At 31.7% G+C, this 49,862-nt stretch carries 71 protein-coding genes, 1 tRNA gene and 2 pseudogenes (1 of these 74 cut by a window edge); 20 read left to right on the top strand and 54 right to left on the bottom strand.

The features are described 5' to 3' along the window. Positions 1 to 267: 267 nt before the first annotated feature. The 40 genes and pseudogenes from J3U57_RS06810 to J3U57_RS06630 all read right to left on the bottom strand — a co-directional run bounded on the left by J3U57_RS06810 (position 268) and on the right by J3U57_RS06630 (position 26,392). Complete coding sequence (locus J3U57_RS06810) at positions 268 to 606, bottom strand: DUF7716 domain-containing protein (protein WP_267344166.1); 339 nt, start codon at positions 604 to 606, stop codon at positions 268 to 270. A 122-nt stretch (positions 607 to 728) separates the two neighbouring features. Next, a complete protein-coding gene (locus J3U57_RS06805; protein WP_267344167.1) occupies positions 729 to 1,178 on the bottom strand; it encodes an SMI1/KNR4 family protein in 450 nt (149 codons plus the stop codon). Positions 1,179 to 1,707: 529 nt separating this feature from the next. Then, a complete protein-coding gene (locus J3U57_RS06800) occupies positions 1,708 to 2,256 on the bottom strand; it encodes an SMI1/KNR4 family protein (RefSeq protein WP_267344168.1) in 549 nt (182 codons plus the stop codon). Next, positions 2,244 to 2,711 carry an SMI1/KNR4 family protein gene (locus J3U57_RS06795; protein WP_267344169.1) on the bottom strand — a complete coding sequence of 156 codons (468 nt, stop codon included), beginning with the start codon at positions 2,709 to 2,711 and terminating at the stop codon, positions 2,244 to 2,246. The genes J3U57_RS06800 and J3U57_RS06795 overlap by 13 nt, the downstream gene beginning before the upstream one ends. Positions 2,712 to 3,012: 301 nt before the next feature. Then, positions 3,013 to 3,918 (bottom strand): hypothetical protein, encoded by a 906-nt coding sequence (locus J3U57_RS06790; RefSeq protein WP_267344170.1) that lies wholly within the window; start codon positions 3,916 to 3,918, stop codon positions 3,013 to 3,015. After that, positions 3,873 to 4,064 (bottom strand): RHS repeat-associated core domain-containing protein, encoded by a 192-nt coding sequence (locus J3U57_RS12820; RefSeq protein WP_416379663.1) that lies wholly within the window; start codon positions 4,062 to 4,064, stop codon positions 3,873 to 3,875. The genes J3U57_RS06790 and J3U57_RS12820 overlap by 46 nt, the downstream gene beginning before the upstream one ends. 404 nt (positions 4,065 to 4,468) lie before the next feature. Further along, positions 4,469 to 4,768 carry a hypothetical protein gene (locus tag J3U57_RS06785; protein ID WP_267344171.1) on the bottom strand — a complete coding sequence of 100 codons (300 nt, stop codon included), beginning with the start codon at positions 4,766 to 4,768 and terminating at the stop codon, positions 4,469 to 4,471. A gap of 151 nt (positions 4,769 to 4,919) precedes the next feature. Next, positions 4,920 to 5,369, bottom strand: coding sequence for a hypothetical protein (locus tag J3U57_RS06780; RefSeq protein WP_267344172.1), 450 nt, complete (start codon positions 5,367 to 5,369; stop codon positions 4,920 to 4,922). Positions 5,370 to 5,557: 188 nt separating this feature from the next. Next, positions 5,558 to 5,764: a hypothetical protein gene (locus tag J3U57_RS06775; RefSeq protein ID WP_065632887.1), complete on the bottom strand. Its 207-nt coding sequence runs from the start codon at positions 5,762 to 5,764 to the stop codon at positions 5,558 to 5,560. Next, a complete protein-coding gene (locus tag J3U57_RS06770; protein WP_267344173.1) occupies positions 5,765 to 6,616 on the bottom strand; it encodes an immunity 22 family protein in 852 nt (283 codons plus the stop codon). Positions 6,617 to 6,735: 119 nt separating this feature from the next. Next, on the bottom strand, positions 6,736 to 7,014 hold the full coding sequence (locus J3U57_RS06765) for a DUF7710 domain-containing protein (RefSeq protein WP_267344174.1): 279 nt from the start codon (positions 7,012 to 7,014) through the stop codon (positions 6,736 to 6,738). A 141-nt stretch (positions 7,015 to 7,155) separates the two neighbouring features. After that, the gene (locus J3U57_RS06760) at positions 7,156 to 7,605 is read right to left on the bottom strand and encodes an SMI1/KNR4 family protein (protein WP_267344175.1); all 450 of its coding nucleotides are present in this window, start codon (positions 7,603 to 7,605) and stop codon (positions 7,156 to 7,158) included. Beyond that, the gene (locus tag J3U57_RS06755) at positions 7,598 to 7,963 is read right to left on the bottom strand and encodes a hypothetical protein (protein ID WP_267344176.1); all 366 of its coding nucleotides are present in this window, start codon (positions 7,961 to 7,963) and stop codon (positions 7,598 to 7,600) included. Before J3U57_RS06755 ends, J3U57_RS06760 begins: the two co-directional genes overlap by 8 nt. Before the next feature lie 353 nt (positions 7,964 to 8,316). Next, complete coding sequence (locus J3U57_RS06750) at positions 8,317 to 9,249, bottom strand: hypothetical protein (RefSeq protein WP_267344177.1); 933 nt, start codon at positions 9,247 to 9,249, stop codon at positions 8,317 to 8,319. 120 nt (positions 9,250 to 9,369) lie between these two features. After that, complete coding sequence (locus J3U57_RS06745) at positions 9,370 to 10,026, bottom strand: SMI1/KNR4 family protein (protein ID WP_267344178.1); 657 nt, start codon at positions 10,024 to 10,026, stop codon at positions 9,370 to 9,372. Between the two features lie 60 nt (positions 10,027 to 10,086). After that, complete coding sequence (locus tag J3U57_RS06740; protein WP_267344179.1) at positions 10,087 to 10,221, bottom strand: hypothetical protein; 135 nt, start codon at positions 10,219 to 10,221, stop codon at positions 10,087 to 10,089. Continuing rightward, positions 10,209 to 10,388, bottom strand: coding sequence for a hypothetical protein (locus J3U57_RS06735; RefSeq protein WP_267344180.1), 180 nt, complete (start codon positions 10,386 to 10,388; stop codon positions 10,209 to 10,211). Before J3U57_RS06735 ends, J3U57_RS06740 begins: the two co-directional genes overlap by 13 nt. 201 nt (positions 10,389 to 10,589) lie before the next feature. Continuing rightward, positions 10,590 to 11,456 (bottom strand): hypothetical protein, encoded by an 867-nt coding sequence (locus J3U57_RS06730; RefSeq protein ID WP_267344181.1) that lies wholly within the window; start codon positions 11,454 to 11,456, stop codon positions 10,590 to 10,592. 192 nt (positions 11,457 to 11,648) lie between these two features. After that, on the bottom strand, positions 11,649 to 11,975 hold the full coding sequence (locus tag J3U57_RS06725; RefSeq protein ID WP_065632880.1) for a DUF7716 domain-containing protein: 327 nt from the start codon (positions 11,973 to 11,975) through the stop codon (positions 11,649 to 11,651). A gap of 113 nt (positions 11,976 to 12,088) precedes the next feature. Next, positions 12,089 to 12,511 carry a hypothetical protein gene (locus J3U57_RS06720; RefSeq protein WP_082209401.1) on the bottom strand — a complete coding sequence of 141 codons (423 nt, stop codon included), beginning with the start codon at positions 12,509 to 12,511 and terminating at the stop codon, positions 12,089 to 12,091. A gap of 265 nt (positions 12,512 to 12,776) precedes the next feature. Continuing rightward, positions 12,777 to 13,349, bottom strand: coding sequence for a hypothetical protein (locus J3U57_RS06715; RefSeq protein WP_267344182.1), 573 nt, complete (start codon positions 13,347 to 13,349; stop codon positions 12,777 to 12,779). Between the two features lie 141 nt (positions 13,350 to 13,490). Beyond that, positions 13,491 to 13,769 (bottom strand): hypothetical protein, encoded by a 279-nt coding sequence (locus J3U57_RS06710; protein WP_267344183.1) that lies wholly within the window; start codon positions 13,767 to 13,769, stop codon positions 13,491 to 13,493. A 161-nt stretch (positions 13,770 to 13,930) separates the two neighbouring features. Further along, the gene (locus J3U57_RS06705) at positions 13,931 to 14,635 is read right to left on the bottom strand and encodes an SMI1/KNR4 family protein (protein ID WP_267344184.1); all 705 of its coding nucleotides are present in this window, start codon (positions 14,633 to 14,635) and stop codon (positions 13,931 to 13,933) included. A gap of 278 nt (positions 14,636 to 14,913) precedes the next feature. Further along, complete coding sequence (locus tag J3U57_RS06700) at positions 14,914 to 15,321, bottom strand: hypothetical protein (protein WP_267344185.1); 408 nt, start codon at positions 15,319 to 15,321, stop codon at positions 14,914 to 14,916. Between the two features lie 2 nt (positions 15,322 to 15,323). Further along, complete coding sequence (locus tag J3U57_RS06695; protein ID WP_065632910.1) at positions 15,324 to 15,803, bottom strand: hypothetical protein; 480 nt, start codon at positions 15,801 to 15,803, stop codon at positions 15,324 to 15,326. A 266-nt stretch (positions 15,804 to 16,069) separates the two neighbouring features. After that, the gene (locus tag J3U57_RS06690; protein ID WP_267344186.1) at positions 16,070 to 16,513 is read right to left on the bottom strand and encodes a hypothetical protein; all 444 of its coding nucleotides are present in this window, start codon (positions 16,511 to 16,513) and stop codon (positions 16,070 to 16,072) included. Positions 16,514 to 16,627: 114 nt separating this feature from the next. Then, positions 16,628 to 17,224, bottom strand: a complete 597-nt coding sequence (locus tag J3U57_RS06685; RefSeq protein ID WP_267344187.1) for a hypothetical protein — start codon at positions 17,222 to 17,224, stop codon at positions 16,628 to 16,630. Positions 17,225 to 17,512: 288 nt separating this feature from the next. Then, positions 17,513 to 17,992, bottom strand: a complete 480-nt coding sequence (locus J3U57_RS06680) for a hypothetical protein (RefSeq protein ID WP_267332743.1) — start codon at positions 17,990 to 17,992, stop codon at positions 17,513 to 17,515. A 774-nt stretch (positions 17,993 to 18,766) separates the two neighbouring features. Beyond that, positions 18,767 to 19,195 carry a hypothetical protein gene (locus J3U57_RS06675; protein WP_267344188.1) on the bottom strand — a complete coding sequence of 143 codons (429 nt, stop codon included), beginning with the start codon at positions 19,193 to 19,195 and terminating at the stop codon, positions 18,767 to 18,769. Between the two features lie 187 nt (positions 19,196 to 19,382). Beyond that, positions 19,383 to 19,442, bottom strand: coding sequence for a hypothetical protein (locus J3U57_RS12815; RefSeq protein ID WP_416379662.1), 60 nt, complete (start codon positions 19,440 to 19,442; stop codon positions 19,383 to 19,385). Between the two features lie 50 nt (positions 19,443 to 19,492). Then, positions 19,493 to 20,416, bottom strand: coding sequence for an RHS domain-containing protein (locus J3U57_RS06670; RefSeq protein ID WP_267344189.1), 924 nt, complete (start codon positions 20,414 to 20,416; stop codon positions 19,493 to 19,495). Between the two features lie 193 nt (positions 20,417 to 20,609). Beyond that, positions 20,610 to 21,017, bottom strand: coding sequence for an NTF2 fold immunity protein (locus J3U57_RS06665; RefSeq protein WP_100151982.1), 408 nt, complete (start codon positions 21,015 to 21,017; stop codon positions 20,610 to 20,612). Between the two features lie 9 nt (positions 21,018 to 21,026). After that, complete coding sequence (locus J3U57_RS12810; RefSeq protein WP_416379545.1) at positions 21,027 to 21,254, bottom strand: DNA/RNA non-specific endonuclease; 228 nt, start codon at positions 21,252 to 21,254, stop codon at positions 21,027 to 21,029. 169 nt (positions 21,255 to 21,423) lie between these two features. Beyond that, positions 21,424 to 21,870 (bottom strand): annotated as a pseudogene (locus J3U57_RS06660) (RHS repeat-associated core domain-containing protein); the annotation flags it as partial. A 58-nt stretch (positions 21,871 to 21,928) separates the two neighbouring features. Then, complete coding sequence (locus J3U57_RS06655) at positions 21,929 to 22,477, bottom strand: imm11 family protein (RefSeq protein WP_267344191.1); 549 nt, start codon at positions 22,475 to 22,477, stop codon at positions 21,929 to 21,931. A gap of 1 nt (position 22,478) precedes the next feature. After that, positions 22,479 to 23,161: pseudogene (locus tag J3U57_RS12805) on the bottom strand (RHS repeat-associated core domain-containing protein); the annotation flags it as partial. 132 nt (positions 23,162 to 23,293) lie between these two features. Further along, positions 23,294 to 24,226, bottom strand: coding sequence for a hypothetical protein (locus J3U57_RS06645; RefSeq protein WP_267344193.1), 933 nt, complete (start codon positions 24,224 to 24,226; stop codon positions 23,294 to 23,296). Between the two features lie 112 nt (positions 24,227 to 24,338). Beyond that, positions 24,339 to 25,004, bottom strand: a complete 666-nt coding sequence (locus J3U57_RS06640) for an SMI1/KNR4 family protein (RefSeq protein WP_267332737.1) — start codon at positions 25,002 to 25,004, stop codon at positions 24,339 to 24,341. A gap of 233 nt (positions 25,005 to 25,237) precedes the next feature. Beyond that, on the bottom strand, positions 25,238 to 25,681 hold the full coding sequence (locus J3U57_RS06635) for a hypothetical protein (RefSeq protein WP_267344194.1): 444 nt from the start codon (positions 25,679 to 25,681) through the stop codon (positions 25,238 to 25,240). A 114-nt stretch (positions 25,682 to 25,795) separates the two neighbouring features. Beyond that, a complete protein-coding gene (locus J3U57_RS06630) occupies positions 25,796 to 26,392 on the bottom strand; it encodes a hypothetical protein (protein ID WP_267344195.1) in 597 nt (198 codons plus the stop codon). Between the two features lie 795 nt (positions 26,393 to 27,187). Between J3U57_RS06630 and J3U57_RS12800 the strand changes: the two genes are divergently transcribed. Further along, positions 27,188 to 27,298, top strand: a complete 111-nt coding sequence (locus J3U57_RS12800; protein ID WP_416379661.1) for a SymE family type I addiction module toxin — start codon at positions 27,188 to 27,190, stop codon at positions 27,296 to 27,298. Between the two features lie 138 nt (positions 27,299 to 27,436). Here the strand turns inward: J3U57_RS12800 and J3U57_RS06625 are convergent, their stop codons facing one another. From J3U57_RS06625 to J3U57_RS06595, 8 genes are all read right to left on the bottom strand, one after another. Further along, positions 27,437 to 27,805, bottom strand: coding sequence for a hypothetical protein (locus J3U57_RS06625; protein ID WP_267332732.1), 369 nt, complete (start codon positions 27,803 to 27,805; stop codon positions 27,437 to 27,439). A 463-nt stretch (positions 27,806 to 28,268) separates the two neighbouring features. Then, positions 28,269 to 28,529, bottom strand: coding sequence for a hypothetical protein (locus tag J3U57_RS06620; protein ID WP_267358443.1), 261 nt, complete (start codon positions 28,527 to 28,529; stop codon positions 28,269 to 28,271). A 42-nt stretch (positions 28,530 to 28,571) separates the two neighbouring features. Then, complete coding sequence (locus tag J3U57_RS06615) at positions 28,572 to 28,814, bottom strand: hypothetical protein (protein ID WP_267344196.1); 243 nt, start codon at positions 28,812 to 28,814, stop codon at positions 28,572 to 28,574. A gap of 397 nt (positions 28,815 to 29,211) precedes the next feature. Continuing rightward, positions 29,212 to 29,535: a DUF7716 domain-containing protein gene (locus tag J3U57_RS06610; RefSeq protein ID WP_267344197.1), complete on the bottom strand. Its 324-nt coding sequence runs from the start codon at positions 29,533 to 29,535 to the stop codon at positions 29,212 to 29,214. A 27-nt stretch (positions 29,536 to 29,562) separates the two neighbouring features. Beyond that, complete coding sequence (locus J3U57_RS06605) at positions 29,563 to 29,772, bottom strand: hypothetical protein (RefSeq protein WP_267344198.1); 210 nt, start codon at positions 29,770 to 29,772, stop codon at positions 29,563 to 29,565. Between the two features lie 135 nt (positions 29,773 to 29,907). After that, a complete protein-coding gene (locus J3U57_RS12795) occupies positions 29,908 to 30,078 on the bottom strand; it encodes an RHS repeat-associated core domain-containing protein (RefSeq protein ID WP_416379660.1) in 171 nt (56 codons plus the stop codon). 42 nt (positions 30,079 to 30,120) lie between these two features. Beyond that, on the bottom strand, positions 30,121 to 30,315 hold the full coding sequence (locus tag J3U57_RS06600) for an RHS domain-containing protein (RefSeq protein ID WP_267344199.1): 195 nt from the start codon (positions 30,313 to 30,315) through the stop codon (positions 30,121 to 30,123). A gap of 391 nt (positions 30,316 to 30,706) precedes the next feature. Continuing rightward, on the bottom strand, positions 30,707 to 30,985 hold the full coding sequence (locus tag J3U57_RS06595) for a hypothetical protein (protein WP_267332726.1): 279 nt from the start codon (positions 30,983 to 30,985) through the stop codon (positions 30,707 to 30,709). A gap of 113 nt (positions 30,986 to 31,098) precedes the next feature. On the opposite strand from J3U57_RS06595, the gene J3U57_RS06590 reads away from it, so the two are divergent. Continuing rightward, entirely contained in the window at positions 31,099 to 31,323 is a 225-nt protein-coding gene (locus J3U57_RS06590) for a hypothetical protein (protein WP_267344200.1), read from the top strand. Between the two features lie 317 nt (positions 31,324 to 31,640). On the opposite strand, the gene J3U57_RS06585 is transcribed toward J3U57_RS06590, so the two are convergent. The 3 genes from J3U57_RS06585 to J3U57_RS06575 all read right to left on the bottom strand — a co-directional run bounded on the left by J3U57_RS06585 (position 31,641) and on the right by J3U57_RS06575 (position 34,079). Next, a complete protein-coding gene (locus J3U57_RS06585; RefSeq protein ID WP_267344201.1) occupies positions 31,641 to 32,084 on the bottom strand; it encodes a hypothetical protein in 444 nt (147 codons plus the stop codon). Between the two features lie 333 nt (positions 32,085 to 32,417). Further along, positions 32,418 to 32,831, bottom strand: a complete 414-nt coding sequence (locus J3U57_RS06580) for a hypothetical protein (protein WP_267332723.1) — start codon at positions 32,829 to 32,831, stop codon at positions 32,418 to 32,420. A 765-nt stretch (positions 32,832 to 33,596) separates the two neighbouring features. Further along, positions 33,597 to 34,079, bottom strand: coding sequence for an SMI1/KNR4 family protein (locus tag J3U57_RS06575; RefSeq protein ID WP_267344202.1), 483 nt, complete (start codon positions 34,077 to 34,079; stop codon positions 33,597 to 33,599). Between the two features lie 274 nt (positions 34,080 to 34,353). Here J3U57_RS06575 and J3U57_RS06570 point away from each other — a divergent pair, with 274 nt between their 5' ends. From J3U57_RS06570 to J3U57_RS06490, 17 genes are all read left to right on the top strand, one after another. Further along, positions 34,354 to 34,605, top strand: coding sequence for a hypothetical protein (locus J3U57_RS06570; protein WP_267344203.1), 252 nt, complete (start codon positions 34,354 to 34,356; stop codon positions 34,603 to 34,605). A gap of 410 nt (positions 34,606 to 35,015) precedes the next feature. Next, complete coding sequence (locus tag J3U57_RS06565; protein ID WP_267344204.1) at positions 35,016 to 35,219, top strand: tail protein X; 204 nt, start codon at positions 35,016 to 35,018, stop codon at positions 35,217 to 35,219. A gap of 269 nt (positions 35,220 to 35,488) precedes the next feature. After that, complete coding sequence (locus J3U57_RS06560; protein ID WP_323849455.1) at positions 35,489 to 35,944, top strand: phage tail protein; 456 nt, start codon at positions 35,489 to 35,491, stop codon at positions 35,942 to 35,944. Positions 35,945 to 36,830: 886 nt separating this feature from the next. After that, entirely contained in the window at positions 36,831 to 37,469 is a 639-nt protein-coding gene (locus J3U57_RS06555; protein ID WP_267344205.1) for a phage baseplate assembly protein V, read from the top strand. Further along, positions 37,466 to 37,819, top strand: a complete 354-nt coding sequence (locus J3U57_RS06550) for a GPW/gp25 family protein (RefSeq protein ID WP_267344206.1) — start codon at positions 37,466 to 37,468, stop codon at positions 37,817 to 37,819. The genes J3U57_RS06555 and J3U57_RS06550 overlap by 4 nt, the downstream gene beginning before the upstream one ends. After that, entirely contained in the window at positions 37,807 to 38,718 is a 912-nt protein-coding gene (locus tag J3U57_RS06545) for a baseplate J/gp47 family protein (protein ID WP_267344207.1), read from the top strand. The genes J3U57_RS06550 and J3U57_RS06545 overlap by 13 nt, the downstream gene beginning before the upstream one ends. Further along, positions 38,708 to 39,313, top strand: a complete 606-nt coding sequence (locus tag J3U57_RS06540; RefSeq protein WP_267344208.1) for a phage tail protein I — start codon at positions 38,708 to 38,710, stop codon at positions 39,311 to 39,313. The genes J3U57_RS06545 and J3U57_RS06540 overlap by 11 nt, the downstream gene beginning before the upstream one ends. After that, on the top strand, positions 39,310 to 40,461 hold the full coding sequence (locus tag J3U57_RS06535; RefSeq protein WP_267344209.1) for a phage tail protein: 1,152 nt from the start codon (positions 39,310 to 39,312) through the stop codon (positions 40,459 to 40,461). The genes J3U57_RS06540 and J3U57_RS06535 overlap by 4 nt, the downstream gene beginning before the upstream one ends. A gap of 21 nt (positions 40,462 to 40,482) precedes the next feature. Beyond that, the gene (locus J3U57_RS06530; protein ID WP_267344210.1) at positions 40,483 to 40,878 is read left to right on the top strand and encodes a tail fiber assembly protein; all 396 of its coding nucleotides are present in this window, start codon (positions 40,483 to 40,485) and stop codon (positions 40,876 to 40,878) included. A gap of 782 nt (positions 40,879 to 41,660) precedes the next feature. Continuing rightward, positions 41,661 to 42,836 (top strand): phage tail sheath protein, encoded by a 1,176-nt coding sequence (locus J3U57_RS06525; protein WP_267344211.1) that lies wholly within the window; start codon positions 41,661 to 41,663, stop codon positions 42,834 to 42,836. Positions 42,837 to 42,849: 13 nt separating this feature from the next. Further along, the gene (locus J3U57_RS06520) at positions 42,850 to 43,362 is read left to right on the top strand and encodes a phage major tail tube protein (RefSeq protein ID WP_267344212.1); all 513 of its coding nucleotides are present in this window, start codon (positions 42,850 to 42,852) and stop codon (positions 43,360 to 43,362) included. A 58-nt stretch (positions 43,363 to 43,420) separates the two neighbouring features. Continuing rightward, positions 43,421 to 43,720, top strand: coding sequence for a phage tail assembly protein (locus tag J3U57_RS06515; protein WP_267344213.1), 300 nt, complete (start codon positions 43,421 to 43,423; stop codon positions 43,718 to 43,720). 8 nt (positions 43,721 to 43,728) lie between these two features. Beyond that, positions 43,729 to 43,848, top strand: coding sequence for a GpE family phage tail protein (locus J3U57_RS06510; RefSeq protein WP_065634419.1), 120 nt, complete (start codon positions 43,729 to 43,731; stop codon positions 43,846 to 43,848). Beyond that, entirely contained in the window at positions 43,841 to 45,700 is a 1,860-nt protein-coding gene (locus J3U57_RS06505) for a hypothetical protein (protein WP_267344214.1), read from the top strand. Before J3U57_RS06510 ends, J3U57_RS06505 begins: the two co-directional genes overlap by 8 nt. A gap of 1 nt (position 45,701) precedes the next feature. Continuing rightward, complete coding sequence (locus J3U57_RS06500; protein ID WP_267344215.1) at positions 45,702 to 46,130, top strand: phage tail protein; 429 nt, start codon at positions 45,702 to 45,704, stop codon at positions 46,128 to 46,130. Positions 46,131 to 46,137: 7 nt separating this feature from the next. Continuing rightward, a complete protein-coding gene (locus tag J3U57_RS06495; RefSeq protein ID WP_267344216.1) occupies positions 46,138 to 47,256 on the top strand; it encodes a contractile injection system protein, VgrG/Pvc8 family in 1,119 nt (372 codons plus the stop codon). An 83-nt stretch (positions 47,257 to 47,339) separates the two neighbouring features. After that, complete coding sequence (locus tag J3U57_RS06490; protein ID WP_065633969.1) at positions 47,340 to 47,558, top strand: ogr/Delta-like zinc finger family protein; 219 nt, start codon at positions 47,340 to 47,342, stop codon at positions 47,556 to 47,558. 255 nt (positions 47,559 to 47,813) lie between these two features. Here J3U57_RS06490 and J3U57_RS06485 read toward each other — a convergent pair whose 3' ends face one another. After that, the gene (locus J3U57_RS06485; RefSeq protein WP_267332707.1) at positions 47,814 to 48,635 is read right to left on the bottom strand and encodes a VirK/YbjX family protein; all 822 of its coding nucleotides are present in this window, start codon (positions 48,633 to 48,635) and stop codon (positions 47,814 to 47,816) included. Positions 48,636 to 49,005: 370 nt separating this feature from the next. Further along, positions 49,006 to 49,082 (bottom strand) — tRNA-Ile (locus tag J3U57_RS06480). Positions 49,083 to 49,304: 222 nt separating this feature from the next. Between J3U57_RS06480 and J3U57_RS06475 the strand changes: the two genes are divergently transcribed. Next, positions 49,305 to 49,667 (top strand): DUF4156 domain-containing protein, encoded by a 363-nt coding sequence (locus J3U57_RS06475; RefSeq protein ID WP_065633640.1) that lies wholly within the window; start codon positions 49,305 to 49,307, stop codon positions 49,665 to 49,667. A 54-nt stretch (positions 49,668 to 49,721) separates the two neighbouring features. Here J3U57_RS06475 and serC read toward each other — a convergent pair whose 3' ends face one another. Then, positions 49,722 to 49,862: the 3' portion of a 3-phosphoserine/phosphohydroxythreonine transaminase gene (serC, locus tag J3U57_RS06470; protein WP_267344217.1), read on the bottom strand. The gene runs 945 nt beyond the window's last position; only the last 141 of its 1,086 coding nucleotides appear in the window; the start codon falls outside the window, past its right edge; the stop codon is at positions 49,722 to 49,724.

Below are 49,862 nucleotides of genomic sequence, written 5' to 3'. Positions count from 1 at the left end.
GACAGTTGAGTCATATTGGAACCAATAACGATCAGGATAATTACCTATCATAAGTTGATAAATCATAACAACATCCTTTAAAATACTTACTTGAATTTTTATTTAAAATAGTTTTCCACTACGTGGTTCAATTCTTTTTGTTTTTATACGTTTATTTAAAGCTTCTTTAAATTGCTTTTGTATCCAATTTTCCTTTTATCCTTGTTATGAATTTCATTCATTTAAGTTTTCATATCCAATGAGTATTGATAATATGAACGGGTATATTTAGAAATCTAAAAAATCATCATATTCAGAATAATAATTTAAGGCTTTTATAAAGTTTTTTGTTGTAGCTGAAGGTTTCTGTTCCATCACTGAATCGATTACATCAGCAAATTGCTCTCCTGAATAAAGAAAGTATAGTTTCTTTTTTAAAACAAAAGATGGATAGATTTCTTTTCCATCATCATCCACATTTGGATAGCCACCAATATAATAACTTTTGTTACTCTTTAAATCTTCATCAAATTCGCCATAAATACAAAAATTATCATTTCTTTCTGTTGGGTTTTTTATATAAGAAATAATATCGTTTATTGGATAAAGGTTACCTTTAATCAGCATAGTATAAGTACTCCATAATAAAATTTAATATAATTTTTTACCTGTTAATACATTTAATCTTCCACGTCGGTCTTCTTTGCTGACTCGCCAAAGATAACGTCCACCATTTCCTTTAGGATTATCTAAATTTCTTCTTCATAAAGGTTGTTTATAAAATCAGAAAATGATTTACAAACTAAATAGACATTTTCCATATTAGGATTTTCTCCCTCATCAGCTTCAAGCTCATGATCCCAAAAATAGATCTGGTTTTCTTCATTTTTTAGTTTCATAATAACAAGGTTACCTCCTGCATCATGGGCAATGGGAATAAAACCTGATGGAATCCTATTTTTATAATTAAAATAATACTTTTCAAGGTTGCTATTTTTTTCATTTCCTAAGCTAAGAAATTGGTCAACAGAAGATGCGTCAGTTCTATCTGAAAAAAATTTAAAAGAAGCCGGGAAAGGTCTTCCTCCATTAAACTTTATCAAAAAATCTTTATAATCGTTTGGTAAAATACTTTGTATTTTTTTCTCAAAATCAGAGATATCTTGTAATGTTACCGTTTTTCTAGAACAAATGATCATAACTATAAATTACCTTTTACTTATTAAAATGCCACCTGAATGTCGTATTGCATTATGTAAATCGGTGGAATCAGCTGCATATATCCAGAGTTCTGATAGTGATGCCAGTAAATCCTTAATTTTCTTTACCATTAGGCCACAACAAAAGCCTAATGGATCAATCCATATCAATCCACTAGCGCATACTGATACAAATTAAACCCACCCAAGAGCCCTATCGTATCCGACTGCGTAAATCTACCTATATCAGGTCGCTGTACCTTAAAATATTGTAATGTAGGCTAATTTATTTGTCTAAATATTGCCCTTGAGATCTTAGGTTCTATTGTATTTTGGTTAGGTGGTTTCCGGCATAATAGCGATAATGCTGGGTACCACTGGTAGTCTGTTTGCTTTGCGGTTGGCTATTGCGAGTATAGCTGAATTATTGTAGCTGACTATGTAAAACTTCGTATTGTGTATAAGCTTTGTTATCGATATAAGTTAACTATTAGATGAAACAAAAAGTAATACAATTATATTAAAAAATTCATAAGTCATCTTCACAAACTAATTTAGACATAAATTCATTAAAGCTATTACACAGGAAAAGTGTACTTTTACTTTGATTATCAGATACCGATAGATTGTCAGACCATGTATCGAAAGTGCAATAGTAAATTTTTCCATTGTTGATATTAATACAAAAATAATTACCACCAGCATCCCTAGCAAAAGGTAGTAAATTTTTGGCCAATAAATTTCTATCCCATAAATTTTTAGCTATTGTGTCCATCAAATAGTTTTTATCATTATTAAATTTTTTATAATGTTTAATTTGAGTCAACTCATGGATTGTGACATATTCATGTTTAGGATCGAACCATGTATTATTTTCAGGCATACCACCATTATGTTTTAATAAAAATTCTTTTAATTGTTCTGGAATTTTTATTTTTAAACTATTTTCAATTTCACTTATATCATTTATGTTAACTGATTTTTGAGAATCGTAAAATTTGTTGCTTTTACGAGGTTTAATATCTTCATATTCTATAACGCAATCTTTGTTTTCTTCATCTTCAGTTAAACAATCCAAGAATTTTCCCAATGAATCAAATAAATAAATACTATTTTTTCAAAATTTTGTTCTTTACTAAGCGTAGTATCCCAAGCAAATCTAATGTATTGATATATAGCACCAGTATCAATATTTATACATAAAAATCCATCACCGTAATCCAGTGCAAAAGGTAGCAAAGTTTTCGGTAATTTATTTTCATTCCAATGTTCTAATACAATTCCTTCTAGTAAGAAATCAGGGTCATTTTTGAATGCTTGATTATATTTAATTGCAAGAAATTTTGAAATTTTAAATTTATATGGAAAACGATCAATTATACAAACATTTTGGTAAATATTCCCTCCATTGCAAGTTAAATAAAGCTGTTTTAAAGATGAAGGAATTTTGATACCTAATTTATTTTCGCATTCGGTTAAATTATCATTAGTTAATTGTTTTTCGCATTTAAAAAATTTATTTTTATTCAACATTTTCTATCCAATAATATATTGTTAATAAACTAACAGCTTTTTGTTGATTTCATCGATTTTTTTGCCTGTTAACCAACCCTTTTCCATTGATTATCGTACTTAATGCTAAATCGCATTTTTCTATCTGTAGTAGTCATTCCTACAAACTTTTTTTTAGTTGAACCAAATTTTTTATATTAACTTTCTGAGTTTTAGAACCTTTTTCTAATCAGGCTAAAGCTTTGTTTTTTTACTCACCAGTCGGTCGGGGTAGTCGTTCTAGTATCAGCTTAGTTTGATTATACAGATAAATATTATATTTTTAGAGAAATGCTATTTCAGCTCCACCTATATCTTCTACTTTTAAATTTTTAATTTTAACCCCTATTCCATGCTCTATATCTCCTAACCAATCAAATAAAAAACCATATTGATATTCAACATCGGGAAATAGATAAATTTTTATTAATGTCAGTTTATCTAATTTTTTTTTGTAAACTTTATCAATGTATGAAGCTGTTGCCTGCTCAATTAAATGAAGAAGCTCAATTTGGTGAGATATAATAAAATTTATATCTGTTTTCATTTTTTCATCACATTCTTCAGACTCTAAATAAACAACTGAAATTTTTTGTGATCCAAAACAACTTAAAATTATATCTACAGCTATACCATCATCTTCACAATACACAGCCATTTTATCAAAATACATTTCGCCTATTTCACGAACATCTTCAACATCACTCTTTAATGCCAAAAGAGCAAGTTTATTAGATAATTCTTCACTGATAGATTTAAACAAATAGATAAATATTCCAATATTTTGATAATCTTGATCATCAATTGCATCTTTAGTGTATAACCAAATATTTTTTTTTAACCAATTTTTATCTATAGATAGGATAATATCTTGACATAATTTGGTATTTCCATCTAAATTTTTCATTACTTCTATGATATTTGGCAATAAGTTAACCTTCATTTCTTCTGGTAGTTGCTTAATTACATGTAATAATAAAGGGTTTACTACTCCTGTTAAATCTTTTCTAATTAATTCTACAGATTTAGGGGAATTTACTAATAAAAAAATGTTATCAAGCATACTATCTTGCAATTTAATACATTCTTTAATAGCATTTTGAATTTTATTCAATTCATACATTTTATTTTTTTCCAACATATTCATAGGGAGGGAGTTAAATAATTCAATAAATTTTTTAGGATACATTTTAAACCGACTGTATCAATCCACATCACCCCATTAAGCGCATACTGACACAAGTTATACCCATCCAAAAGCCCAATCGAGTCCGGCTGTGTAAATCTACCTATATCTGGGTCGCAGTACCTTAAGGTATTGTAATGTAAGCTAATTTATTTGTCTAAATATTGTGCTTGAGAGCTTAAGTTCTGTTGTATTTTTGTTAGGCGTGTTCGGCTCATAGCGATAGTACTGGGTACCGCTGGCAGTCTGTTTGCTGTGGGGAGAGCTGTTTGCTCCATAGGTGTATTGGAGGCAGTGTAAATCAAGCTGTTGGTTAAAGCGTAACAAGTTTTGATTTTGGATACTAAAGTCCTCTTTGTGTCTTTTATCCAGTCGGTTGGTTACGGCATTGTATTGCAGGGTTTCCCTGTCGGCGTGATTGCGGCAATTTTCGATTCTGCCGGTGAGGTCATAGAAACAAAATGTAAAGTTAAATTAAAATTAACAAATCTCTTTTACAATTCTAGACTAATAAAGAGTTTAATTTTATAGCTTATATTTCTATAAATTGAAACTAATTGTGTATTAAATAGACATATGCAACTTTTTTGGGCCCCTCATAAATTTCGAATTTATTTTGTGATTTCAAACGGCTTTCTGGTGCTGTGTCCATTAAAAATCTTACCGCTCCTAAAGAGCATATCTCATTATTTTTAATTTCGCACTCATCTATCTCAAATACTACGCTCCATGCATTATTCGGCCATTCTTTATCCTCTTTAAAACAAGATACGGCATAGTATTTTCCCGCAGGTGGAATTGTTTTTCTGCCTCCTTTAGACTCTGGAAGCCATACAATCTTTACACGATTCATAAAAAATTATCTCCTATACTGCTCTAGTATAGTTTTCTAACGTTGATTGCTTTAATCTATGTTATCTTAGCGTGTTTATTTAAATCCATAACTTCAGCATATCTCGCCGGCCTTATACCATCAAGGTGAGTATTAAAATATAGTCTATTTTTTATAATGATAAATTTTTCTGGGCTAGTCCAAAATCAATATACCCTTCCGAACTTATAACAAGACACCATTTATTGGATGAATCAAAAAAATAATGATGTTGAGGAATATTTTCAATAGCAAATGCAAGAAAACGCTCAAATTGTTGATTTGTTAACTGCACTGCAAAATTTAAAGACGAATCATTGATATAATAAATTACGCTACTTTTTTTTATTTCAACAAATATATCATTGTTATATAAAAAATTTTTTATCAGGAATAACCAGTTAGAATAGTTTCCAAAAAGTTGACTGCTTTTATAGTTAATAGTTTTTGTCCAATCAATCTTTGTTCCTTTCCAATCAAAAGAATCTGATAATTTATCTGCAATATCACCCCAATTATCTATCAGTTTTGGTTGATCGAATAATTGAGTGAGTTGTATTTTGATTTCATCATCAAGTGTCATAAATTTTTCCATGATTGAGATGGATGCACAAATAGATTTTGAAGTTTGATTACTGCGGATTCAGTAGCATCAAATAAAAAGTGTTCACCTTTATCTTTTTCACTAAACACATTATATGAGATCCATTTTTTCCATCTACAGTTGTCATTCCTATAGGCTTTTGTTTAGTTGAGCCAAATTTTCCTATATTAACTTTTCATAGCTATACTACGGGTACCACTGGCAGTTTGTTTGCTGTCGTAGGTGTATTGGAGGCAGTGTAAATCAAGTTGTTGGTTAAAGCCTACCACGTTTTGGTTTTCGGGTACTGCTGTCTTCGTTGCGCTTTTATCCAGTAGGTCAGTTGCGGCAGTTTTCGATTCTGCCGCTGATGACATAGTTTTAGTATTAACCAATTAAAATCTAAAAATCCCAATATACTTTAGTCCATTATAATTTTCTTTAAGAGGTTTTTGGATATTGAATTCACTTAATTCATCATCTGCTATATACCAAACTACAGCATTAGCTTGTTCTATACCTAATTGATGGCATTTTGTTTCAATTTGTTGTATGCAATCTAAATCTGATGTAACAAATTCATCAATCAGTTTATCAATTTTGACGCTTTTTTTTAACGGTTTAGGATAACCGATAAAGTCTTCATCATACCAATCATTACCCGTATCTTTACAAAAATCACAAACTATATATTTAGGACTATCAATATCATACTTATAGTCCAATTTAAAATATTTATTATATTCTCTAGTTGGCATAGTATTCGTACCTATCCATAGATGCCAATTTTTTGTAAGATCATCTTGTTCAATGATAGGATATTTAGAGTCAGCTTCAAATTCACCTATGTATTTTAATCCATTGTAATTTTCTCTATAAGGTTCTTTTACCTCTAATTCCAATATTGGATCGTTATTAACATACCAAAATACTGCATTTGCCGATTTAATGCCTAATTCATTGCATTTTTGTATTATTTTTTTCTTTTCATTTTCATTTACTTCCACTTTATTAATAACAAAATCCATATTTTCAGGGGAAGAAAATTTTTCTAAAATGATTAGATTTTCTGTCATGTATGCAATATTTCCAGTGTCTGCACAAAACAGGCATCTTGGTTTAGGATTTAAAGGATCTTTTTGTATTCCTTCAAACTGGCGAAAATAATTTTTGTATTCTTCATCTGAAGAAAAATTATTACCTATCCATAGGTGAATAGTAACTTTATCCGAATTTAAATGACTCATCACTAATATTCCTTATTTATAGACAATTAGTTTAAGTTTTCATATATTTATCATGCATACTGTCTATTATATTTATTACTTGCGATTTTGGAGTAGCTTTATTTAATCTACCCATTAATTTAATATGCAATTCTCTCACCATCTTGATAATGATGGTGTTCCAAATAAGCACTGGTAAATTTTTGAATAAATTTACTGCTATGCTGATAATCCGTTTTGGGTTCAAAAAAACCGTTTTCTGTTGCCCATTCATATACACTTTTATTTAGAGGCATTTTTGTTAAAACGCCACTTAAAAGATTTTTTTTAATAAAGTTTTCTGCCTGTTCTAACTCGCTATACACACCTGAGCAAAAATCAGCTTCATGTCCATGAAAAACCCATATAAATGATGTCATTACTTTTTTCCATTTAGTCTATTTGATTTACTCTCTATTTTGAATACACCAGTCATAACCACTAATATCAACTGGCATGCTTCTATTGGTACGAATTTCCTGAATCATTTTTAGTCAGTTATAAAAATTTTCATTCAATATTTACGTCCGTAAATTTACATATTCTTCAAAAAAAGATTCAAACGATGGAGCAAGAACATTTAATATTTTTTTTGAAAAAAGATCATAATTAATAATTTGTCCAAAAGTATCTTTTCTACAATCAACACACCAACATACTTCGTCATCCTTAAAATAGATAACAGCTAGATTCATAGGTAACGTGTATTCATTTCGACATTGACAGGTATCATAATAAATACTACCTTCAGACTCTGTTAATGCATCATTATTTACTATGCCTGATATCTCTTCTTCTACAATACCGCCACCACCAACTAATAAAATAAATTCTTTCAATTCGGCTGGTAATGACAATTTTAATTTATTTTCAAGTATTTTAATTTGAGATTCATCACAAGAACCTAGCCAATATACTTCATCTTCAGCTTCATTATGCAATTTCTCAATAAGGCTTTTAATCTTACTCATATATACCTAATTCTTCTGCTTTTTCAATTAATTCATCTTGCAACGTACCTTGTATTTCTTCGCCATTATAGGTTAAGACAAAATCACCATTAATATTAGGAGGAAAATGTGAGCCATCTATTGTTCCAAAAATTGTTGACATTGTGTCTACCATTACTATGCGTAAAAAATTAAAAATCGTTTCTTGATCTTTGTTTGATAATCCGACGACTATACTTCTTAATCTTGAAAAAGGATCTGCTTCATTTATTGGTTGACTTGAGTCACTTAAGTTTACTTTATAATATTGAAGCCCTTCATCAAGTAATTCAGATAAAAGTGAATTAACTACTAATTCATCATTTTTTAAAATTTTCATTTAACATCCTTTTTTACTATTATGTTTTACCTTGTTTAATTCAGGATACATTTTTTATTTTTAGCTATTAATTCTTTAAGGGGATTATTGGTGATTTTAGGAGGGGTGCTTGTTAACGTTCAAATATTTCTCACTAATAACACTCTTGCACTTTCAAAATGATTTCCTGATACTGTTTTTCATTATATCTTTTTATAAAATTTTTTATACTTGCTTTAGGCACATACTGATACAAGTTAACACCACCCAAAAGCCTAATCCGATCTGGCAGAAAACTGATGTAATAAGCATGCTAAATGAGCCGTTCGGACTCAATCTAATACCGACTATAAAAATACCCTATTTAAAGTTAATTATTTTTTACTTTCTCTGATTTGAGCTAAGCCATTTCCAAGACGACTAAGATTTTCATATTTGTTAGCAGCTTGACTTCTATTTAAATATTTAAGCCATCCCTCTACAGCTGTATTAAATAATGCCAGACCTTCTGGCGTTACATTTTCCCTTTTAATAACGGTATCGATTTTTAATTTTCCTTCCTCATCAAAGGGCTCAACATCGATTAATAATTTTTGTTTTTTTAAAAAACCGAATAAAGCTGTGGCAGTTTCAATGACATCATCTTGCCATTTTTTGCTTTTATTTTTAGTAAGCAACATAGGAATATTGTATAAAGGATAATCAATTATTTCTTTATTAAATGCAATTTTTAAATCCTTATCATTGATATATCCTAGCATTTCCTCACTCAATAAATATTCTAAATCAATATCTTGGTACGAGATTTTATTCTTTTGTATAGCATATAGACTAATTAAAAATGGATAAGCGTATGCGTGTGGTTTATACATTATATCCTTAATCAATTTTTTATTTACTTCGATAAGATTATAGGCTCTTTCAAGATAGATGGTATTTAATATATTAAGTATTCTATCAAAAGTATATTCTTTTCCTTTCTCAGTTATGGGTAATAGAATTGGATCAGATTTTTTTTCACTTAAATAATATGAATTATAAACTATATCCTTATTATCGAAATTTGAAGAGTAAGGAGGTTGAATGCTATCAATAAAATTTGTGATTTCAGTTGAATATACATTCATGTAAAATACATATGTATGACTGGCATTTTGGTATGTAAGTAATATTACTGCTTTGCTTCCTTTTTTATTGTCTAAAATAATTTTATTCCTATTAACTTTAATATAAAGATATGATTTTAATTTATCTTTTAAAAAAATTTGTAATTCTTTTTCAAATTGGGTTCTCAATTCTTTAGACATCGTATATAGCCTCCAAACCTAACGCCTTTACCACTGTTCGTAGCAATTTCCATAAGTCCTTTTTCACCTTTAGATGACATAATAGTTACTTCTGTTTGATTTAATTTATCTTTTAGTTTATTAAACCCTGCTCTCGTAATTTAGCGAGAACTTCACGCCCTTTTTCAGAAAGTTCCATTTTTTTAAATAAATAGCACGTCTGTTTTCAGGCGTTATTGAAATTGATTTAGGATATTTTATGAAAGAATCTAAGCTATCATCTGAAAAAGGAATATTCGGGTTATTGTAATCATCTTCATCTGGATCATAGTCATCTTCGACTTCTATTCTTGTTATCATCGCTAATAAGGCATCAATGTCGTTGGCGACCAATTTTAAGTTTGTATCTTGTTCTAAATACCCCCCTTTCATATCAAAATATAGATCATTAACTTCGTGACCCCAGTGATAAATTTTACCCTTCGGGCTTAAACAAAGTAGGTCACCATAATTAAGGCTAGCTATCGCTAAATAATTTTCTGGAATGCGATCTAAATAGCTGTCATTGATTGCCAGTAAATCTTCTGTATCTTCTTTTGAAAAACCAAAAATAACCTCTAAGGGTAACGCTTCGCCATCGCAATTAATACAATAGTCTATTTCAGCTTCATCATCTAAAATAATCACATTATATTGTTTTAGAAATTCGATATCGGCATGATTTATTTTTGTATTTAAATTTAACTTTGTAATACGTTTATCAATATCTTTTGGAACACTGTATTTTGATGTAAACATTTTAACTCCAAAAATATCATCCATAAATAAAAACAGATCAGATATTAATTTCGATATCATTCAAATTGGTAAAACACCCTTTATACCAGAGAATTTTTGTACATTTATATCCAATGATTTAAAATAATTTAGTGCATCTGATATATTTGTAAATTGCTTAATGTCTTCTACCCCATAATCTTCTATAATTTCCATTTTCTTTTCCATGATATAAAAAATATAGGCATTATATAAACCATTTTCCTTTTTAAGTGCATATTGAAAAAAAATCGCTCACCGTCTATCTCTTTTATTTCATCAAAACCTCTAACCTTACCCTGCTCTATAGCCGCAATGATTTTTTCAACTGAAACGTTACTCATCACTATCTATCCTTACGTTTAATGTTTAAATACACATGGTTCAATCCATATCATGAAGTTAAGATGATACTAATTGAGGTTAAACCCAGTTAGTAACCCAAATGGGTCTAGCTGTTTAAGGTTAAAGTCGACGGCACGGTTACTATAGCTGTGAAATTTTTTTTAGTATTTATTTCTAAAATAAGACTGATTTAATAAAAACTATATATTGTTTAACTTATTCATTAATTCTTTCATGCATTTGTTTGCAATTTCTTTATATTTTACAGCTTTCTTTTCAGAATAATTTTTATCTAACATTTGTTCAAACTGAGCCATTGTACCCCAAAAATCCTTAGTTTGAATTGAAATTCCGCCGTTAACCCAACAAACAAAAAGTAATTGAGGATTATCTTCAGACATTTGAAAATAAACAACATTCTGTATTTCATTTACATCCAAATATATGCCTGATTTAACATATAAACTTTTAGGTAATACACGAATTTTAGTGGATTCAATATTTAAATTACCCTCAACGGATAGATTTTCAGGTAAAGTCTCGATATTTGAAAATTTCAAATCCAAATTGCCTTTAATAGAAAGGTTTTCAGGTAATGTTTTTAATTCAGTAAAACCTAAATATAAACTACCTCCAACAAAAAATTTTTCAGGCAATACTTTGATTTTTGTCATTGTTAAATTTAAATCACCTTTTACATTTAAATTTTTTGGTAAAGTAGTTAATTCTGTATTTGCTAGATTTAGGCTTCCATCAGTAAAAAATTTTGAGGGTAATGCACTGAGTTCGGTATTGGTTAAATAAACACAACCCTTTACGTGTAGTTCTTCTGGTAATATTTTGATTTCTGTATTACTTAAATCTAAATCGCCAGTAACTAAAAAGTTTTTTGGTAATGCTCTAATTCTTGTATAAGTTAAAATTAGATTGCCATGCACTGTTAAATAGTCTGGTAAAACTGAAATCCCACTATTTCTTAAATTTAAATCTTGAAATACAGTTATTTTATTGTCTTGTAAAACAAATTCTATTTTTTTCTTATTCAGTAATGTTAAAAACTTTTCCATATGATTTGCTTTTTCATAAACAAAATAATATTGATAAATAAACCACTTTGTAACAACTATTTATTTATGCTTGAAGTCAACATATAAATAAAAGATAGCTTATTAAATGAATAAATTCAGTAATAAAATCTTTAATATTGTAAATAATGTTACGTATTTAAAATGGTAAGTCCAACGACATCCTTCATTTTATTAATCTAAAAAAGCATCATTTTCAAGATAATAAACAAGAGCATCTAATATATCCTCTTTTGTAGCATTAGGATGATGGTCTAATTTATACTCAATAATATCTAAAAAAGTTTGATATTCTATCCAATCTTGATACTTATCAGGATATTCATCACATAACTCACTCAGTTCCTCTTCTTCTTCATCGTTTTCAGGAAGATAAAAAGTTCCATTTCTTATATTTTGTTTTTCATAGCTTTTTTTAGTACTTGTATATAAAAAACCAAATAATTCTGGACGCTCTTTATAAAGAACTAATAATCCATCAATACCCATAATAGTTTTCATTTATTATCTCCAATCATTATTAACGATACGTTATTTTTTGCTGCCACCAAACCATCGGCATGGTATATATTTTATGCTATTTTTGTGATCTTTATAATCTATTTTTAAACTGTTTAATTAAGTGTGAGCATCGTTAATTTGCCTTCCAATGATAAAGAAATAATCAAGCCTTTTCCTTCAAGATTAACAACATCGCAAAATTTATTTATATTCCATTTTTTTAATTTAGATAGTTCGAGCCATTTATCTAGTGTCCAGTCATTTACGCTACCTAGCGTCACCATCTTTTTTCTAATACCATGCATATCAATACTTATATTTATTACAATGTTATTTTCAGATAAAACGCTGACATTACCATACAAATAGTTGTATATTTTAGATTTTTTATTTAGTTTTGCTTTTGGTAGTTCTGGTTCACCCAATGTTTCATCAATAAGAGAATCCGGTGATCCAACATGTAACTTGTTAAGTTGTAAACTATTAATAATATCCATTATCTCAATTTGAAACATTGGGCTCCATTCTTTATTCATTATTGACAACCTATCTTGGCATTATATTTATGTACATTTTATTGAATATCCCTGTAGTCTCTTGAATTTCTTCTTCCACTTAAATTCTTAAGTTTAATAAAGATGGTGGCTTGGGTTGATAATAATAGACTCCACTTAACTCTTTCACCTATTTTTGAAAACAAAGTATTGTATTTTTGCACTTATTTTGAATGGGGTAGTCATCACTCTATTTGAAAAATTATTAATTTTTAATTAACTAATAATTGCATTTTAGGCAAACTTATTAACCATAAAAATATTGCATAAAACGATCAATGTTTTCACCTAAAATCGGAGAAAGCGTCATTTTTATTTTGGGTAAAAATTCAGGTTTTATTTCATCACAATCATCATTTGTATATATTTCATAAATATTATATTGGTTATAGACAATATCAACAATTACGGTTAATGCTTGTATAAATTGAAGAAAATTATCGGCGATTTTGAACGGTTCTAAAACGTCATATGCAGCAAAAATAGAGGGGTTATTGTTATCTTCTTGAAAATTAAATAAAATAGGCTCACCGCCTCCGTTCTGTTCTAAAAAAACAATATAATCTTGCTTTTTTAAATTCGAAAAAGAGTAATTGGTGTTTCGTTGTTCTAAATTTAAATAGTCAATAAACGATAAAGAAGACATACCCGTCTCTATAACAAGCTGTTGTAGCTCAAATTGACGGTAAAACTCGATTAAAAAGTGATTGTTATGTAAATAGGATGAATCCACCTCTTTTGGGCTTTTAGCTAAGTACTGACCATCATCATGTTTTTTTAATATGTCTAATAATCTTTCAAATGCATTAATTTCTAACATTTTTTATCCCAATACCTTTAACCATTTAATAATTTTCAAATAATGGCTGTTTATCAATCATTCTTTAGCCGCTATTTTTATAACTTACACGGTGTATTTGTTTTCAATTCAAGTATTGAATAATACTCGACCTGTTTTTTTTTAATCACCCTCTGCGATGATAATTTCATTTTCATTGCTAGCTTTAACAAGAAAATTAATAAAGTTGATAATGTCGCTGTCTTTACTCTTTGCTAAATAGCTAATAAGTATTTTTTGATGATCGGGATAAATTCTGGTTTTACCATATGGGTCAATAGAAATCCCAGTTTTTTCTTTTAAATAGCAAAATGAGTTTTCTAATTTTTTAATGATATTATCATGTAAAATGAACGATGGTTTAATGCCATCGAAATCGGATAAATAAGAAAAATCAATCATAATCAATACGTTTAATACACAATATATTGTGTATTATTTTATCGTGTACGATATTACAAAAGCAATTTCTATGTTAAATGCGTTATCGGTATTAATCTTGCGCAGTACTATTAGTAATCAGATATTTTTAAAAATCTTCCAGATCCTCATCACAAATTAATTTAGACATAATCATATTCGCCTTGCGGATCGATCCAAGTATTATTTTCGGGCATCCCACCATTCTGTTTTAATAAAAACGCTTTTAATTGTTCGGGGATTTTAATTTTTAAGACACTTTCAATCTCAGCAATATCACTGGTATCAATTGATTTTTCAGAATGATAAAATTGGTTACTTTTACGGGGTTTGATATCTTCATATTCGATAGCGTAATCGTTATCTTCTTCATCTGCGGTCAGACAACCTAAGAAATATTCTAAAGATTCAGATAAATAAATACTATTTTTTTCGAAATTTTGTTCTTTACTAAGCGTTGTATCCCAAACTGATCTTAGGTATTGATAGATAGCACCAGTATCAATATTTATACATAAAAATCCATTCTGGTAACTGCGAGCAAATGGTAGTAGAAACTTAGGTAATTTGTCTTCATTCCAATGTTGTAATGCAATTCCCTCTATTACAAATTTGGGATCATTTTTAAATGCTTGATTATATTTTATTGGAATAAAATTTGAAATTTCAACAATATAAGCTGGATCGCCTACCTTATACACACTTTTATATACAAGGCCACCATTGCAAGTAAGATACAGCTGTTTTAAGGATGACGGTAATTGAATACCTAACTTATTTTCACATTCTGTTAGGTTATCAATAGTTAACTTCTTTTCGCATTCATAAAAATTATTTTTGTCAAACATCCCTTTCACCTAATGATAAATCCATAGCGTTGGTTGGGTATTATCTTGGCTTTTCCCCAGGTTAATTAACCCTACTGCTGCGTTACTTTGCTTAATAAGTTTTTATTCAATCGAATAGTTGTATCGTGACACTGTAACAAACAGACAAAATGACATCACGACTTGAATGACATCTTACCCTGAACACTTTTCTGCTATAAATGAAAAAGCGAAGATGTCAGCTATAAAATCAGTTTTAACCAATTTACATATTGACTATTTTGGTAATGAATATTTTTTTATTTTATTAAACCTTGTTCACGTAATTTAGCAAGGACTTCACGCCCTTTTTCAGAAAGTTCCATTTTTTTTAAATAAATAGCCAGCCTGTTTTCAGGAATTATTGAAATTCGTTTAGGATATTTTATGAAAGAATCTAAGGTATCATCTGGAAAAGGAATGTTAGGGTTAGGGTTATTGTAATCATCTTCATCTGGATCATAATCGTCTTCGACTTCTGTTCTTGTTATCATTGCTAATAAGGCATCAATGCCGCTTAAATAATCGATAACATAGGCTAGTTTTGCATCAGTAATACGATGATCTAAATAGAATTCAAAAGCATAATTCGCCACGTTTGACGCAGTATAATTATTATCAAGCAGATAAAATAATCCGTTTAAAAACAATAACCTTAAGTCATGCATATTCATCCATCTATTATTTGTGAATTTAAATTACTCAATATATCAGCGTAAAAAAACGTTTCGTTATAAGAAAAGATCATTCTATTTTTAGAGGCGATAAATAGAATACTTGTTTCGTCACTGGGATAAAAAAAATCATTCCATGATTTTATAAAAATATCCACAGGCACAATCGCACTTGCTATTTTCCCCCAGAAGAAAAAAACAGATGAATGACCTGCTAGTTTGTTTTCGAAAAAAAACGAAGATTGTTTGGAATTTTTAAAATCTAAATCGATTTTTTCTGTCACTGAACAAAACATTGGTGGCATTTTCATTAAGTGATCAAATGGGAATATCATATGCCAAAATCGACTAGATTCATCTTCATCAAGAAAAATTATCCTCTTTTTTTCTTCAGAAGATAATATGCATTCTGTAGAGTTGAATCTCCAACCAATTGGATATTTTTTTTCATCAATAGTAAAACTTTCTCTATTCATAATAATATAGTCTAGTACCAACAAGATTTTAACCGTACTTGATTAGCATTATTTATTTTTATGAAAGTTCTATTTCTTTTGAAAAATCAAATGCAACCAGACCGGCTTCTTCTACTTTTTTGCCTAAATACTGTCCCTAATACCTTAAATTCTGTTATATCTGGCTATATTCTATTTCTTGTATCGATTTGCCGCACAATTAATAGCTATATATATTTTTTCCAACTCTGGCAATAACGCCTTAGGCACTATTAGTTTTTAAGTTATCAATCCTCGAGATCTTTTAGCCATTTTTGATATCTTTCTGGATCCTTTGCAATCAATGTTTTTAATGTTTCAAACACTTCTTTTATCCCTGAAGGATCCACTTTATATTTATTGAATACAAAAATCATTCCCTCTGCGATGGTATCAAGAACATAGAACATTTGTTGCGTATAACAACTAAACGTTTTATAAGGTATAAAAATTGTGAAATAAACCACTTTGTTTTTTGACGATGTTGTAGGACCGTAGACTAAATTTTTGTGTTCTTGTGTAGCAGATATGGTAAATACTAATTCATAATCTGTTGTTTTAAACAATTTATCATAATGTGGAAGCGTTTTGTTTAATTCATTAAGATTTTCTATCAACGGATTTAAAACCGTATTTGTAATTTCGTAGCGAATGCCAACTTCAGCCCACAATAATAAAAAATCAATTTTCATTTACATCGTCCTTTCGATTTATCACTGTTTCGATTGCCAACTGGAATCTTTCCTGCTTCACTGCCTCTACTGGTTTTGTTGTTGGAAAGCGTTTTCAATAGAATCAGTATCTTGCTATTTAACCTTGACTTTCTCTACACATACCCCAACTAATTTGATATTTTTTATCCTTTCATAAATACTTTCATATAAAAGTAAACCCAATTCCGTACAGCATATTGGATATTTTGGATATTCGCGCTCAAGTAAAAACCACGGCGCATGTTCTCTTCTTGCGTGGAAATGGCAGTCAGGGCAGACAAAAAGACGCTCATTTTCAGGAACAGGTTGTCCATCAAAAATATATGGTTTTTCACCTCTCAGTACAACGTAATCATATTTACTAATAAAAGTTATAAATGGCTGTTTATGCTTTTCACTTTCCACTTTATTATAAATAGAACCTATATTTAAATGTTTTTCAGCCTCTTCACCCAGCAAACTAAATAAGCGCAGCGACATAATACTAGGTATCAGAAGACGACCTACCATGGGCATATCTAGGTTTTTCCTTATTTTCCCATCCGTAATCACATCCATACCACCGTGAGGTAGTTTTAGTGTATGGCAATAATGACAAAATTGCTCTTTGTTTTTACGCTCCCATTCGGGAACGATATCGACAGTGTCCATTCCTGAATAATATAGGTGATAAAGTTGTTCACGCTTCATTTAATTTCCTCATATCTATTATTATCTATATTCTCCCTAACAGCACTTTCAATATTAGTTCCATATTTTGCATCAGTTTTCCTAGCGGCATCAAAAGACGGTTGCTAGCTTTGCCCAGTCGGTGTTTTTCGATACGGCGTCGATTAGGCGGTGTTAGACGTCATAATCGAGTACAGGGTGCCGTTGGAAGTCTCATTCTAGGTGTTACAATAACGTCAAAATTTGTGCTAATCAATCTAGAGTAGATTAATTTTTTGAAATAAATTACATTATTATTTCAAATAAATATTATTTTTCTTTTGGTTCCCAAAAAGAATCATCAGAAACAAAAATCTCATTCAGTTTTAAATCTAAAGGAATATATTCAATATAATCAGCCATTTCATCATATGGTGAAGGAAGTGTAAAAGATATACCGTAATCTTCGTCAACAATAAGTGTACCATTTAGAATGCGCTGACTTTTTGTTAACAAGATAAGCTCTTTCATCGTAATCCCCGCATACAATTTTTTCTTGTATTTCCCTTGATAATGTTCATTACATCCTACAGCAATAATGTCACCTTCAGAATTAGTAGAAATTATTATTGTCCCAGCCTCTAAAAAATAGGCATACATTTTTTCATTAAAAGGGTAAGGGGTCATATATTCTTTTACTTCGACCGTAAAATTTTTGTATATTTCATCTAAATAAAAATCTATATGGCGTTCCAATTCAATATTTCCTAAAGATTTATAGCTAACTATATCTGCATTAAAATCAATCATTTTTCATTTTCCATTCATAAGCATTCCGTTAATATAGACAGGTGAATCTTGAATACGATCATAGTTTTTAAATTCCCAATGGCCAATTCTACCTAAAACCTCATCTGGCCCTTTGCCTGTTGATTTATAGACTTTCCAATAATCATTACTGTGTATATTAGGTTGAGATGCAGAACCACCTGTATGATAATCCAATTTATATGTTGTACCAGATTTAGTTGTTTTAACATAAACTGTATATTGAATAGCGTACGGATTTTTTGCTTATGATTTCGTTACCTTCCTCCCCTTCGATATCAAGTAATCATAAACTTCTTCTGGCTTTTTACTTGCAAACGATTTAACCAACATTTAGATCCGTTTTTTTTACGTTTGAATCCTTCGGAAGGTTTACAGCTCCAGTTCCACGGTTCGATCCATATCAACCCATTAGGCGCATACTGATACTAATTAAACCCACCCAACAGCCCAATCGGGTCCAGCTGCGTGAATCTACCTATATCACGTCGCTGTACCTTAAAATATTGTAATGTAGGCAAATTTATTTGTCTAAATACTGTCCCAATACCTTAGGTGATGTTGTATCTGGCTGTGTTCGATTTCTTGTATGGTGTTGCCCCGCAGCTGATAGCTGCACGCTTATAGATTTTTGCGACATTTAACTGCCAGCTATAAATATTTAAATTGATATCAAATTTTTAATCAGTGAAAAATAGTTATGTTAAAATCCATTTTTCCTACAGCATAGGTATATTATCTAGTCTATAGAATACTTTAAAAAATACCTGTTAATTTTTTTCTTGATATTTTTAAATCTTTAGCAATAATCTCAACATAAAATGAATCACTTTGGATAATGTAATGATAATATTCTCCAATATCATATTTATCCCACTCAGGAAAAAAAGAACTTCTTTCTATCTTCAATTTTTCTAGCCAGGATGAATCTTTGACAATCCAATAGCAAGCACGGAAATCATCGTCTTCACGAGGAATATAATAACTTAAATTTTTATTACGTTCGTATCTCATGGCCCAAACATAAGAAAAATCGAATATACCAGTAAATACAGAATATTTAGCAGAAGAATTCCATATTTTAAAAAAAGCAGTTAATGAATCTCCTTTTGAATTCAAAACAATATCATCATTTGGAGCCTGCCAATAAGGTAGCTCTATTGCATATGCCATATCTTTCTTCATAATATTTATTTTTCATTTGCAAATTGAAGTTTTATCTTTCCTTTTTTAGGTAAAGCATTTTTTTAAGTTTACAGTGGCAATCTTTCAAATCAACAATATTTGTTTGAAAGATTAATTTAATTGGTTAAGTTTAATTTTCCGTAGTTATTCCCCGCGGATCAATTCAAGTCAACCCTTTAGGCGCATACTAATACAAATTAAACCTATCCAACAACCCAATCGGGTTCGGCTGCGTAAATCTACCTATATCTGGGTCATAGTACCTTAAAATATTGTAATGTAAGCCGATTTATTTGTCTAAATACTGTCCCAATACCTTAGGTGATGTTGTATCTGGCTGTGTTCGATTTCTTGCATCGGTCTGTCCCACAGCTTATAGCTGCATGCCCATACAATATGATCGGTTTCATCAGTAAGTTTTTCAGGGGCACCGTTGACATCGGTGTGGTAGTACAGCACTTTCTGTTCCGTACCGGTGGTGGTCTCTACTCTGGCTAAGGGTTCATAGCCGCTTTCATCCGTGTAGATATAGACGCTTTTGCTTCTGTCGGTACGGGTTTCCTGAATCATTCTCAGTCCGTCCCACAGGAAACGGGTACGGTTGCAGGCTTTGCCCGTCCGGTCTATCTGGTGTTTTTCGATACGTCGGCCTAAGGCATCGTAGACATAGCCGTAGCGTTCGGTACGGTTTAATTTTTCGATACGAACTTCGGTCAGGCGGTGTTCGGCATCGTAGTGGTAATACTGGGTACCGCTGGCGGTCTGTTTGCTGTGGGTACGGCCGTGTGCGTCGTAGGTGTATTGCAGGCCGCGGAAGTGGAGTAACTGGTTAAAGCGTATCAGGTTCTGGTTGTCGGTACTGTTGTCTTCGTTGCGTCTTTTATCCAGCAGGTTGGCAGCGGCATCGTATTGCAGGGTTTCCCAGTAGGCCTGGTTGCGGCAGCTTTCGATGCGGCCGGTGCGGTCATAGTGGTAATCGGTCTGTCCTTGCCGGGTATGTTTTTTACTCACCAGCCGGTCGAGGTTGTCGTACTGGTAGCGGCGGTCGGTAAGGATGTCGGACAGGATGGTGTTGTGGCCACGCCGAGTTTGTTTACGTTGTAGGCGGCTGTTGCGGCCGTATTTGAATTCGGTGTTCAGTTGCCCCTGACTGCGTAGGACTTCGCGGTACAGGTGGCCGGACCCGTAATACAGGCTGTTGAGGGTTTGCCCGTCCGGCAAAGTGGTGGCGATGCGGTTACCCGAGTTGCTGTACTGATAGCATAACGTCAGAAATGGTAAGTAATTTCGGCTATGTTGCCTGCGGTAAAGTCGACAATGTTAACATTATCAAGGAAATTAAACGTTAATTTTTTCACTTGAATTCTTTAGTTTAACAAAAATACTTGGTTGAATTGATAATAATTAAGAAAGATTAAAGAGTATATTTTTCCCATTTATTATCTATGTCATCGTAAACTTCTTTTTTATCAATCCGCCATTCATGATTTTTAAAATGCAAAGTATATCGAAATTGATCTTTTACGCCATTTTGTTCTTGAGTATATATTACTATTTTATTATTTTTCAATTCTTCGGTTTTTAAAAATTTTTCATCTGGCGAATATTCAGGCGGATTACCACAGCCCAATGAAACTTGCCGTCCATATTTTCGCTCTTTCTTTGTACAATATTTATTAAATATACAATTCAAATCATCAATCATATTTAAGCGAACTTCTTCGGATGAACCATTTTTTACAAGTGGATAATAATGTTTCTCCCAATTATTCATTGCAATAATAAAATTTTTTAAAATATTTTCTGCATTTTCTAAACTCATTTTATTTACCTAATTATCAAATACTTCGCTTAACACATTTTTCCCATTTTGAGAAACAGAATATTGTATTTTTGGACTAGTACTACCTTTGTCATAAATAAAATTCCATTCTATATCTACCGTTCCATTTTTTTCAATATATCTTCTTACTCGCTTCTCAAAAGTTCGGTATTTTCCCCGATTCAAACCTTTTAATTGAGGGAAAACATTATCTGTGACACCTGAACCTTCTAATATTTTAGCTAAGATATGTAAGCGTCATCATTTGCATTACCTAATCTTGTAGCCCAAGCTTTTGAAGAGGATTTGTTGCTGTCCCTGTGCCTATATCAGCTTTGGAAACTGTTGCTTTTGCTGAAAGAGGCTGACCATGAGTGCCCCGTTCAACTTTTACCTTACAAATCCAGCCCCACGGATCAATCCACATCAGCCCATTAGGCGCATACTGATACAGATTAAACCCACCCAAGAGCCCTATCGTATCCGGCTGCGTGAATCTGCCTATATTCGGGTCATAGTACCTGAAAGTATTGTAATGTAAGCCCGTTTCTCTGTCTAAATACTGTCCCTGATACCTTAAGTTCTGTTGTATATCGGTATGTTCGATTTCCTGTATCGGTTTGCCCCACAGCTGATAGCTACATGCCCATACAATATGACCGTCTTCATCAGTGAGTTCTTCCGGGGCACCGTTGACATCGGTGTGGTAGTACAGCACCTTTTGTTCCGTACCGGTGGTGGTCTCTACTCTGGCTAAGGGTTCATAGCCGCTTTCATCAGTGTAGATATAGACGCTTTTGCTTCTGTCGGTACGGGTTTCCTGAATCATTCTTAGTCCGTCCCACAGATGGCGTTTCGTTTATCAGATGTCTTGCCTGACTATTGTTAATAGCCAGGTTTACTAAATTGGATTATGTGTATAAATCTATTCCTTTTACTTTATTTTTTATAAAAAACTGTCGTAACGACTCTGAAATCACAATTCGACCTATAGATTCTTTACATCTTGCCATACAAAATTGCTCATTTATATTTTCTTTAAAGACCATTTTATAAAATTTTTTGGGTCCATCAGGCAAACTCTCTAATAATGGTATATATTCAGATTTATTCATATCAATACATGATATTGAACGCAGAATATTTAATGCCTTATAACCAGAATAGCTGCGACCATTAACAATTATAGTTGCCTCTATTAGCTGGACATCATGTAAAAAATCTTGATTGTTTGAAAGTAAATTCGCAAGTCTAGGCGAGATAAATTCAGGACCATCACTGAAATAAAAATCATAAGAGAGTAAACGTTTTTCACTGACTTTGTTTTCTAATTTAAAAACTAATGGTTTATTTGATTGAATCTTCTTGCATTGTAGAAATTCGTAAAGATCAACTACAGTTGAGTCATATTGGAACCAATAACTATTAGCATAATTACCTATCATAAATCTATAAATCATATCAACATCCTTTAGAAGGCCTAATTGAATTTTTATTTAAAATAGTTTTCCCACTACGTAAACCAATTCTTCTTGTTTTTATTAGTTCATTTAAAGCTTGTTTGTATTGCTTTTGTGTCCAATTTTCCTTTTGACCCCTTTTATCAATTTCATTCAGTTGCTCTTCTATATCCCGTGTGTATGCTCTATGTGAACCGTTGTAAATCGTTCTAGTAGCATGCGCATCAGCTGAAGTGGGCAGATACATTATATTTTTAACCGAATGAATGTTCATGCCAGCCTTTTTAAGTACATCATGATTTTTTAATTTCTGTGGAATAATATGATGCTTTTGGAACCCATCAATTGACGGCATCGTATTATATGTCCATAACCCCCACGGATCGATCCACATCAGCCCATTAGGCGCATACTGATACAGATTAAACCCACCCAGCAACCCTATCGGGTCCGGCTGCGTGAATCTGCCTATATTCGGGTCATAGTACCTTAAAATATTGTAATGTAAGCCGATTTATTTGTCTAAATACTGTCCCAATACCTTAGGTGATGTTGTATCTGGCTGTGTTCGATTTCTTGTATGGTGTTGCCCCGCAGCTGATAGCTGCATGCCCATACAATGTGACCGTCTTCATCGGTGAGTTCTTCTGGGGCACCGTTGACATCGGTGTGGTAGTACAGCACTTATGTTCTGTACCGGTGGTGCTACCTATTCAAGACAATGGGGTTCTGTCAGTATCAAGGTATGACAATTATAGCCGGCTATAACAAAGTTGAATCCAGTACAGACTATAAAAGTAAAATATTTAAAATTAATTATTTTTTACCTTCTCTGATTTGAGCTAAGCCATTTTCAAGACGACTTAGGTTTTGATATTTGTTAGCAGCTTGACTTCTATTTAAATATTTAAGCCATCCCTCTACAGCTGTATTAAATAATGCTAGACCTTCTGGTGTTACATTTTCCCTTTTAATCACTGTGTCGGTTTTTAATTTTCCTTGTTCATCAAAGGGCTCAATATCGATCAATAATTTTTGTTTTTTTAAAAAACCGAATAAAGCTGTGGCAGTGTCAATGACAGCATCTTGAAGTTTTTTGCTTTTATTTTTAGTAAGCAACATAGGAATATTATATAAAGGATAATCAATTATTTCTTTATTAAATGCAATTTTTAAATCCTTATCATTGATATATCCTAGCATTTTCTCACTCAATAAATATTCTAAATCAATATCTTGGTACGAGATTTTATTCTTTTGTATAGCATATAGACTGATTAAAAATGGATAAGCGTATGATTTTGGGTCATAAATAATATCATTAATCAAATTTTTATTTATTTCAATTAAATTATAGGCTCTTTCAAGATAGATAGTATTTAATATATTAAGTATTCTATCAAAAGTATATTCTTTTCCTTTTTCTGTTTTGGGTAATAGAATTGGATCAGTTTTTTTTTCCCCAAAATAATGTGAACTATAGACCATAATCTCATTATGTAAATTTGAAGGATAAGGAGGTGAGATGTTATCAATAAAATTTTTAATTTCAGATGAATATACATCCATATAGAATACATATTGATAACCTATGTTCATATATTCAAAAATTATATTTGCTTTAGCTCCCTTTTTATTGTCTAAAATAATTTTATTCCTATTAACCTTAATATAGGGATATGACCTTAATTGATCTTTTAAAAAAATTTGTAATTCTTTTTCAAATTGGGTTCTTAATTCTTTAGACATCGTATATAGCCTCCAAACCTAACGCCTTTACCACTGTGCGTAGCAATTTCGATAATTCCTTTTTTACCTTTAGATGACATAATAGTTACTTCTGTTTGATTTAATTTATCTTTTAGTTTATTAAACCTTGTTCACGTAATTTAGCAAGGACTTCACGCCCTTTTTCAGAAAGTTCCATTTTTTTTAAATAAATAGCCAGCCTGTTTTCAGGAATTATTGAAATTCGTTTAGGATATTTTACGAAAGAATCTAAGCTATCATCTGGAAAAGGAATGTTAGGGTTATTGTAATCATCTTCATCTGGATCATAGTCATCTTCAACTTCTGTTCTTGTTATCATCGCTAATAAGGCATCAATGTCGTTGGCGACCAATTTTAAGTTTGTATTTTGTTCTAAATAGCCCCCTTTCATATCAAAATATAGATCATTAACTTCGTGATCCCAGTGATAAATTTTACCCTTCGGGCTTAAACAAAGTAGGTCACCATAATTAAGGCTAGCTATCGCTAAATAATTTTCTGGAATGCGATCTAAATATCTATCATTGATTGCCAGTAAATCTTCTCTATCTTCTTTTGAAAAACCCAAAATAACCTCTAAGGGTAACGCTTCGCCATCGCAATTAATACAATAGTCTATTTCAGCTTCATCATCTAAAATAATCACATTATATTGTTTTAGAAATTCGATATAGGCATGATTTATTTTTGTATTTAAATTTAACTTTGTAATACGTTTATCAATATCTTTGGGTATACGATATTTTGATTTAAACATGGTTATTCCTTACATAATCAAATTGATGCATTATTTTTATAATAAAAGTTTTTTTATTTTGTATTGATAAAATATCATACTTAATTATTAAACGCCATTACGATGCAACTCATTAATTTAAATAAATATTTAAGTTGATAAACTATTATTTTAAACTGGTTATGTCGATGATTGATAGCAAAAGCTGCTCAAGATATAGAGAAGTAGTAAAGCGCTGTAAATTTTTAAAATTTTCAGTCCTCGAGATCTTTTAGCCATTTTTGATATCTTTCTGGATCCTTTGCAATCAATGTTTTTAATGTTTCAAACACTTCTTTTATCCCTAAAGGATCAGTTTTATATTTATTGAATACAAAAATAATTCCCTCTGCGAGGGTATCAAGAACATAGAACATTTGTTGCTTATAACAACTAAACGTTTTATAAGGTATAAAAATTGTGAAATAAACCACTTTGTTTTTTGACGATGTTGTAGGACCGTAGACTAAATTTTTGTGTTCTTGTGTAGCAGATATGGTAAATACTAATTCGTAATCTGTTGTTTTAAATAATTTATCATAATGTGGTAGAGTTTTGTTTAATTCATTAAGATTTTCTATCAACGGATTTAAAACTGCATCAGTAATTTCATAGCAAACGCCAACTTCAGCGTATAATTGTAAAAAATCAATTTTCATTTATATCGTCCTTTCGGTTTATAACTATTTTGATTGCCAACTGGAATTTTTCCTGTTTCACTGCCTCTACTGGTTTTGTTGTTGGAAAGCGTTTTCAATAGAATCAGTATTTTGCTATTTAACTTTAACTTTCTCTACACATACCCCAACTAATTTAATATTTTTCAGCCTTTCATAAATACTTTCATATAAAAGTAAACCCAATTCCGTACAGCATATTGGGTATGGTGGATATTCGCGCTCAAGTAAAAACCACGGCGCTCTTTCTCTTCTTGAGTGAAAATGGCAGTCAGGGCAGACAAAAAGATGCTCATTCTCAGGAATAGGTTGTCCATCAAAAATATATGGTTTTTCACCTCTAAGTACAACGTAATCATATTTACTAATAAAAGTTATAAATGGCTGTTTATGCTTTTCACTTTCCACTTTATTATAAATAGAACCTATATTTAAATGTTTTTCAGCATCTTCACCCAGCAAACTAAATAAGCGCAGCGACATAATACTAGGTATCAGAAGACGACCTACCATGGGCATATCTAGATTTTTCCTGATTTTCCCATCCGTAATCACATCCATACCACCGTGAGGTAGTTTTAGTGTATGGCAATAATGACAAAATTGCTCTTTGTTTTTACGCTCCCATTCGGGAACGATATCGACAGTGTCCATTCCTGAATAATACAGGTGATAAAGTTGTTCACGCATCATTCATATACCTTATATCTATTATTTGCTTTATTTTCCAAAATAGCACCTTCAATATTCGTATTATTTAGTGTATTAGTTTTGTGTTTTTCGATAAGAACTTTTATCAAATGGTTGGCTACATTACTTGATGCTATAAAATCCCAAACCATAAATACCTCATATTTTAATTATTATCTATTGTGAGATGTTTATCTTTCTTAATTATTTTTACTTTCTCGAATTTTAGCTAAAGCTTTTTCTAGCCGACTAAGATTCTGATATTTATGAGGATTTGTGCTTCTATCTAAGTAATCATACCATCCTCGAACAGCAGTTTTGTATAATTCCTGACCTTATGGCATAAGATTAGATTTTATAAGAACCGTATCAGTTTTTAAATTACCCTCTTCATCAAACGGCTCAACACCGATTAATAATTCATGTTTTTTTAAAAAACCAAATAAAGCTGTTTTGGTTTGTATAATAGCATCTTGCCAACATTTTTTTTATTTCTTGTAAGCAACATTGGTAAATTACGTAAAGTATAATCAATTTCATTCATTATTTTACCCCACTAACAATTGACTATCGGGTCCGGCTGCGTGAATCTACCTATATCAGGTCGCTGTACCTTAAAATATTGTAATGTAGGCAAATTTATTTGTCTAAATATTGTCCTTGAGAGCTTAGGTTCTATTGTATTTGGGATGTTTTATTTCTTGTATCGGTTTACCTCACAGCTTATAGCTGCACTCCTAGATAATGTTACCGTCTTCATCGGTGAGTTCTTCAGCACACGGCACTATACCGTAAGTTATTTACAGCGATACACCGTTAATTAAGTTAAGCGGTAAATGGCTGAGAGAGGTAGGATTTAATACCGGCACCAGCGTGACAGTAAAGATTGCGAAGACTGTATTGATTTAATACCGGACAGTCCGCAGGAAGGGGAACTGAGGGAGCAACTGGCACAGGTTAAAAATATGCTCAGTTGGGTTAGGTAGAATTTAATTATTTAAAAAAATAGCTGGGAGAGATAAATTTTCCCGGCCCTACATATAACATCTATTCATATTTACTAAATTTCTCTATCCAGCCATTTTCTGTAAAAAGTTCACCAGATAATCCATCACTGAGCTCAAGAATATTTTTTTCATCATTCCCATCTTGAGATATCAACAACTTCATGTTTTCTTCATTTTGCTCAAGCATATTAAGAACATTATAAATAACACTGTCAATAGAATTAAAAACCACTTTTTTCAAAACATTAATTTGATTTTCATCAAAGGCTTTTATTTCATTACTCAGCTCAATAGAGCTTTTAGATTTCATTCTACCATTTAATATGGCTTCAAACTCAAAAATAGATTGATCTCTGATACTAGAGATAAACTCTTGACCAAAGGAATCAAGTAATTTCTTATCTGACATATTAATTACTCCTATCTAATTCCACGGTATATTTGATGATGAAGTTACACCCTGTGATCTTAAATTCCATAAAGATTGAGCGACAAGATCTCTCGCCTCTTTAGTGGTGGTACCACCGGCTTTAAGAGCATCTACAGCTATTTTTGTGTGTTCATCCAAGGTATTCGAGCAACCACTCTTAGCCACTTGATCATAAGCATTGCGTTGTTAATTAGTCATATCCTAATTTCGCCATGCCTTCTGATTCATATAGTCCTGACTAATTGAAAAACCTTTCTTTAGATAGTCCTTTCGGTTTATAACTCTTTTGATTGCCAACTGGAATCTTTCCTGTTTTTGTATAATGCTCATCAATTTCAGTATATCTACTGGTTTTGTTATTGGAAAGCGTTTTCAATAGAATCAGTATTTTGCTATTTAACTTTAACTTTCTCTACACATACCCCAACTAATTTGATATTTTTCAGCCTTTCATAAATACTTTCATATAAAAGTAACCCAATTCCGTACAGCATATTGGGTATGGTGGATATTCGCTCTCAAGTAAAAACCACGGCGCTCTTTCTCCTCTTGTGTGAAAATGGCATTCAGGGCAGACAAAAAGACGCTCATTTTCAGGAATAGGTTGTGCATCAAAAAGATATGGTTTTTCACCTCTAAGTACAACGTAATCATATTTACTAATAAAAGTTATAAATGGCTGTTTATGCTTTTCACTTTCCACTTTATTATAAATAGAACCTATATTTAAATGTTTTTCAGCCTCTTAACCCAGCAAACTAAATAAGCGCAGCGACATAATATCAGGTATCAGAAGACGACCTACCATTGGCATATCTAGGTTTTTCCTGATTTTCCCATTCGTAATCACATCCATACTACCGTGAGGTAATTTGAGTCTATGGCAATAATGACAAAATTGCTCTCTGGTTTTATGCTCCCATTCAGGATCGAGATCGGCAGTGTCTATTCCTGAATAATACAGGTGATAAAGTGGTTCACGCTTCATTTAATTTCCTCATATCTATTATTATCTATATTCTCCCTAACAGCACTTTCAATATTAGTTCCATATTTTGCATCAGTTTCCTAGCGGCATCAAGAACAGTATAAAAAGATGGTTGCTAGCTTTGCCCTGTCGGTGTTTCGATACGTCAGCCGATGGCTTAGCGTGTGAAGTGGTGAAATGGTAAAATGGTAAAATAAACGCAATGACACTATTTAGTCGTTCTTAAGTCAGTTTTTGTTTAGGCTCGTTCTAGTCTTATTGAACGATAGTCAATTAAATTATGTTTTATTCATATAATATATTTCTAATATCTTCAATTAAATACACAATTACAATCAGAATGATGACTTACACGTTATTGAAATGAAATTTTAGTATGATTAAAAGTTTCCAATTTTTAATCAAAGTCTAGAAATGCATCATTTTCATAATAAAAGATGAAAGATCTGAATAAATCATCTAATGTAACATTGTCTGATTGCCCTTGAGCATAACTAACTACATCTTCAATACTGGATCCGTCTAAGGTCTCTATCCAGCCGTCATTTTCAACTTGTTTGGGAAGATATTCATCTGAATCAAGAGGAAAATCCCCACTATCCAAAGAAAATATACCTTGTGTATCAAGATTCCAAGTCGTTTTATCTGGGGGAAGATAAAACCAAGTTTGAGGAATTTTATCTGGATTAGAAAGAATTTCTCGAATCGTCATTAGTTTCATATTGTCTCACTCAAATTACAATTTACATTAACCACCAAGCTTTTTTAAGCCGCCTTTCTGATTTGGATGTAAACTATTTTGTACAAGCCCATACGCTTTGTGCTCTGCTCTTGGTATGCGTTCAATCGTTGTCGGTTTATATGCATTATGATGCCATGAATATTTTGGTGGGCTTGTCGATTTACCCCCGCCAATAGGACCTGATTGAACAGGTGCCACAATACCTTTAGATAACATCAACTAAATCTTTTTCTATTGTGCTGATTTCTATATGCATAGGTATGTCTGTTTGATACCATACACTATATTTAGAGCTAAATAAAGGACTACCAAAAGCATCTGCACCCAATGATTTTTTTGAACCCAGCCCCCTCAGTTCAACCCATTGGGCGCATACTGATACAAGTTAAACCCACCCAACAGCCCAATCGGGTTTGGCTGCGTGAATCTGCCTATATCTGGGTCATAGTACCTAAAAGTAGTGTAATGTAAGCCCGTTTCTTTGTCTAAATACTGTCGCTGATACCTTAGATTCTGTTGTATCTGGCTGTGTTTGATTTCCTGTATCGGTCTGCCCTACAGCTATTAACTGCATGCCCATACAATGTGACCGTCTTCATCAGTAAGTTCTTCTGGGGCACTGTTGACATCGGTGTGGTAGTACAGCACTTTTTGTTGTATGCTGGTGGTGATCTCTACTCTGGCTAAGGGTTCATAGCTGCTTTCATCAGTGTAGATATAGACGCTTTTGCTTCTGTCGGTACGAGTTTCCTGAATCATTCTTAGTCCGTCCCACAGGAAGTGGGTACGGTTGCAGGCTTTGCCCGCTCGGTCTATCTGATGTTTTTCGATACGTCGGCCTAAGGCATCATAAACATAGCCGTAACGTTCAGTACGGTTTAATTTTTCGATACGAACTTCAATTAGACGGTGTTAGGCATCGTAGTGGTAACACTGGGTACCGCTAACAAATTTATCCGTGGTGTTGCAACAATGTCAAAATTCGTGCTAATCACTCAAGAGAAAATTTATTATTTGAAATAAATTACATTATTTTTTCTTTAGTTTCTGAAAAAATCGTCGGAAAAGATATTTCATTCAACTTTAAACTAGAAAATATATTAATATATATCAATTATTTCATCATATTACAAAATAAATTAAATTACACTTATTCATTTTTAATTGATTTTTTCAATCTTTTGATTTCATTGATTAAGTTAGGAATATCTTGTCGAGCATGCGCAATAAAGTCCTGGTCATATATTGTTCCACCAATAATTTCAATATCTTTTCCACGGTTATTTTCATCCCCTGTCATAATAAAATTTGAACCACTAGTGTGATCCCTACCTTCAATATATGATACCCAAGGTCCACTTGTTGCTTTATCACAACGTTGTTTTATTTGATTCAATTCATAATCTGATATTTCAGTTTTTTTGTGCATTAACAATTTCCTTTAGATTTGAGTATTTATTTAGCTGATGTTTTTTTTGAGTAGGTGTCATCAAAACTTCTGCTTGCTCTACCGATATCCCTGATGAAGTTGCATGATTAGGATTGTTTTTAGTTGACGATGCAATAACATCAGCACTCACCGTTCAGTTAGATCCAACTGTTGCAACACCGACTTTATTATGTGAAATTCCTTCTGTTAATTGTGTTAATGACTTATTCTTTGAGCTATTTATCGAAACTCCAGTTAATTTGTCATTATCATCGATTAAAACATCGCTCCCATTTTTAGCATATCTGCAAGGCATGTATTTACTCGGTAAACAATAGCTTCATTTGGCAGTTCTGAACTCCCCCTATGGATCGGGATCGATCCAAGTCAATCCATTTGGGCATACTGATACAAATATACTCATTCATTAGCCTTATCTCATCCGATTGTGTGAATCTACATATTTCAGGGGCATACTACCTAAAAGTATTATAATGTAAGTCGATTTCTCTTTCTAAATACTGTGCCTGAACCTTAGATTCTGTTGTATCTGGCTGTGTTCGATTTCCTCTATCGGTCTGCCCCACAGCTGATAGCTATATATCTATTCAAACAAAGGCAATCGCGCCTTAAACGTTATAAATTTTTAAAATTATCAGTCCTCGAGATCTTTTAGCCATTTTTCATATCTTTCTGGATCTTTTGCAATCAATGTTTTTAATGTTTCAAACACTTCTTTTACCCCTGAAGGATCAGTTTTATATTTATTGAATACAAAAATAATTCCTTCTGCTATGGTATCAAGAATGTAATATATTTGTTGCGTATAGCAACTAAACGTTTTATAAGGTATAAAAATTGTGAAATAAACCACTTTGTTTTTTGACGATGTTGTAGGGCCGTAGACTAAATTTTTGTTTTCTTGTGTAGCAGATATGGTAAAAACTAATTCGTAATCTGTTGTTTTAAATAGTTTATCATAATGTGGAAGCGTTTTGTTTAATTTATTGAGATTTATTCTCAATGGCTTTAAAACCGTATTAGTAATATCATAGTTAACTTCTACTTCAGCATATAATTGTAAAAAATCAATTTTCATTTACATCGTCCTTTCGATTTATAACTCTTCATCTACATCATAGGTTTCGGCAAGATAAAATCCTTTATTTATATATTTTTTTATCATTTTTAGTATAACAATAATATAATGTTTTTTTTACCAATCTACTCAGCAATTTAATCCCTTTAATAATCATTTTGTTATATGACACTTAAGTTAAAGTTACAATGTCACATTCATTTAAATAATTAATTAACAACATGAGATTTTTGAATTAAAGTATGGGTCTTAATCGTGTAAAAATATGGCTAACAGTTAGCCTGTTTTTTGACTAAGTGAAATTCGGTTAGGGTTTTGTTAAAAACTATACTGTTAATCATCCTCTTTAGCAAAGCGAATAGCTTCTTTTACTCTTCTATTTTTCTTATTTTTAGCTAAAAATGCATCACTATTTAGAATGTTAATCAATTGTTCTTTTCCTAATATCCTTTTGATATTTGTTAACATAATTTCTAGATCTGAAACTTGATCATTAATATGATCAGATAAATCCATTGATAGATAACGATCTTCAAGCAAAGCTAAAGCACGATCGGGGTTAATTCTTAACAACAACTCAAATGCTGGTAATTGAAAGATACGACATTTTATTAGATTTTCTAACAAAAACGTTGCTTTTGAGACTTCTACCTCATCGATAAAATTATTTTTTCCATATTTATCCGTTAGTTCAATCCACAATTTTTTATATAAGGATTCAAATCTTTCGAGTGTATCAACAAGCATTTACGATCCCCTTATGAATAATCAACATATCTTATATTTTGCTAATTAGTTGCCTTATTGCTTGAAATTATCTTTTCAAGCCAAACTAATAGCAGATAGATTTATCTTCAATGTGATTAATTTTTGTTTTATTATGGTAAATAATATTTACGGCTAGAACTAAATTTATAACACTAATTCAATAAGTTAAATGTAAATACAACTTTTAACATTATAAATCTTTTCAATCATTCTAATGCATAATTATGACTGCAATTTTCGGTGATAATATTTAGATAATGTAGAATAATAATATGTGTTTTTTAATAAAATTTTTAAGTACAATTTAATTAAATATTTTACTATGTTTACAATATCCTACTCTTGTGGGATAGATGGAACTATAGTTCTATTTTTATAACAGTTATAATTGAATATGAGCAGCTAAATATAAAAATTTAAGCTTTTATTAAATACTACCTAATAAATTAATCTCATTTTAAAAAAATAAAACTTAACTAACTTAGTTGGTTACAACTTTTATCAGTGAAAGCAAGATGATAACAAATACTACATCTTATTTTTAATAATTCAATAAATAAATTCACTTTGCAATAGTATTGATAATAAAATCTACAACAACGCTTCAGGTTTATGTATAAGTTGTCATGCATAACCTAACAGCGACTTCACTAACAGTATATTACTGAATATAAAATTTAATATTGATGTTTAGTTCAAATATCAACAGCTTTCATTACTCACTAACATTTTTGACTTTGTTAACTATTTATCTTCAGTTAATGCATTTAAAAAATCATCCAATGATGCTGATAAATAATCGCTATTTTCCGTAAAGTTTTGTTCATGAGTTAAACTATCATCCCAATCCCATAAACAATATCGATAAATAGCACCATTATTAAGATTAATACAGATAAAACTATCGCTATAATCTAATGCAAATGGTAATAATGTTTTCTCTAATTTATGCTGTTGCCAAAGTTGTTGCACAGTTCCTTCTATTAAAAAATCAGGATCATGATCAGAGGCTAGGTTATATTTAATAGGCATAAAAAGAGCAATTTTTAACTTATCTACTAAATTGGGCAAAGTAAAACAATCTTTATATACCAAACCACCATTACAACGTAAATATAATGCCTTTAATGAGTCAGGTAAAGTAATGCCCAAAGTTTGCTCGCATGTTTGTAAATCTTTTTCAGTGAGTTGCTTTTCACTTTGATAAAAATTATTCATATCAATCATTTTATGTCCTTACTTTATTGCTTTGTCTTCCTACCTATTCATTATTGATCTTATTTTATTTATTTGAAAATAAATTTTTGTTATATAACGATCTACTAAAGTTCGATTAGCCAAAATATACGTTTATTGAAAAGTATATGTTACTAATAATCGTATGTTATTTTTAAAATAATTAATTTAATCATGGTATTATTAATTTTTTAGAAAATTCAATTATCTAGCTCTAGATGAAAGGTAATATTGTAAAACCACGATTAAAATTTTAGTTAGTCTTTTGACGTCTAACTTAGCTAATGCCATTTATGAGATAACCTGCCCTAGTTTTGTAAAGGTGAAATCAATTCCAACTGAATTAGAGATACTCCATGAAGGATGGCAAATAACACAGACGCAAAATGCGCTATTACATGTAGATTGGGACGAAGTCTGCTCTGATAGATCGGTTAATTTAGGCCAGCAAATCCCTTTCACCATAACGATTAACGGTAAAACATATAAACATGCTTGGCTAATAGACAATAATTAATCACATTGAACGCTATTCTGGGTAGTCTATGTTTACCGATAGCTTATATAGTGCAACATTTTTTTACCAAGCTTAGAATAGCGATTATTCAAATATTAAGCGAAACTTGATAAAAAAAACCCAAGTCGTAAGTTGTTAACAACAAAAGAGCAAGTTTCGACTTAACCAACCAATTAGCCCATTTATTGATTTGTAACTTACAAAAATACATTTTTAAACGGTTGTTCAAAAACCGTTAAATAGCGATCATACAGAGCAAACCTATTTCACTAAAATCACCCTATTTTGGTGTAACAGTTTAAATATTAGCTTTTTTATATACTTTAAAGGTCAATTTTAGTAAATAAAATAAATTATATTTCGTAACTAAAAAAGTCTAAACTTTTTAATAATTAATGGAGTATCTAATCATGCTTGTTTATTCAATGCAAAATGAAACAGTTGACGCATTAGCATATCGCGTTTTTGGTAGCACGGCTGGTATTGTAGAAACTATTTATCAAAATAACCCTAATCTTTGTGAACTCCCTGCCATGTTACCAATCGGCACTGCTGTCAATGTTCCTGAGTTTGTATCTGAACCCAAAAAAAATCAGATTAATTTATGGGATTAATTAATTCAAAACCATAGTTTTTGTTTACTTTACAGCTAAAAACAGGCCCGATTCTTTTAATCCACATCGATGACTTAATCGTCTCAATAATAAATTCAAGTAGGACAACAAAACCATATTTATTAAATAATAATAAACGTCTTGAACTAAGTGTAAAGATCGAATCATACTAAAACTAAACTCGAATAATAACCATTCAAACATGATTTAAAATAACAAAATGCTACGTTAATTTAGAATAATTTTTATTATATGTTTGGTATGGGTACATACGAGTAGTAATAACTCAACATAATCAAAGAGATTACTATGAAAAAATTGATAACCTGAAACAATTTCTTTTTGAAAAAAAACTAATTAACAATGCCGTTTCACAATTACAAATGGCAGTAACAAACGGCCATATCGAAGCGATTACTACGAGTAATTTAGTACTTTTTTATCATTATACTTTGCATTTAACTTTTGATAATTACCAATTTCCATTCGAAGGACTAATGCAGGCAATAGTTAGTTGGATGACAAACAATCAAAGCGATAGTATGCTAAATCCAGAATCACGTAAAACGTCAATTAAATTTGATGTTCAAGACATCACTGAATGTCATTGCAAAATAAATATTAAGCTAAAATTGTCAGAACGCATTCTTACACAAAATATAAATGAAGCATTACAATCTCAAATAATTAAAGACAAAATTCTTGATGAAGATTTATTAAATTAGTGAGATTTTCCTTTTTAAAATAAGTTAAAATATCTGCCTACTCTATATAAGGTGTAATAAAAAACACCTTGTTCTATTTTATTTTTAATTTGATATAAATAACTTTTAGTGATCACATTTACATAGAAATAAAATCGATATTTGTTATATCCAGTTACTAATTGCATTAAACGAATACCAAAAACTTTATTATTTAGGTTAAATGAACGCATTTATGCAACGATAAAGTAATAATCAGAGTTTTTGCGAGTATATCTATTTTGTTAAAACAGTGATGGGCAATGAACTTGTATCTACCTTATTTTTTATTTGAAAAGAATAAAATAGCCATGGTATTGTAAAATATTTTTATAATTTGAATGAGTATAAAAAGGACTGGCATGGTTGACTTTAATGTGATGATAAATTGATCATTCCTATTATTCAATAAAACACTAAATTAGTTTATTTTAAGAGTGTTAGTAATATTTAATAATATATCCTACCGCAAATAGCATATTTCTCCTTTTATTATAGTTAACGCGCCTAACTTCCCCTACTCTTCCTTATAATCTTTAGAATTAAAATCCGCTGATAATACAATATTGGTTGCTTTTCCGCCCCTTTAGCCACAAAAAAACAAATTATCATTCTTATTGTCATTTTTTAACAAACCGTAACAAATGGCAGATGTTAACAACATAAGGATTGTGTGCTACGCAGCTTTTCAAAACACATTTTATTCAATGAAAGCTGACATCCATATAAGTTGTAAATACATTTATAACCAACCTAGCCTATTGTTTTAATCACGCTAATAATTATTAGCTGTTCATGGATGTTGTAACTAAATATTCTACAAATAAGGTCGCTTTATTTTTAAAGCATAATTGACGATTATAGCGCCATGAAAACATATCATCCAGCCGACTTAGTCGACATATTACGAAAAATAGAAAATCTGATCCGTCCCGGTGTAGTTTGTGAAACAAAAGGTGACAGGGTTAGAGTCCGTTCAGGCAATCTTATTACAGCTTGGTTGCCCTGGTTTACTCATCGAGCAGGGAAAAGCCGTTCATGGTGGCGCCCATCTGTTGGAGAGCAGGTGTTCATCTTAAGTCCCAATGGTAATTTGGAGCTAGGGTGCGTATTACCAAGCCTTTATTGCAATGATAATCCAGCACCTTCAAATTCTGAGGATGGTTATTGTGTGACTTTTCCCGATGGCGCTTCATTCGAATACGAACCTAAAACTAGCTGCTTAACAATAAAGGGAATAAAAACAGCAGTCATTGAAGCTAGCGAACAAATTACCGCTAAAGCTGGTACTAAAATTCACCTTGACACACCACTTGTCGAATGTAGTGACCATGTCACATTTAAATCTTTCAATGCAACAGGTGGTGGACAAAGTGGCAATACCGGATATTTAACTGGCAATGTGATTCATCAGCAAGGCCAATTATCGTCCAATGGTATTGTTTTAGATTCACATATCCATACAGGTGTTAGAGCTGGTGGTGAAACAACAGGAAAACCCAAATGAGTTATATTGGCATGAATTGTAAAAGTGGGCGCACGATTACTGATATGGATCATATCAACCAATCTATTAAAGATATTTTGACAACCCCTGTCGGTTCTCGAATTGAACGTCGTAATTATGGCTCATTACTTTTTTTATTATTGGATCATCCCAATACCGAAGCAACAAGATTAAAAGTGATTTCTGCAACAGTAATGGCATTAAGCCAATGGGAACCACGTATAAAAATTGATGCAGTTGATATTTTCAATGACAAAGAAAAATTAACAGTACACATCGTTGGTTCACGAACAGATAAACCAAATGAATCATTCAGCAGTGAGATTGAGGTAGCAACATGGCAACATTAACAGATCTTTCATTATTACCCCCACCTGACATCATTGAATCGTTAGATTTTGAAAAGATCTTTCAACAACGTAAAGATAAATTTATAGCACTTTATAGTGATGAACAACAGCAAGAAGTCGCCAAAACATTACAATTTGAAAGTGAACCAATTGTTAAATTACTGCAAGAAAGTGCCTATTACGAATTAATTTTACGTCAACGAATTAATGAAGCATCACAAGCCTTGATGATTGCACATGCTAAAGGTCGTGATCTTGATAACTTAGGCGCAAATTTTAATGTACAACGCTTAGTAATTCAACCTGAAGATAATAGTGTTGTTCCGGCAATTAAACAAATTAAAGAATCGGACAGCGATTTTAGACTGCGTATTCAGAATGCATTTGAAGGTTTATCCGTTGCTGGTCCTCGAGCTGCCTATGAATTTTTTGCACGAAGTGCTGATGGACGAGTATTGGATGCAGCTGCTGAAAGTCCTTCACCTGCTTGTGTAACTCTTGCAATTTTGTCGCGAGAAAATAATGGCAAAGCATCGGATGAATTAATAGCAATTGTCAACCAAGCCGTAAATGAAGAAAATCGTCGTCCAATCGCCGATCGTGTCACAGTCAAATCAGTCGATTTGATTCACTATAATATTAAAGCTTCACTTTATCTATACCCAGGACCTGAATCTGAACCGATAAAAAAGACAGCAATCAACAATTTGCAAAATTATATTACCGAAAAACACCGAATTGGTAGACGCATTAGTCGCAGTGCAATCATCTCTGCTTTACATGTTGTTGGCGTTGAACGAGTAGAATTACATGAACCTGTGCAAGATATATTAGTTAATCGCGAACAAGCCAGTTTTTGTTCTGATTATCAAATTGGGGTAGTGAGTTATGGCGAATAAAACTTTACTTCCGCCGACTGCTACAAGATTTGAGAAAAATCTTTCACAGGCTATGTTATGCGATCCACCCATTCCTTTACGTTCACTTTGGGATCCAATGACTTGCCCTTTCAAACTTTTGCCATACTTAGCTTGGCAATATAGTGTTGATCGCTGGGATGAAACTTGGCCAGAACAAACGAAAAGAAAGGTAATTGCTGAAGCTTTTGAAATTCATAAATTGAAAGGTACTAAAGAAGCAATTCGTCGCGCAGTCGAACCATTTGGTTATTTAATTAGTATTACCGAATGGTGGCAAAACAACCAAAAACCTGGCACTTTTTCATTACAAATAGGTGTTTTAGATAAGGGAATTACTGCCGACTCTTACAAAGAATTAAATCGAATTATTGACGATGTAAAACCCGTTTCACGTCAATTGTCTTCACTCTCAATTCAATTAGTATCCAAAGGTGAAATCACTGTTGGTGCTAGCTGTTACGACGGGAATATTCTTTATATTTACCCTTATGTGACTGAAACAATAACTACAACCTCCGAACGCCAAGTAGGCGCAATTATTCACTTAATCGATACAATGAGCATAAAACCATGAGTCAAACTTACTATACAATATTAACTAAACAAGGCGCTGCATTGCTTGCTAATGCAACAGCTTTAGGGGTGCCATTAAAATTAACGCAAATGGGTGTTGGTGATGGCAATGGATCAATCCCTAAACCACTCGCTACTCAAACAAAACTGGTTCATGAGGTCAGACGAGCTGCTATTAATACGTTATTTATTGATAAACAAAATTCTAACCAAATCATCGCCGAACAAGTCATTCCTGAAAATGAAGGTGGTTGGTTTATTCATGAGATCGGTTTATATGATGATGAAGGTAATTTAATTGCAGTCGGTAACTGCCCTGCAACTTATAAACCTAAATTAGTTGAAGGTAGTGGTCGAACCCAAGTCATAAGAATGGTAATTATAGTTGATAACGTCAACTCAGTTGAACTAAAAATCGATCCTTCTGTGGTACTTGCAACTCGTGAATATGTTGATAACTTAATTGCAACGAAAATGGAAGCACATGAAAAATCAACCAACCATCCTACTGCTACAACTAAATCAAAGGGATTTGTACAATTAAGCTCAGCAACCAATAGTACAGCTGAAAACCAAGCCGCAACGCCTTTAGCAGTAAAAAATACTTACGATTTGGCAACAAGTGCAAATGATAAAATTGATGATTTAAAGCAATGTTTTTCGTATTCTGATGAGCATCATCAAGCTGAAGTTCACTCGCGAAATCAAATTAATCATTTCGTTGTTCGTGATGATGATCTCGTGGGTTTGTATTCGTCTAGAGAAAGAGATTTTTTGTGGTCATTTTCTGGTGATAGGTTGCATAAAGGTTTTATAGACGTTAGTCAAGTTTTGACACAACAAAAGCATGACGAAAACGGATTTATCAAGCTGCCGAGCGGCATTATTCTTCAATGGCTTACTGCTGTGACGGACACTAACGGATATCTTGACGCGCGACTCCCAATATCTTTTCCAAATCGATTGCTATCAGTATTTATCACGGAAGCAAGTGCACATGAGTGGACATACGAGAGTTCTTACTCTTACGGTTATTCGTCTCAATACTCTACGCAATCAACGATTCGTGTTCATTCGCGATGCGCGGTCCAAGGTGGCTATCTACGCGGTCAATCAGGACGGTTCTCATTGCTTGCTATAGGTTGTTAATTTACAAAAAAAAGAGGTCTTATGTCAATATATTACGATAAAAACACACTCGGTTTTTATGATTCAGAAATTAATACAATTCCAGAAAATTCTGTAGAAATTACTTATGAATATCATAATAAGCTATTGCAAAAACAAACACTTGGGCTTGAGATACAACCTGATAAAAACGGCTATCCTGTTGCGCTTGAGCGCGTTTTAAGTGACGAAGAGCGAATATATAGAAACGAATCAAAAAAACAACAGTTAATTAATGAAGCGATACAAAAAATTGCATTACTTCAAGATATTATTGATTTAAATATGCAAGAAAGTAACGAAGAAGATATGCTAAAAAAATGGAAACAGTATCGAATTCTATTAACTAGGATTGATACTAATCAATTAGATGTCAAATGGCCTGAACAGCCAGAATAGATATTTAGACTCTACGGGAAAACAGCATTAATGTAAAGTATGACTTTTAATTAATTGCTGTTTTTATTTGAATTAAAATTCACTTATTACGACAACCAAATAAATTTATTTTAAATCATATATTTATTTATAAAATTATTACATTTTGTAAATGTTCTAACTGTATTCTCTGTCAACATCATCGTCTGTAATCGCAAAATAATATTGAATAAATAGTAGCATCCTCACTAATACACAATTCTGCTAGATTATTTATTTTTTTCAAGACACTAAATAATCATTGTAATAAATCAGCTCAAAATTATTAAATAAACAAATTTTTTCAACGTTAACAATATATCTGAAAATAATTAAGGTGACCTACTCTATTTTTTACTCTATACAATAATTATTCTTCTTTTATCAATAAATTATTACGATTTTGACTAGTTAAAATAATTACGTTTAGACTATTTCATAAAACCTTATAGCGTCCTATTTTTGATAACTCAATTAAAAAATTCCTTTCCGAATTTTAGTAAAATATCTCATTATTTATTTAAAGGCCTAATTTGTATTAGTATTTTTAACATCTTCACTACAATTAGTATTAATTATATTTTAGATACTTTTGACTATTCCTCTTAGATTATCAAATTCAATTAACGCTAATCATCGATAAATTCTCTTATTTAGTTGTAACAATAATACTTACAAATTCAACAGCTAACACTCTTTTCTTAAATATGTGACTATAAGCTCGCACATTAACCTTACCATATATTAATCACAACGGAGATCTTATGGCTAACGATTATCATCATGGCGTCCGAGTCATCGAAATCAATGAAGGAACACGTACTATCCGAACAGTTTCAACAGCTGTTATTGGGGTGGTCTGTACTGGAGAGGATGCCGATGCAACTTATTTTCCACTTAACACCCCTATTTTAATTACTAATATCAATACAGCAATTGGTAAAGCAGGTTCTCAAGGTACTTTAAAACCAACATTAGAAGCAATTGCTGATCAATGTACGCCAGTAATTGTAGCTGTACGTGTTGAAAAAGGCGCATCTGATGCAGAGACAGAAGCAAACATTATTGGTACTACAACCGAGAATGGCAAATATACCGGTATGAAGGCCCTTCTTTCAGCACAAACACAGTTAAAGGTCAAACCACGCATTTTGGGGGTACCGGGTTATGACTCGTTACCTGTTGCAACAGCATTAGTGTCATTAGCGCAAAAATTACGTGCATTTTGCTATGTTTCAGCGTTTGGCGCAAAAACAAAAGAACAAGCGGTGCTCTATCGCGATAAATTAGGTGCTCGCGAAGCTATGATCATTTGGCCAGATTTTGTCGGGTTTGATACCACCAAAAAATCAAACGTTACATTGTCTGCAACTGCACGAGCATTAGGTTTACGTGCACAAATTGACCAAAAGGTAGGTTGGCATAAAACCTTATCTAATGTACCAGTTAATGGTGTCACCGGTATATCACATGACGTGTTTTGGGATTTGCAAGAAGAAAGTTCAGACTCAAACTACCTTAACGAAAATGAAGTAACAACATTGATTTGCAATCAAGGTTACCGTTTTTGGGGCTCACGTACCTGCTCTGCAGATACCTTATTTGCTTTTGAAAACTATACACGGACAGCACAAGTATTAGCTGATACGATTGCCGAAGCACAATTTCAATTAGTCGATGCGCCTATGCATGCTTCTTTAATTAAAGATTTAGTCGAGTCGATTAATAATAAATTCCGTGAATTGAAATCTAATGGTTACATCGTTGATGGTAAAGCCTGGTTTGATCCAGAATCAAATACTGCCGATATATTAAAAGCTGGCAAACTTTATATCGATTACGATTATACCCCAGTGCCCCCACTTGAAAATCTTATGTTACGCCAACGTATTACCGATAAGTATCTAATCGAATTGGCTGACTCAGTTGCTACAAACTAAGGAGAACAACTAAATGGCTCTACCTAAAAAACTCAAATATTTCAATGTCTATGTGAATGGTACATCGTTTGTCGGTGAAGTGGAATCTTTCACACCACCAAAACTAACCCGTAAGTTTGAAAACTATCGTGGTGCAGGCATGCCTGGTAGTGTTCCAATTGACTTAGGCTACGATGATAACGCACTCACTGTGGAATGGACTATAGGCGGCTTAGCACATGAAGTTCTAAAACAACATGGCGGATTGCTCAATGGCGTAACTTTACGCTTTGCCGGTGCTTACCAAAAAGATGACAGTGAAGATTTTATAAAAGTCGAAATCATCGTCAATGGTCGACATAAAGAACAAGATCGTGGAGAACTTAAACAAGGTGAAAGTAACGCAACCAAAATAACAACACAGTGTACCTATTATAAAGAAATTATTGATAACGAAGAAATAACCGAAATTGATTTTATTAACATGATTGACAAAGTTAATGGTGTAGATCGTTTATCCTCTGCACGTAATGCAATTGGTTTATAAATTAACACATAAAAATTACTATAACTCAGCCCGAAAGGGCTAATTGAGAGATTGATCAATGACAAACACAAATAAAGTAAAACTAAAAACTGGGATTTTATCAGGTAAAAAAATGATTACTGAATTTACCATTCGTAAACCATTAACTGGTGATTTACGTGGTGTTAAATTAATTGATTTTATTGATTTAGATATCGATGCATTAGCAAAAGTATTACCAAGAATTACTATGCCTTCAATTGCTGAACATGAAGTTTTTGGTTTAGATTTAATTGACTTATCTGAAATCACAAAAGTTGTTATCAGTTTTTTGTCCCCGAACTTGAACGATGCGAGCCAAGAATCCCTAACCGAGTAGAAGATGCAATGGCAGATATTGCCTTGATATTTCATTGGCAACCTTCCGAAATGTACAAATTTACGTTAACTGAACTAATGGAATGGCAAGAACAAGCTTGCCAAAGAAACGGTACCCAAAATGGATAATAGAGAAAATATCACAGTCCAACAACATGATACAAAAATGGCGCTACCGTTTCGCGCCATTTTTGTGGCTGTTGGTGATTTAAAAAAACAGACTAAAATCATATCAAATCAATATAATAGTTACCGCAAGTTACAATTAAAACTTAATAACGGGTTATCAAGTGAATTAAAACTCACCGATAAAAATAACGCGTTAAAGCTTATTAGACAAAATCGTATTAATTGGTTAACAAAATCAAATAATGCTGCTAATCAAATTGTAAATAATCATGACTTAACTTGTTTGATCAAGCCAAATATTATTTTTAAACGTAAATTCCCATTATCAAAAAATGATAATCCTAGGAGCGATTTGTTACACAAAAGCCACGCCAATATAAACTACCAAAAACAAAAAACTGATAATTTAAAATTTAAAAACTGTCATAACCATTTAATTAAAACTGTCCATAAACTGGCTATCGCAAAAATTAACGCCAATAACAAACTCAATGAGCAACGAGTAAAATTAATTAATTTTTTTAATGGTGATATTCACTATTCAACACATAAAATCAAAAGCCCATACAGTAAAAATAGAGATATTATAAAAGCGCATATTAATAGCTCAATTACGCCAAATCATGCGGCTGCTCAGATCAATTTTAAAAAAAATATAAACGTAAATAACGACTATTTGAATCGGAATATAAGCTATCCCAAAATTTCAGTTAATCTGAAATTTATAGATAGCTTTGCCTATGTATTTAATCAATCTAAACCATTTAGGCTTAACATACAAAATTTGGAATTTGTTACCACTATTCTTGCAATAGATGTATTGGTTAATAACATTAATACAACCAAAACGATTTCACAGCGCGTAAAAGAATGTTTTTTTAATTACTTACCTCAAACAACTAAACATAGTTTTTGGATAGATAAACATCCAACTTTAAAAGCAACATCTGAGCTATTTAAGATAAATCCTATCTTATATACTAAATCAGCTATTAGCCTAATGAGAAACTTAATATCATCTAACAACAAAAAAAGTGAAAGGTTCGATCCAAAATTAATTCGTCATGATGATTTTTCGAGTAAAATATTTAATCATACTTATAATAATTTGTTTGCTAAGCTCACCACAACTAAACAAACCAGTACAGACAAGAGGTTAAATAATAGTTTAGAAACGCTCAAACAAATAGCTAGCGCTAATCAACATTATCTAATTTCAACTAACAGTTCATTCATCAACAAGACCTCAAAATCATGTATTGATGGTTTTTATTTACCTAATCTAACATTTAAACTTATTGAAAAAAGTTTTACTCCCTACAAAATCTTTTCTCAAAAAAGTTTCAATGCGCTAAAAAAACTGTATTTAGAATCAACCGATAATCCCCATTTACAAATGCTTTTTATAAGAATAGTTAAGGATTTCACCCATCGTTTTAAAAATAAGGTATTGGAGAGTAAAAAAATAATCTTGAGTTTATTTGAAGATACATTGATTGATCATAACTTCATTAAGGTTTTCTACGACGTTAACCTTAAAACGATTAAAAATAATTTCCAAGCCATTGTTCATGGTAATGATGAAATACTTTATTCCATGTGTAATTTTGCTAACAAAATTAATCTAACGCAAACCAACATTGAAAATTATCTAGTAAATAGTCATTCAACGCTAGTTACAAATTTGACTAACAAGTTAATTCAAGGAAGCGCTTCACAGTATTATATCACTGTCAATGCCGCCCCTGGCATGAATGAACAAGAACTTGCAGATAAAATCACTGAAGAACTTGATCGACGAGAACAACAAAAATTATTTCAATTTCGCAGTAGCTTAAAGGATATCGATTAATATGATGATGTGTTATGGCTTTTTTGTTTTTAGCCTAAAAAATTTACCCTATCAGACTATGAAAATAAATAAAAGTTGGAGTTACGTAGCTAATGAAAGAGTGAACAGACGCCCTGCTCTTCAATATACTGGTCCAAATAATGATACAGTTACTTTATCGGGATCAATCTATACTGAAATTACCAATGGTAGACCAAGCCTTGAATTATTGGAAAGAATGGCTTATCTAAAAACGCCATTGCCGTTGATTGAAGGTACTGGTGTACCGCTAGGCTTTTTTGTGCTCGTCAGTGTAGAACGCACCCATAGTGAGCTAAATCGTAATGGCTCACCTCTGAAAATTGACTTTACTATGGTATTAAAAAAAGTCGATATTTCTGACTTTTTTGATGATAGTAAAATCAGCGACATAATAGATATAATCATATAGGTATAAAATGGCAACCCCTAAATTCAAAATTGAATTATTACCAGATAATAATCAACAAAGTAATTCAGATCAACGCGAAGATTTAACTTCATTATTTGATGCAAGACTTATATCGATGATAATTACAGATAATCGAGGTTTTGAATCAGATACAATTGAAATGCAACTCAATGATGCCGATGGTAAACTCAAATTACCAAAGCGAAAAGCCAAACTCGCTGTTACTTTAGGATGGAGTCAAATTCAAGCAACTGATAAGGATTCAGATGACAATATCATCGGGCCTAACATCAAAAACGTTTTTTTGATAGATGAAGTTGAGCACAGTGGTACTCCTGACCTAATGACTATTCGTGGTCGAAGCGCACAAAATACCGAGGAGTTAGAAGAAAAAAAAGAACAAAGTTATGAAAATATTACGCTGGGCGATTTAATTGCTATCATAGCTAAACGAAACAATTTAGCTTATCGTTTTGATAAAGATATTGGGGCCTCGCAAATCTTTCATATGGATCAAACTCAAGAGTCTGATATCTCTTTTCTTACGCGAATGGTAGATGAAGCCGGTGGCGTTGTGACCGTAAAAAACGATATAATGCTCGTGTTTAAAAAAGGAAAGGGTCTTACCGTTGGTGGTAAAATCATACCTCCAGCAATTATCAAGCGAGAGTCGGGAGATAAACATCGATTTTTTACCTCTGAGCGAACAGGTTATACAGGTGTTCAGACCTATTGGTATGATTATGCCAACCCAACTAAAAATCCACATAAAATCATTTATAAAAGTCAGATAGATAAAAGCCAAATTGTATTAAATGGTAAAAACGAAAAAATCAAAATAATTCGATATGTCTATGCCAATAAACAAAGTGCTGAAAAAGCAGCAGAAAGCGAATTAAACAAAATAAAACAAGGTACAGCTCAATTTACCATCGAGTTAGCTAAAGGTAGGCCGGATCTTTTTACCGAAATGCCGGTTATCGTTGAAGGATTCAAAACAGAAATAGACTCGACCAACTGGACTATCATACAATGCGTTCACACTTTAAATAGAAGTGCTGGATTCAAAACAACGGTACATTTAGAAATCAAACTTAAAGACGAAATTTATTATAATAAAAATTAAAGCCTAAATAGTAAAAAAACGCTAGACTTAATTTAAGTTTAATATAAAATTAAGCTTAACTTAATTATAAAAGGTATCAAAATATGAAATGTCCACACTGCCGTAGTAAAACTTTTATCCGTTCAAGTGAAGAAATTAGTAATTTAACTCGAAAACAATATTATCAATGCTCCAATCTATATTGTGGTCACACTTTTACTGCAATACAGTCTGTATCAGAAACTATCGTACCTAGCGCTATTCCCGATCCAACTGTAAATATTCCTATATCACCTTATAGTCGTTATGCTAAACATGCATAAATAAAGATCGGGTTAGAGGATTAAACTAACCCGATTACTTAAAAGGCTCTATCGACTTATTATCGTTTATAAAATTACAAATAAAAGTGTTAGATATAATAAATGTTAAGCTAAATTAAAATAAAAAATAGATCGAATAATTTTAATATAACTAAATAACTTATTGATAGAATGAATTGTCTATATATCAACAATTCATTCTATCATTTTGCTAACAGATAGTCCTTTCACACAAATACCAATAAAACTTTGGTATTATTGAGGGTTAACAATTGCTAAAAGATTTTTTTGACATTGTTCACTAATACTTTCGCGAATTAATTCTCTTTTTTTGAATTCACTTCGCTTATTACTTTTAACATCTTCAATCGATTTTTGAGGCTGATTACACGGCAATTTAAACCAAGCTTTATTATATGAGACACCATTTAATTCTTGCCAAAATTTATCATAATCGAAATCAAATTTACCAAACTTCACATGCCCTTTACTTTTGACAGCGTATATATTTTCGATTTTAAAAAATTTAGCAATTTCCATCATAAAAACCATTATTAAATTCTTAGGCCTAAAACCAAAAAAGTCTTTTGTTAGTTGCTTTAATATCTCATTGCTTGTATGACCTTGTACGCCCGCGATATAAATTTCATTCAATAACGTTATGGTAAAATGAATTGAAAAAACCAACTGTTCACCAAAACGCATAATAATCCTTAAATCTCCTTCTCTTGGATACAAAGGCGCAGTAAGATGGAACGAAATTTTTGCATCATTCTTACCCTCAACTTGAGCCAACATAATACCATCAAGCTTTTTAGAATAAAGTTTATCTATTACACGTGGATTGATTTTTTGATCAATAAAATCAATATGAGAATTTAAAATAGCGAGCTTTTTATTATACGAAATTTTTTCACTAAGATATTTATGGAATATTTTTTCACTAAATGGATAAGGATTTTCCCATTTCTGGTAAGCTAATGGATAAACACTTGAGGTACATTTTTTTTTAAAGTCTGAATAGTTAGATCTATTTAATGTAGCTTTAATATAAAATAAAGTTAATCGCGACTTCATTCCTAGAATTCCTTAATGAGATAACAAACAAAAAATGGGGATTTTTAAGTCATTGTTATAAATGTTTAAATGATAAAAAATAATAATGTATTATTTCATCTTGTGATAATAAGTAAAGCCAATAATATAACAGTTTTTTTAATTTATGGCTTTACACTTAATATATAAAATAACTTACTCACCAATCGATAATCTTACATAATAATTGATAGAACACATTTTTTACATTACAAAATCGCGCGTTCGCGTTTGTCAAAAAAAAGTTGTTACTAAGAAGTTATTTATTGTTTAATTTTCAAAAAAAACTGAATCAATTCTAATTTATATTAACGTAAAAACTCAATTTAAAAGAAAATAGTCAATGTAGATATGGTGGCCCCTACTGGACTTGAACCAGTGACCAATCGATTATGAGTCGACTGCTCTGACCAACTGAGCTAAGGGGCCATATTGAGAAGTGCTACTTAATTAGTAGGGTTGCGATTATAATAGAGTTATTTTTAATTTGCTACAATTAATTATTAAAATAGGTTGGGTTGCTTAATTATTAATCTTTAACTCGTAGCCATATCTATATTGATTAATAATTACAGATATTTTTTAATCGATTAACCTGATACAATAACTTTATAAATAATTATTCGTTGTTTTATTGGTTGAGGAAATATTATGTCTTTCAAAAAATGTTTACTTATTAGTGCAGCTATTTCAACTGCATTACTTTTAAATGCTTGTAGTAACTCTAACTATCAACTCACCTCTGCGGGTAGACAAGTTCAATTTATTGACACAAAACCTGCCGCTAGTTGTCAATTTGTTGGTAAAGCAGAAGGTCGTCGTAGCTCACTATTTTCTGGCTTAAAAACACACAGTGAGCTTATTCGAGATGCCGCTTCAGATTTAATGAATAAAGCTGCCGCTATGGGTGGAAATGTGATTTATAATGCCCAAGATGCATCATTGAATTATATATCAGAAGTCGCTCCAACAGATGCTGTCATGGTTGGTGAAGTTTTCCGCTGCAACAATTAAGCAAAATAAAAAAGGGAGCTTAATGGCTCCCTTTTTTGATAAAGCTCTAAATAATTATCCGTACTGTTTTTCAAAGTGCTTCATAAAATCGATTAAATAGTTAACGCCTTCAAGATCCATTGCATTATAGATTGAAGCCCTCATCCCACCAGCAATTCTATGACCTTTAATTCCGATAATATTTGCTTGTGTTGC

It is taken from the genome of Gilliamella sp. B3464, assembly GCF_026536145.1.
Classification (GTDB): domain Bacteria; phylum Pseudomonadota; class Gammaproteobacteria; order Enterobacterales; family Orbaceae; genus Gilliamella.
Note: the sequence above shows the minus strand (reverse complement) of the source record. Positions and strands in the feature narration are given on the sequence as shown.

Bases quoted from the DNA above. Each gene is read 5' to 3' on its own strand.
- J3U57_RS06780 (WP_267344172.1), bottom strand. From the start codon at position 5,369: ATGACACTTGATGATGAAATCAAAATACAACTCACTCAATTATTCGAT.
- J3U57_RS06540 (WP_267344208.1), top strand. From the start codon at position 38,708: ATGGCGAATAAAACTTTACTTCCGCCGACTGCTACAAGATTTGAGAAA.
- J3U57_RS06490 (WP_065633969.1), top strand. From the start codon at position 47,340: ATGAAATGTCCACACTGCCGTAGTAAAACTTTTATCCGTTCAAGTGAA.
- J3U57_RS06575 (WP_267344202.1), bottom strand. From the start codon at position 34,079: ATGATTGATATGAATAATTTTTATCAAAGTGAAAAGCAACTCACTGAA.
- J3U57_RS06605 (WP_267344198.1), bottom strand. From the start codon at position 29,772: ATGTTATCTAAAGGTATTGTGGCACCTGTTCAATCAGGTCCTATTGGC.
- J3U57_RS06770 (WP_267344173.1), bottom strand. From the start codon at position 6,616: ATGAGTCATTTAAATTCGGATAAAGTTACTATTCACCTATGGATAGGT.
- J3U57_RS06735 (WP_267344180.1), bottom strand. From the start codon at position 10,388: ATGAGTAACGTTTCAGTTGAAAAAATCATTGCGGCTATAGAGCAGGGT.
- J3U57_RS06495 (WP_267344216.1), top strand. From the start codon at position 46,138: ATGGCAACCCCTAAATTCAAAATTGAATTATTACCAGATAATAATCAA.
- J3U57_RS06730 (WP_267344181.1), bottom strand. From the start codon at position 11,456: ATGGAAAAGTTTTTAACATTACTGAATAAGAAAAAAATAGAATTTGTT.
- J3U57_RS06520 (WP_267344212.1), top strand. From the start codon at position 42,850: ATGGCTCTACCTAAAAAACTCAAATATTTCAATGTCTATGTGAATGGT.
- J3U57_RS06530 (WP_267344210.1), top strand. From the start codon at position 40,483: ATGTCAATATATTACGATAAAAACACACTCGGTTTTTATGATTCAGAA.
- J3U57_RS06665 (WP_100151982.1), bottom strand. From the start codon at position 21,017: ATGAGTTTAGAAAATGCAGAAAATATTTTAAAAAATTTTATTATTGCA.
- J3U57_RS06785 (WP_267344171.1), bottom strand. From the start codon at position 4,768: ATGAATCGTGTAAAGATTGTATGGCTTCCAGAGTCTAAAGGAGGCAGA.
- J3U57_RS06725 (WP_065632880.1), bottom strand. From the start codon at position 11,975: ATGAAAACTATTATGGGTATTGATGGATTATTAGTTCTTTATAAAGAG.
- J3U57_RS06555 (WP_267344205.1), top strand. From the start codon at position 36,831: ATGAAAACATATCATCCAGCCGACTTAGTCGACATATTACGAAAAATA.
- J3U57_RS06795 (WP_267344169.1), bottom strand. From the start codon at position 2,711: ATGTTGAATAAAAATAAATTTTTTAAATGCGAAAAACAATTAACTAAT.
- J3U57_RS06705 (WP_267344184.1), bottom strand. From the start codon at position 14,635: ATGTTTGACAAAAATAATTTTTATGAATGCGAAAAGAAGTTAACTATT.
- J3U57_RS06595 (WP_267332726.1), bottom strand. From the start codon at position 30,985: ATGCACAAAAAAACTGAAATATCAGATTATGAATTGAATCAAATAAAA.
- J3U57_RS06750 (WP_267344177.1), bottom strand. From the start codon at position 9,249: ATGTCTAAAGAATTGAGAACCCAATTTGAAAAAGAATTACAAATTTTT.
- J3U57_RS06630 (WP_267344195.1), bottom strand. From the start codon at position 26,392: ATGATGCGTGAACAACTTTATCACCTGTATTATTCAGGAATGGACACT.
- J3U57_RS06720 (WP_082209401.1), bottom strand. From the start codon at position 12,511: ATGAATAAAGAATGGAGCCCAATGTTTCAAATTGAGATAATGGATATT.
- J3U57_RS06485 (WP_267332707.1), bottom strand. From the start codon at position 48,635: ATGAAGTCGCGATTAACTTTATTTTATATTAAAGCTACATTAAATAGA.
- J3U57_RS06510 (WP_065634419.1), top strand. From the start codon at position 43,729: ATGGCAGATATTGCCTTGATATTTCATTGGCAACCTTCCGAAATGTAC.
- J3U57_RS06500 (WP_267344215.1), top strand. From the start codon at position 45,702: ATGATGATGTGTTATGGCTTTTTTGTTTTTAGCCTAAAAAATTTACCC.
- J3U57_RS06635 (WP_267344194.1), bottom strand. From the start codon at position 25,681: ATGAAAATTGATTTTTTACAATTATACGCTGAAGTTGGCGTTTGCTAT.
- J3U57_RS06525 (WP_267344211.1), top strand. From the start codon at position 41,661: ATGGCTAACGATTATCATCATGGCGTCCGAGTCATCGAAATCAATGAA.
- J3U57_RS06475 (WP_065633640.1), top strand. From the start codon at position 49,305: ATGTCTTTCAAAAAATGTTTACTTATTAGTGCAGCTATTTCAACTGCA.
- J3U57_RS06535 (WP_267344209.1), top strand. From the start codon at position 39,310: ATGAGTCAAACTTACTATACAATATTAACTAAACAAGGCGCTGCATTG.
- J3U57_RS06640 (WP_267332737.1), bottom strand. From the start codon at position 25,004: ATGTTTAAATCAAAATATCGTATACCCAAAGATATTGATAAACGTATT.
- J3U57_RS06790 (WP_267344170.1), bottom strand. From the start codon at position 3,918: ATGTATCCTAAAAAATTTATTGAATTATTTAACTCCCTCCCTATGAAT.
- J3U57_RS06810 (WP_267344166.1), bottom strand. From the start codon at position 606: ATGCTGATTAAAGGTAACCTTTATCCAATAAACGATATTATTTCTTAT.
- J3U57_RS06715 (WP_267344182.1), bottom strand. From the start codon at position 13,349: ATGTTAGAAATTAATGCATTTGAAAGATTATTAGACATATTAAAAAAA.
- J3U57_RS06755 (WP_267344176.1), bottom strand. From the start codon at position 7,963: ATGAAAATTTTAAAAAATGATGAATTAGTAGTTAATTCACTTTTATCT.
- J3U57_RS06565 (WP_267344204.1), top strand. From the start codon at position 35,016: ATGCTTGTTTATTCAATGCAAAATGAAACAGTTGACGCATTAGCATAT.
- J3U57_RS06675 (WP_267344188.1), bottom strand. From the start codon at position 19,195: ATGAAGAAAGATATGGCATATGCAATAGAGCTACCTTATTGGCAGGCT.
- J3U57_RS06545 (WP_267344207.1), top strand. From the start codon at position 37,807: ATGGCAACATTAACAGATCTTTCATTATTACCCCCACCTGACATCATT.
- J3U57_RS06600 (WP_267344199.1), bottom strand. From the start codon at position 30,315: ATGATTCAGGAAACTCGTACCGACAGAAGCAAAAGCGTCTATATCTAC.
- J3U57_RS06625 (WP_267332732.1), bottom strand. From the start codon at position 27,805: ATGTCAGATAAGAAATTACTTGATTCCTTTGGTCAAGAGTTTATCTCT.
- J3U57_RS06740 (WP_267344179.1), bottom strand. From the start codon at position 10,221: ATGGAAATTATAGAAGATTATGGGGTAGAAGACATTAAGCAATTTACA.
- J3U57_RS06680 (WP_267332743.1), bottom strand. From the start codon at position 17,992: ATGATTGATTTTAATGCAGATATAGTTAGCTATAAATCTTTAGGAAAT.
- J3U57_RS06760 (WP_267344175.1), bottom strand. From the start codon at position 7,605: ATGAGTAAGATTAAAAGCCTTATTGAGAAATTGCATAATGAAGCTGAA.
- J3U57_RS06515 (WP_267344213.1), top strand. From the start codon at position 43,421: ATGACAAACACAAATAAAGTAAAACTAAAAACTGGGATTTTATCAGGT.
- J3U57_RS06550 (WP_267344206.1), top strand. From the start codon at position 37,466: ATGAGTTATATTGGCATGAATTGTAAAAGTGGGCGCACGATTACTGAT.
- J3U57_RS06615 (WP_267344196.1), bottom strand. From the start codon at position 28,814: ATGAAGCGTGAACCACTTTATCACCTGTATTATTCAGGAATAGACACT.
- J3U57_RS06695 (WP_065632910.1), bottom strand. From the start codon at position 15,803: ATGAATAGAGAAAGTTTTACTATTGATGAAAAAAAATATCCAATTGGT.
- J3U57_RS06805 (WP_267344167.1), bottom strand. From the start codon at position 1,178: ATGATCATTTGTTCTAGAAAAACGGTAACATTACAAGATATCTCTGAT.
- J3U57_RS06685 (WP_267344187.1), bottom strand. From the start codon at position 17,224: ATGAAGCGTGAACAACTTTATCACCTATATTATTCAGGAATGGACACT.
- J3U57_RS06585 (WP_267344201.1), bottom strand. From the start codon at position 32,084: ATGAAAATTGATTTTTTACAATTATATGCTGAAGTAGAAGTTAACTAT.
- J3U57_RS06690 (WP_267344186.1), bottom strand. From the start codon at position 16,513: ATGAAAATTGATTTTTTATTATTGTGGGCTGAAGTTGGCATTCGCTAC.
- J3U57_RS06580 (WP_267332723.1), bottom strand. From the start codon at position 32,831: ATGCTTGTTGATACACTCGAAAGATTTGAATCCTTATATAAAAAATTG.
- J3U57_RS06645 (WP_267344193.1), bottom strand. From the start codon at position 24,226: ATGTCTAAAGAATTAAGAACCCAATTTGAAAAAGAATTACAAATTTTT.
- J3U57_RS06745 (WP_267344178.1), bottom strand. From the start codon at position 10,026: ATGTTTACATCAAAATACAGTGTTCCAAAAGATATTGATAAACGTATT.
- J3U57_RS06710 (WP_267344183.1), bottom strand. From the start codon at position 13,769: ATGATTGATTTTTCTTATTTATCCGATTTCGATGGCATTAAACCATCG.
- J3U57_RS06655 (WP_267344191.1), bottom strand. From the start codon at position 22,477: ATGATTTATAGATTTATGATAGGTAATTATGCTAATAGTTATTGGTTC.
- J3U57_RS06765 (WP_267344174.1), bottom strand. From the start codon at position 7,014: ATGACATCATTTATATGGGTTTTTCATGGACATGAAGCTGATTTTTGC.
- J3U57_RS06505 (WP_267344214.1), top strand. From the start codon at position 43,841: ATGGATAATAGAGAAAATATCACAGTCCAACAACATGATACAAAAATG.
- J3U57_RS06700 (WP_267344185.1), bottom strand. From the start codon at position 15,321: ATGCATGACTTAAGGTTATTGTTTTTAAACGGATTATTTTATCTGCTT.
- J3U57_RS06610 (WP_267344197.1), bottom strand. From the start codon at position 29,535: ATGAAACTAATGACGATTCGAGAAATTCTTTCTAATCCAGATAAAATT.